The following is a 56,910-nucleotide window of genomic DNA, read 5'->3' as shown; positions in this document are numbered from 1 at the left end:
CGTCTGGGCGCAAGGGCTGGCAGCTGTCACCGACATCCTGGATTCGCGTCCGGATGCAACAGTTCTCGACCTCGGCGGCTTCGCCTATCCGGAGGAGTCTCTGGTCGTGGCGCTGGCCGTGCTCGACGACCTGTGGGCCAAACGCGAGCAGCGTCGTCCGCTCCTGATCGTGATCGACGAGGCGCACAACTTCTGTTCACCCGACCAGACCAGCCCCCTGCACGTGGCGGTGCGGGAGCGGATCGTGCAGATCGCGGCGGAAGGACGCAAGTTCGGTCTCTGGCTACTGCTGTCCACCCAGCGCCCATTCAGGGTGCACCCCAGCATCATCTCGCAGTGCGACAACCTCGCGCTGATGAAGATGACGTCTCCCGTGGACCTCGCCGAGCTGGCCAACATCTTCGGTTTTGTGCCGCCCGCCATGCTCGCCCGGGCCTCCAGGTTCAAGCAGGGTGAGGCCCTCTTCGCCGGGGGTTTTGTTCCCGCGCCCACCATGGTCACCATGGGTCCGCGGCTCACCCGGGAGGGCGGCGCCGACGTGAGCGTGCCCCTGCGGACGGGGTGAATCCTGACCCGCGAGGCCTCCAGGGGTAGTGACGGATCATCCGATCAGGGTGATTCCGCACCAGCTACATCGACGCAAGATTCTCTGAAATTGACTGCCGTGATTGCGCCAGCCGGCATCCAGGTGAGGGAGTTCTCTATGTGCATCGCCCAAGGTCAGTAGGCCCCGGTGTCATCGCACGCCGAAACGCGGAGTGAGACCACGACGATGTGGTCGTTGCTGCCTCTGGCGCTCGCGCAGTTCATCTGCTCCTTCGCGGGCTCGAACATGAACGTCATGCTCAACGACATGAGCGAGGACCTCGACACCTCGGTCCAGGGCATTCAGCTGTCGATCACACTGTTCCTGCTCGTGATGGCGGCCCTGATGATCCCCTTCGGCAAACTGACGGATCAGCTGGGCCGGAAGACCTGTCTGATTCTCGGCCTGTCGGTGTACGGCGTCGGGGCCGTCATAAGCGCCGTGTCGCCCGGGCTTGGCCTGCTCATCCTGGGGAATTCGATCCTGGAAGGTGCCGGTACCGCCCTGCTCATCCCTCCGGTCTACATCCTGGTCACGATGTACTGGACCGGTGTCGCGGAGCGGGCTCGCGCGTTCGGCCTGGTCAGCGCCGCTGGAGGGGTTGGTGCGGCAACGGGGCCTCTGATCGGCGGGTGGATCGCCGCGACCATCAGCTGGCGGGCGGCATTTATCTTTCAGGCACTCGTGATCGTGCTCATCCTGATCCTCGCCGTGCGTCTCAAGGATCCGCGCGCCCGGGAACCGGGCAAGCCCTTTGACGTCATCGGGGCAGTGCTGTCGGCGCTGGGGTTGATTCTATTTGTGATCGGCATCCTTGCCGCCGACAACGACCTGCTGGTGTCGCTTGCGCTGATGGCAGGGGGAATCGGCGTGATCGCGTTGTTCTTTCGGTGGGTTCGACGGCTGGAGCGGAAGGGGCGTGAGCCACTGCTCTCGACCGCACTGTTCCGGAACCGGGTCTCCGACCTGGGTCTGGTCACGCAGAATTTCCAGTGGCTGCTGCTGATGGGTATCTCGATGCTGGTGGCGAGCTATCTCCAGGTCGTGCGCAATTACGACGCCATAGAGACCGGGGTCATTTTCAGCGCCGCCACCATCGGCATTCTCGTGTCGTCGTTGTCCGCGGGTTCGCTGGTGCGGCGGTTCGCGCAAAGGTCGCTGATCGTGGTCGGCTTCCTGGTCACGGGCGTCGGCCTGCTCCTGCTGCTGATCGTGGCGACCGTTCCGGGCGCCTGGGCGTTCGCACCGGGCCTGCTCACCATCGGGCTGGGGATCGGGCTGATGCTCACCCCCAGCGTCAATCTGGTGCAGTCGGCCTTCCCCGAGGAGCAACAGGGAGAGATCTCCGGACTCTCCCGCAGCGTCTCGAATCTGGGGTCGAGCTTCGGGACGGCCATCGTCAGCACCCTCCTCGTTCTGAACGCAGATGCAGATGCGGGCGGATACCTGGCGGCGACCGTGCCCCTGCTGGCCATCGCAATCGCCGGAATCGTCATCTCGGCCTTCTTGCCTGGGCGCGCGAAGCTCGGCACCCCGTCGGCCGCCACCCTGACCCAGCCATGATCAACACAACCGCGCAAGCGGTCGTGGACGAAGAGAGGACCGCCCCATGAACGACTACCCCTCGATCGCCGACCACGGCCTGATCGGAGACTTGCAGACCACGGCGTTGGTGTCGACGAACGGCACGATCGACTGGTTCTGCAGCCCGCGATTCGACTCACCGAGCATCTTCGCGTCGCTGCTGGATCGAAAAAAGGGCGGGCATTTCAGCGCGCATCCGGTCGACGGTGCCTTTCGGACAACGCAGATGTACCTCCCCGACACTGCCATCCTCATCACCCGCTTCCTCACCGAGAACGGAGTGGGCGAGGTCATCGACTTCATGCCGGTGACCTCCGGAACGCCCAGCGGCGATCACCGTCTGCTCCGGGCGATGCGTTGCGTGCGCGGCACAATGACATTCGACGTCGAGATCGCCCCCAGGTTCGACTACGGCAGACAGAGCCACCGAGTGACGGTGACTGAGGACGGCGCGGCCTATGTCGCGGGCGACACCACCCTCACCATCAGCCTCATCCGCGACCCAGACGAGGACCGGCGCGCGCGGCCGGAGCCGTCCGACGAGGGCGACCTGCGTTTCTCGTTGACTCTCGCCGAAGGCGAAATGCGTGGCGTCATCCTTGACACCGGCGGCGACGCTGCTCCACGGGCCGTCCCCGTGGCCGAAGCCCAACGGCTGTTCGACGACACCGCCCACTTCTGGCAGGACTGGGTCGGACGGTCGACCTACACCGGGCGGTGGCGTGAGGAACTGCAACGATCGGCCATCACCCTCAAGCTGCTGACCTACGCGCCGACCGGAGGCCTCGTCGCCGCGCCGACCGCGGGCCTGCCGGAACAGATCGGAGGGGAACGCAACTGGGACTACCGTTTCACCTGGGTACGGGACGCATCCTTCTCCGTCAACACCCTGGTGCGCTTGGGCTTCTTCGACGAAGCTGCCGCCTTCGGGCGATGGCTGCGCGACCGCGTCGCGGAACCGTTGGACAGCGACTCCGGCCCGCTGAACATCATGTACCGAATCGACGGTGACCCGCACCTGTCCGAGGAGACCCTCACCGGCTGGGAAGGGTATCGCGGCTCCTACCCGGTGCGGGTCGGAAACGGCGCCGCTGACCAGCTCCAACTGGACATCTATGGGGAGGCCTTGGAGGCCATCTACAACGCTGACCGGGCCGGCATCGGGATCGGCCAGGCCGGGTGGCTGGCTATTTGCAAGCTGCTCGATTGGCTTGCTGATAATTGGGACCAACCGGAGGAGGGGATCTGGGAGACCCGCGGCGGGCGGAAGAACTTCACCTACGGACGACTGATGTGCTGGGTCGCTTTCGACCGCGCCATCCGCCTCGCCACCGTCTATGGTCGCCCGGCGCCGCTCACCCGCTGGATCGCAGAGCGCGACGCTATCTATACCCAGATCATGGAAAAGGGCTGGAATGCCGAGCGCCGGGCCTTTGTCCAGCAGTACGGAGAACCGGTACTCGACGCCTCCCTGCTCAAGATGCCGCAGGTCGGTTTCGTCTCACCGCATGACCCGCTCTGGACAGACACGATGGCGGCGATCGAAGCGGAACTCGTGTCTGACAGCCTCGTCTACAGATACGACCCGACCGCCTCGCCAGACGGACTCCAGGGTTCCGAAGGTACTTTCTCGCTCTGCACCTTCCTCTACGTCGACGCACTCGCCCGCGGCGACCGGCTCGACGAGGCCCGTTTCACTTTCGAGAAGATGCTGACCTTCGCCAACCACCTGGGCCTGTACTCGGAAGAAATCGCGCCGACCGGCGAGCAAATTGGCAACTTTCCGCAGGCATTCACCCACCTGGCGCTCATCGACGCGGCGATCACTCTCAACGACCGCCTCGACACGCAACTGGCCGATCATCTACGCCGCCGTTAGTGGCGGTCCACGACGCCCCACGTCCCGCGGGGTCCGGAACTAGGCTCTCGTTATGGGTGAAAAGGCGAAGACCGTCGAAGAGTATCTCAGCGAGCTCGACCCCGCTCGCCGAGCGGAACTGGAACGTATCCGCGCTTTGGTGAAACGACTCGTGCCGGACACCGAAGAGACCTTGAGCTATGGAATGCCGACCCTCAAATATAAGAACCGTGCGCTGGTGCACTTCACCGCGTCCAAGAAACACATGAGCTTTTACCCTTCCTCGTGGGCCATCGAGGAGCTCAGGGACCAGCTCACGGACTACAAGACCACTCAACACGCGATCCAATTCACGTTGGACACGACCCTGCCCAGCCGCTTGCTCGAAGATCTCGTTCGCGTGCACATGCGAGAAATCGACGCCAACAGGCAATAGGTGACGGCGCAAGCGAGAGCCTCAATGCCGGCCGGCCCGCCGGACGTGCCTAGCCGAGCAACGCCACGCCAAATCCGGCGACGACAGCCCGCACTTCGGCGAGGTACCTCTCTGCCTGCTCGGTGAGGGGGATCGCGGAATGGCCGATCCAGCCGATCTCGATGCGTTCGTCCACGTCGAGCGGTACGGAGACGATCTCCGGGTCGAGGTCGTCGCTGATGATGCCCGTCGAGATCGTGTAGCCGTCGAGCCCGATCATGAGGTTGAAGATTGTCGCCCGGTCGGAGACTCGGATCTCCCGTTTGCTTGACAGGGTGGAGAGGATTTCCTCGGCGAGGTAGAACGAGTTGTTCGCCCCCTGGTCGAAGGTGAGCCGCGGCAGGTTGGCCAGATCAGCGAGGGTCACGCGATCTCGAGAGGCAAGTGGGTTCTTCCGGGAGATGAAGATGTGCGGCTCGGCCAGGAAGAGCGGGCGGAATGCGAGCCCGGAGTCCCGGAGCAGTTTGTCGATGACGTTCCGGTTGAAGTCGTTCCGATAGAGGATGCCCAGCTCGCTGCGGAGCGTGCGGACATCCTCGAGGATGTCCCACGTGCGAGTCTCACGCAGTGAGAACTCGTATTCGGCCCCCTCGGTAGCCCTGACCATCCGCACGAACGCGTCGACCGCGAACGAATAGTGCTGCGTCGACACCCCGAGCAGGCGTCGCGACGGCGGACGACCGAGGTAACGCTGCTCGAGCAGCGCTACCTGCTCGACGACCTGCCTGGCGTACCCGAGGAACTCCGCACCATCGGTGGTGAGCGTGATCCCGCGCGCGGAACGGACGAGGAGGGCGTGGCCGACCCTGGTCTCGAGGTCTTTCATCGCCACGGACATGGTCGGCTGGGCGACATAGAGCATGTCGGCGGCAGCGGTGATGGACCCCTCCGCGGCGACCTCGATGAAGTAATGGAGCTGCTGCAGTGTGATGCCGGTCGACCGCTTAGTCATAGCCAAAGTCTATAGATATACATAGTTGCGTCGAATTACCCTATGCCCGCAGGGAACCTGCACGATGAATGCACTGACTTCCGCAAGGCCAGCCTGGCCGATCAGCTACCGGATTGGCCACTCATGGCGAACGAGTTCACGTTCAGCATCACTACCACCCGCTTTGACGAGGACTACGCGCCGTCGAGCAGTTCCCGAGCCACCACGAACTTTGCCAATCTGGCCCGAGGCGAGCACCGTCGGCAGAACCTGCGCAGCGCGCTGACGATGATCGACCGCCGGTTCAACGACCTCGCGCATTGGGACAACCCGACGCGGGACCGCTATACCGTGGAGCTCGACATCGTCACCGTCGAGTTGCAGTTCACCGCAGAGGGAGAGAATCAGCGCTTCCCGCTGCTCGAGATCCTCGACATCCAGATCGTCGACCAGCTCACAGGCGAACGTCACCAGGGGATCGTGGGGAACAACTTCTCGTCTTATCTCCGCGATTTCGACTTCAGCGTGCTGCTGCCGGCGGTCAACAAAGACGCGAAGGAATTCACCGTCCCCGACGACTTCGGAAATCTGCACGGCCTGCTCTTCCAACATTTCCTCGACTCTGCCGCCTATCAGGAACGCTTCCCGATGTCGCCCGTGATCTGCATCAGCGTTTCGACCAGCAAGACGTATCGTCGCACTGAGAACTGCCACCCGATCCTCGGCGTCGAGTATCAGCAGGACGAGTTCTCACGGACCGACGAATACTTCGGACGGATGGGACTGCAGGTCCGGTACTTCATGCCACGCGGCAGCGTGGCGCCGCTCGCGTTCTATTTTCGCGGCGATCTCCTCAGTGACTATTCCAATTTGCAGCTCATCGGCACGATCAGCACGATGGAGACGTTCCAGAAGATCTACCGACCGGAGATCTACAACGCGAACTCGGCCGCCGCGAGCATCTACCGTCCGAGCCTGGAGCGGCAGGACTACTCACGGACGCAGATCGCCTACGATCGCGACGAGCGCAACCAGCTCGCCATGACGCAGGGGAAGTACACGGAGGAGCACTTCGTGAAACCGCACGGTGAAGTGCTCAAGCGCTGGGCCGCCCACTACCCCGCTCCCGTCGGTTGACCGGCAGAGAATCGACAATCATGCACACTCTCTTACCCACCTCGATCGTCGGCAGCCTGCCGAAACCGTCCTGGCTTGCCGAGCCCGAAACTCTCTGGTCTCCGTGGAAATTGCAGGGTGATGCGTTGGTGCAGGGCAAGCACGATGCACTGCGCATCGCAGTCCACGAGCAGCGCCAACATGGCATCGACATCATCAGCGACGGGGAGCAGACCCGCCAGCACTTCGTCACGACATTCATCGAGCATCTCACCGGGGTCGATTTCGAACAGCGCGAAACGGTTCGAATCCGCGATCGATATGACGCGAGCGTGCCGACCGTCGTAGGTGCCGTGAGCCGCGAGAAACCCGTTTTCGTCGAGGACGCGAAGTTCCTCCGCCAGCAGACCGATCAGCCGATCAAGTGGGCCCTCCCTGGCCCGATGACGATGATCGACACTCTCTACGACCGCCACTACAAGAGCCGAGAGAAGTTGGCGTGGGAGTTCGCAACGATCCTCAATCAGGAGGCGAGAGAACTCCAGGCAGCGGGGGTGGACATCATCCAGTTCGACGAACCCGCCTTCAACGTCTTCCACGACGAGGTGCAGGACTGGGGAGTAGCCGCGCTGGAACGGGCAGCAGAAGGATTGCGTGCGGAAACCGCCGTGCACATCTGCTACGGCTACGGCATCAAAGCCAACACCGACTGGAAAGCGACCCTCGGGCCGGAATGGCGGCACTACGAGAAGTCGTTCCCGCTCCTGCAGCAATCCACTATCGACATCGTTTCGCTGGAATGCCACCACTCCCGGGTGCCGATGGACCTCATCGAGCTCATTCGAGGCAAGAAGGTCATGCTCGGGGCCATCGACGTGGCGAGTGAGACGATTGAGACCCCGGAGGACGTCGCCGACACCCTCCGGAAGGCACTCAAGTTCGTCGCTCCTGACAAGCTCCTGCCCAGCTCGAACTGCGGCATGGCGCCGTTCTCAAGGAACGTTGCACGAGGAAAGATGAAGGCGCTGACGGCGGGTGCGGACATCATTCGCGAGGAGCTCACCGCCGCACGGCCCTGATCGTCCCCAGATCATCGTTTTCTCGAAGAGTCGGCTGGTGGTCAGGCGTTACCCGGCAAGTTCATGGCGCCTGGGAGGGTTGGCGCCGATGCGCGAGGTGGTGACACCTGCGACGTGCGCGGCCCACTTTCCGATTCTGAGCAACTCGACCTCATCAAGCTGGTCGAGTCCGTCCCGCACAACCGCGTCAATGATGGCTCCCATGGCAGCATCGCCGGCGCCGATGGTGTCAGCCACTCGGACCTTTCTTGCCGGCACCTTCGTTCGCGCTTCAGTGGAGGCCAACACCAATCCCTCGCTACCAAGGGTGACGATCGCAAGCCGGGCGCCCAGGGAAAGCAGACCGTTCAGCACATCATCAACAGTGGAATCGGGGAACAGCCAGTTCGCGTCCTCGTCGCTGAGCTTGACCACATCGGAATTGGACGCCAAGGTGTGGAAGGTTGTGAGTGCCTCATGATGGGACCCGACTAACGCCGGTCGAATATTGGGGTCGATGCTCCTCGTCACTCCGACAGGCAATGATTCGAAGAGAGTGCGGACCGCATCGGCACCCGGCTGGAGAAAAGCCGCGATCGACCCGGTGTGGACATGCGTGGCCACACCTGAGTCGATCACGGGTGGTTCCCATGTGACATCGAACTCGTATCTCGCAGAGCCGTCGTCTTGGAGGTGCGCGACTGCCGTTGATGTACGCCCACCGGGCCGGGATTGAACCGCAACGTCGGATGCTGCGAGGTGCGCAAGTGCTCGGATGCCTCGTTCGTCGTCGGCGATTTCAGTAACGAACCTGACCTGGTGCCCCAGCCTCCCGAGCGTAAGCGCGACGTTGGCCGGGGATCCTCCGACATGCTCGGACCGCTCTCCGTTCCGATCGATCACGTCGATAATCGTCTCCCCGACGATCAGCACCTCGGCTGAAGTCGAAACCCGGTTGCTTGTCGTGCTCATTAAAGGGGTACTCCTGACTGTTGTTTCCCGTCATTTCGACGTGTGAAGGACGGTGAATTGGGTTCCGGGGCTCCGTCCGAAGCGCACGCGCACGCGCACGCAACCACTACTGGGGGTTGAGGAAGGTCAGGGTCGACCCTCCACCGTCTACCAATGGCGCCAGTGCCTCATTGAACGTTCGCCCATACGGGGCCGCAAGATGCACCTGAAACGCGTCCTCGTTGCGGTACTCCTCAAAGACGAACACTTGCCTGCCGTCAGATTCCTTCGTGTACGCCGCGAACGTGATGTTTCCGGGCTCCATCCGGACCCGCGCCCCATAGTCGCGGAGCAGGGCGGCCACGGCCTGCTCCTGACCGGCGACAGCCGTGAACTCGGCGTACAGGACTCGTTTGGCATCGTTGGGCTGCGAGTTGGTGGTCATGCTGTCGCTGCTCCTGTCATGATTGCGACCGCGTCGGTCATTGAGTGCGATTGCGGCGTGATCGTCGCGGCCTTCTTGCCGAGTCGCTGGATGTGGATGCGATCGGCAACGTCGAACACGTGCGGCATGTTGTGGCTGATCAGGATGACGGGGATCCCCTTGTCCCGAAGGTTCCTGACCAGCTGTAACACCTGGTTGGACTCTCGCACACCCAGCGCCGCCGTGGGCTCGTCGAGCACGACGACCTTGGAGCCGAAAGCTGCAGCCCGGGCCACCGCGACAGCCTGCCGCTGGCCGCCCGAGAGGTTCTCGACCGGCGACGTGACGTCCTGCAGGGTTGAGATGCCCAGATCGTTGAGTCCCTGACGCGCCTTCTGGCGCATCCCTTTGGTGTCCAGCACGCGGAACACCGATCCCAGGATTCCGGCCTTGCGAATCTCCCGTCCCAGATACAGGTTGGCGGCGACGTCGAGGGCCGGAGAGACGGCCAGGTTCTGGTACACCGTCTCGATGCCTGCGGCCCGAGCATCCTGGGGGCGTTTGAAGTGAACGGGCGCGCCGTCGAGGAAGATCTCACCCTCGTCGGGGATCTCGGCGCCGGTGAGGCACTTGATGAGTGTTGACTTGCCTGCGCCGTTGTCGCCGATGATCGCGAGCACTTCACCCGGGTACAGCGCCAGGCTGACCCCGTCGAGTCCGACGACACGGCCGAAGGTCTTGACCAGGCGTTTGGCCTCGAGAATGGGAGAGAGCGAGCTTTCTGGGGCGGCGGCGGGTGTGCCGTTGGTGAGGGTCACTTGCGTACCTTTCGAATCCACTGGTCGACAGAGACAGCCACGATGATAAGGACACCGACGGCGAGGGTCTGGTAGAGCACGTCCAGTCCTGCGAGAGAGAGTCCGTTACGGAAGACGCCGACGATCAGCGCACCGAGCAGCGTGCCCCAGATCGTTCCACGGCCACCGAACAGGCTCGTGCCGCCGATGACGACGGCGGTGATGGAGTCGAGGTTGAGGTCGGCTCCGGCGTTCGGGCTGGCAGCGTTCGTGCGCCCGATCTGGATCCACGCGCCGATGGCGAGAACCGCACCGGCAGCGATGTACACGCTCATGAGGACTCGGTTGACGCTGATACCGGCGAGCCGCGCGGACTCCTTGTCGTCACCGACCGCGTACACGTGGCGTCCCCATGCCGTCTTGCCGAGGATGAACGCGACGACGATGTAAAGGACCAGCATCATGATGACGCCGACGCTGATGCGTACGCCGAGAACATCGAATGTCGTTCCGGTCCAGGTCAGCAGCGCCGGCATTTCGCTGCCGCGGACGGTCGCACCGTTGGAGTACAGCAGGGTCAGCGCAACGAAGATGTTCAGGGTGCCCAGCGTCACGATGAACGGAGGAAGCCGCAGACGTGTCACCAGCAGCCCGTTGAATGCACCGGCGGCGATTCCGACAATGAAGCCGAGAAGCAGGGCCACAATGCCCGGGAGCCCGTTCTGCGTTGCCGTCTGGGCGACAACCATGGACGACAGGACCATGACGGCCCCGACTGACAGGTCGATCCCGGCGGTGAGGATGATCAGCGTCTGTGCCACAGCCAACGTTCCGACCACGGCCACCTGCTGGGTGATGAGCGACAGGTTGGCCGGAGCGAGGAACCGGTCGTTGAGGAGGCCGAAAACGATGATGGCGATGACAAGCACAACGGCCGGGCTGAGCGCCGGATATCTATGGAGTACGTTGCGTACTTTGTCGAGCGTGGTGCGGCGATCGAGGAACTCGGACGCCAGGTGGAGCGCGCTGGTGGGCGGATTTGGTTCGGTGGCAGGCTTACTCACGGTGACTCCCTCTTATTGCAGCGATGCTGATCTGTGTGTGACCCCCGGGGGCCGGAACAGGTCGTGGGGCGCGTTTCCGCGCCCCACGACGGGGTTAGACGCTTACTCGCCCCAGCAGATGTCAGCGGCTTCGGTGCTGTCAATGCTCTCCAGGCCGTCAACGGGCTGGTCCGTGACGAGGGCGACTCCGGTGTTGTAGAAGTCGAGTCCCTCGCTCGTCTCGGGCTTCGTCCCGTCTTCAGCGAGCTGCGCAATGGCTTCGACGCCAAGCTCGGCCATCTTCACCGGGTACTGCTGGCTCGTGGCTCCGATGGTGCCGTCTTCCACACCAGCGACGCCGGCGCAGCCGCCATCGATCGAGACGAGTAGGACATCCTCTGCAATGCCGGCAGCTTCCAGCGCCTGGTAGGCACCGTATGCTGCGGGCTCGTTGATCGTGTAGACGACGTTGATGTCGGGGTTCTTGGAGAGGAGGGTTTCCATTGCGGTACGACCACCGTCTTCTGCGCCCTGGGTGGCCTCATTGCCGACAATCGTGTATTCGCCACCCTCGCCGCCGGTGTACGACCCGGTGGCTTCCTCGTCACCGTTGGTGTCCGGGTCGTTGAGCTCGATGCCCATGCCCTCAAGGAAGCCCTGGTCGCGGTTGTAGTCCACCGAGACGACCTTGTCGTCGAACAGGTCGAGAAGAGCGATGGTCGCCTGTCCGCCGTCCAGCTGGGCCGCCGTCCATTCGCCAATGGCCAGGCCGGCTGCACGGTTATCGGTGGCGAACGTGATGTCAACGGCATCCGCCGGGTCGGGCGGAGTGTCCAGCGCGATGACGTACAGCCCGGCGTCACGTGCCTTCTGGATCGCGTCGACCACCGACGGACCGTTGGGCGTGATCAGGATGCCCTGATCGCCCTTGGAGATGGCGTTCTCGATCGCCTGGATCTGGGTGTCTTCGTCGCCGTCTTCCTTGCCGGCGGCGAGCGTGAGGTTCACGCCGTTCGCTGCGGCGGCTTTCTTCGCGCCGTCTTGCATGGCCACGAAGAAGGGATTGGTTGTGGTCTTGACGATGAGGGTCACACCCACCTCATCGCCGGCCGCTTCCGATGGCGATGACGATCCACTGGATGCGGAGCAGGCCGTCAATCCGAAACTCGCGAGTGCGATGAGGGATCCGACGGTCGCGACCCGACGGGTGAGGCTGCAGTTCGACTTGCTATTCATCATTGAATTTCCTCTTGTTTGGGGGGCCAACCGATCGAGGTGACTGTAGAAAGGTTCGGGCCGACAACGGTGTCAGAGCTAGGTTTAGAGCACAATGCCGCTAGAGTCAACTCGTATATTGAAAAAGGAGACCAACCCGTGACATCGTTGTCAGACTCCCCCTCCGAGGGGCCACTGTCAAGGCCCCGAGCAACCATGCGTCACGTGGCTTCACTTGCCGGAGTGGGAATCAAGACGGTCTCCCGGGTGGTCAACGGGGAACCGAATGTGTCTGAGGCCACGAAGACGAAGGTGCTTGAGGCCGTCCGTCAATTGAACTTCCAGCCAGACATGCACGCCGGCAACCTGCGGCGAACGGGCCGAAGGACTCAGACCTTGGGGCTGCTGGTCGGGAACGTGGCCAACCCGTTCTCTGCCGCCATTCATCGCGGAGTCGAGGATGCGGCATCCGACAAGGGAGTTGCCGTCTTCGCGTCGAGCCTCGATGACGATCCGGATCGTGAGCGAGGAGTCGTCTCAGCCTTTTTGCAGCGCCGAGTCGACGGCTTGATCCTGACGACGGCCAGCCAGAGCCAGGCGTACCTGCAGCCGGAACTCGAGCTCGGCACCCCGATCGTGTTCGTCGACCGCGAGCCTGTCGGGGTGGTGGCCGACGCCATCGTCAGTGACAACGCCAATGGCGCGGCGGTGGCCGCTCGACACCTCATCAGCCACGGACACACGAATATTGCCTTCCTCGGAGACCGGGCCGAGATCTGGACGGCCCGGGAACGGAGACGCGGATTTGTCGAGGAACTCGGCAGGGCCGGGATCTCGATCAATGGCCTCAGTCTCGTCGATGGCCTCTACGACGACGTGAGCGCCGAACGAGCCACTGACGCCCTCCTCAAAGGACCGAATCCTCCCACGGCGATATTCAGCGCGCAGAACCTGATCACGATGGGCGCAGTTCGAGCCCTCCGCAACAACGCCGCCCACCATCGAGTCGCACTGGTCGGCTTCGACGACGTCTCACTTGCAGCCCTGCTGGATCCCGCGATCACCGTCATTGCCCAGGACCCACAACGCATCGGGGCACTCGCGGCCGAGCGTCTCTTCGCGAGACTCGACGGGGACACGACTCCGGCCCGGTCGTATGTGATCCCCACCAGGCTCATCATCCGCGGCTCCGGAGAGATCCGGAACGATTCCTAGGGCTTGTCTCCTAATTCGTGCAAAGACCATGATGCGACTTAAACTGCAGCCGCTGTCGAGGGGATGCTCCTCTGGTCTCTGCGGTGAGGCTCCCCCACCCCGAGGCAGACATTCATCGTCGGGATTCTAACGCCGTCCGGGTAAAGACTGGGCGGGCGCAGCTCCCCGGGTGATCGGGATGCCTTCCTTCGTAGTTCGGGATCTCGCCCCGACCGAACACTTGCCCACATTTGTTCGAGGTACGGCCGAACTCGATTTGGGGGCGCTCTTCGTGTTTCGCGTCATGTTGGGCGCCGTCTGCCAGCGCTGGCTCGAGCCATCGACGCGTTTCAGTCCCGGTTGATCTCCAGCCCTGGCCGGCGGGTGTACTTGTCCCGCAGGAAGGTGCCGTGGGCTTCGACCGACCGCAGGTCGGTCGAATACAGAGTCTTCTGGATGCGCAGGGCCTCCGCGTCGAGGATGCGCACCTGTTCGCCCAGTGCGTCCCAGGCCCGTATCTGCTCTGGCAACCAGGTTTTACGGAATTTGTGGCCCAGGAGGTTTCGATAGGCCTCCATCAGGCCGGGAATGTAGTCGGTGATCATCGCCTCGACGGTGAACCTGTCGTCGGTCGTCGTCATGAGCTGTGCCCATTTGGAGAGGATGTCATCGATCCTGGCGACGACCGCGGCCATCTCACTCGAAACGCGGCGACCGAGGTGTCCCCGCAGGGACGCGACCTGACGTCGATCCTTCGCCAGCTCTCTGTGCACGGCGACGCGGTACTTGTCGGTGCGCGGATCGCCCTCGATCGCGCGCACGGTGCGCCGCGACGACATGATCTCGAATCGGCTGGTGCGCGCCGTGCGACCGCCGACGATGTAGCCGCCGACCAGCAGGATCGACCAGCCGCCCCAGGGCCCGAACAGGGCGTCCCCCGCGACGGCCACGGCCCCAACGGCCGCAAGTCCGAGGGCCGAGAGGATCGTTCGAGTGCGAGACATGTCCGGTGCCAATCCTGGTGGGTGCGTGGCTGCGTCGTGTTTCCCTCATTCTCTCATCGCAGCCTGGGAACGGCGACGCAGGCCGCCCGACTGGTCAGACATCGATCGGATATGAAAGCTAAACAAGAAACCCCCGCTCTACCGGGGGTTTTTACTGCTGGGGTACCTGGACTCGAACCAAGAAACAAATCATAGGCGTCTCGGCCGTGCCACTCCCACAAAAAGGGCGGAATCCCGCGGATTTCCGCGGTTTTGACGCGTCTAGTGTACGCGCTGGCACGGACGCGTACGGGCTGATTGACACACAAACGTCTCGTCGGGCGTGCCACGCAACCAAAATGTTATGAGGCGCTGGTCACATCAGTAGCCAACCTAGACCACCGTTCCTAGGGCCATAGGCAAGGAGAGCCGATTAGTGCCGTCGTCGCATTCTCAGCCTCAAAGGTCGCATGCGGAGCGTCAGTCTTCAGCGAGGGTGCGCACCGCTCGAGCCGGCGAGCCCACAACGACGGTATCGGCAGCGACATCCTTGGTTACAACAGAGGCTGCGGCAATGACGGAGTTGTCTCCGACAGTGACACCCGGCAGCACGATCGCATTCGAGCCGATCCATACGTTCCGACCTATGACGATAGGTGCCGGGTGCATGTCAACGCGTCGGCTCGGGCGAAGATCGTGATTCAACGTCGCTAACACAACGTTATGCCCGATGAGGCTTCCGTCGCCGATCGTGATGCCGCCCTGGTCTTGAAACTTGCAGCCTGAGTTTATGAATAGCCCTTTGCCCAGGGCGATGTTCTTTCCGAAGTCGGAGTAAAACGGTGGGAATATCGTCACCGACTCATCGACCGTTGGCGGCGACAAGTTGCTGGCTGAGCTGGTGGCTGCCGAGCTTGCCACAGCGTTCGCGATCGCGGCGCCGGGAGATAATGCCTGATGTCAGCCATTGGGCATACACTGTTTCCATGAGCACTCACGTCGAGGTATCCCCTGGCGGAATCGGCTTCGTACGAACGTCCGCACGGAAGTCAATTCCTGGTGAGCCTCCTACCGCCCAGACGGCCCGTCGCCGCACCTGGCTATCCGGTCGTTCCGATTCCAAGCGAAGCGCCAGCAGTGCCGCGCCGACAACGAGTCAGTCGGCTTGGAACGCTGAAGCCCAGTAAAACTTCCCGCTCCAGCTGTTGCCACATCGCTGTAGTCGGTGGTTTGTTTGATTTCGTTTGCCGTCGTTGGGGCCACTGTCGCACTGTCCATAGCCGACCATCGCCTGAAGTGGCCCCGCTTGCACAGGGCACCGAGCTAATTCCGGTGGCGGGCCGGGACCCTAACGAGATGTAGCGACCAGCCACCGATCGACGGCTGCAGACTGCGACCGTCGTATCCGCCGTGAGGGCCCTACGCTGTTCGCATGCAGAAAATCTCTATCGAAGCCCTCGCGCGCCAGCAGCTGCAGGCCGCGAGCAGCGCGTCCAGTGGTCGAGCGGCCGACACCGTGTTCGGCGGGCACGAAAAGGTCCTGCGCCAGACCGTGATCGCGATGACGGCGGGCACAGTTCTCAGCGAGCACGATAACCCGGGCGATGCCACGGTCTACGTCATTCGTGGACGGGTGCGGATGCTGGTGGGCGACGACTCCTGGCAGGCGCGGACCGGCGACCTGCTAATTGTGCCCAACGCCCGTCACAGCCTCGAAGCCGAAGAAGACGCAGCAGTGCTCCTCACCGTCGCAAAACGGTAAGGAGCACTGGCTGGCGCTGGCAACGGGGGGTTCATGATCTTGCCGGCGCCCCTTACTGACGGTTACTGCTGGTTCCAGGCGTCTCCCTTCTTCTCCTCGTAGCCGGCGACTGCCGTCTCAAGCCCGACGAGCACCGCAGCGGTGGTCTCGAACAGGGCTTTGAACGCGGGGTCGTCGACCTTCTGTACGTCGTCGCGCAGATGCTGCGCAAGCTGGGTCAGTCGCGTGCGGACCTGCATGGTGTGCCGTGTCGGGTCGGTTTCGGCCAGTGTCTTCGGGTCAGTGGTGTTGCGGTCAGTGATCTTCGGATCGATCGTCAGGTCGGTCATGTTGTGCCTCCAGTGTCGTGGCGCCGTGGTGGTGCCGGTACAGACCAGGCCACCCGCGGTGGCCCGGAAATTTTGTGGGCGTGGTGTCCGGTATTTACTAGCCCGCGTGGCCGTCTTCTACAGTGGCGATGGCATCTGCGGCGCGGTCGAGCGGATACAGCGCAGTGACGTGCGGGTCGACCAGGCCATACTCGATGACACCGGTGACCTCCTTGTCTTTTCGATGAGTCGAATCCCGTTTTTCGGGGTATTTACGACGTTACGACGCACCGTTCATATCGACCATGACGCGGGTCAATTAGCCGCAGTTTGGCCCGCACGCAGGGGTTTACCGTTAACTGACCCGCATCAGCGGCATGGTGCCGCGGCACCCATACCGTGGAGTCATAACCCACAAGAGGGGGGAACCAATCATGACCAGTCACGGCCTTACTGCTGTGCCTATCCCTCGGCTCCTGCGACCGCAACGAGGGCCGCGCGGTCGAGAATCGACGTCCAACGACGACCGGAATCGATCACGCCGTCGTCGCGCAGCTTGCTCATCACGCGCGAGACTGATTCTGGCGTCGACCCGGTCATGTCGGCGAGGTCGGAGCGGGTCAGCGGAAGTTGGATCAGGATGCCATAGCTACTCGCACCCGGCTGACCAAACCGGTCACCGAGACGCACGAGGGTGCGTGCCACGCGCTGGGCAACGGTCGCTGCCGCGTGACTGCTCGTTGCGGAGCGGGCGCTGGCAAGTGATGCCGCCAGAGTGTCAAGCACTCGCAGGCCGATCTGTGGATATTCGAGCAGCAGCTGGCGAAAGAGGTCGGTGTCCATCCGCAGGGCGCAGGTCGTGACGAGCGCCTCGACGGTTTCGGCGTACACGGGCTGCGCGGCGTCGGGCAACCCGGTGCTGGGCTGCGTGGTGCTGGGACGTGCTCCCCCGCCGATGGCGCCGAAGAAGTCTCCGGGTGCCAGCACGTCGACGATCGTGTCCTGCCCACCGCGCGTCGACTGAAATGATTTCACCTGGCCCGCTGCTACGACGTAGAAGTGCTCGGCCGTATCTCCCGCCCCGTAAAGGCGGTCACCTTCGGCCCACGACAGCGACACCATCCGCTGGTCGATGCCGTCGAGCTCGTCTTCCGTCAACCCGGCGAACAGTGACAGTTGCGCAAGGATCTTCATGCGCATGTGACGCGGACACGTATGCGGCCTGGCGCAGGTACTGCGCAGCGGAATCTGACGACGACTTTGCGGCGAATGAGCGAGTGACTCGTCCACGGGTGATGCGGATTCCGGATGCTGCACTACAGTCATGCCGCCCCCGGTCTGTTTCGCCTGTCTCCCAACGGTAGCTGACCGCGCGGCGCCGGTCTCGGGCCGAAGGTCCCGCGGTACTCAGATGCTTCCGCCGCCTCCACCGTCTCCATGCCGCCTGCTCCGCCGCCGAAGCCCCAGCCGCCGAGTCCTCCCCCGCCATCGGCGTCACCTCTCGCTCCACCGCCACGGCCGAGCGGCCAATACCCGAGTTTGGAGAATCTCCAGGAGTGGAGTTGTTGTCACGAGAGATGTCGCTCACCACGATTGCTCAACTGGCGAGGGGTGCGCGTCTTCTGATGGCCGAAAATGCGTGCGAGCGCTAAGCTCAGCGCAAATCGAGGAGGGGCATCTGATGAATTTTCTCCGCTCTCCGTGGATAAGCCCCGCGCTCATCCTGATGGGTTTCGCGGGGATGTTCACCTTCGATAGCAGCGGGTTCGCCTGGTTCTGGGACGGTCAGCCGCAGGGCGCGTTCATACTGATCGTTTCATCCGCGGTCATGTGGGTCATGGCACTTCGAGATTTCGGCAAGCGAAGCGACCCACGACAGCAGTCGTAGCGACCTTCGCAGCGGGATGATTCTTCGCTCGAGCACTCGACCAAAAGAATCCCGCTTAAGGCTCGGTGTCTCTGAGACCCAGGCACCGTGTGTCTGCTCATAGCAGACCGATCAATACAGGAGGTGTCTCAGAACCGATGGGTTACAGGACGCTGACTACCGTTCTGAGCCACCGCCTGCAAACAGGTAGATGCGCCAAGTAGAGGTCAAGAAACGCCGCCACATACCTACGAAAGTCACGTGCCGCGGTGGCGGCAGTCATCAACGCCCTTCAGTAAGGTCTCGAGTAGCGGTTTCGGCTCAGAGCCGCATCGCTGCCGGCGCGACACCGGGCGCGTCGGTTCTGATGAGGGCGGCGAGCAAGACGACGGATCGCACGGCGATACTCCCGATCAACAGGGTGACCAGCGCGATGGCGAGCCACGCCCACACCGCGTGTCCGGGGCCGCCCCACAGAGCAAGCCAGTGCACCGTGTAAGTTCCGCTGGATGCGGCGGTGAACGTGAACGCCCAGAACCCCAGGGTGAAGGGCAGCCGCCAGTACGCGCCCAGCATCATCAATTGCACCAGAATCAACACGACGAAGGTGCCCAACAGCATCGTCTGCATCAGATCGATGAGTCCGCCGTTCACCGCGAACCAGGCGTTGCCGGCGACGGCCGGCGGTGCGGAGAAGATCGCGAACGTCGGCAGGAGGGCGCCGGCCGGAGCCGGGCGGAACGCCATCCGCGCCAGGATGAGCGTGCCGAGCACCAGCCAGAAGAGGATGCCCACTGCGATGGCGGCCTCGCCCAAGAGGGTCCAACCGAAGCTACCTGCACTCTGCCCGACGATGAAGGCCGCCGCGACGGTGGGCAACAGATACCCGGCGTGGACGGCGTCGATGCTTCGCTCGAGCAGCGCCAACTGGGCGAGGAACCAAGCGCCGTAGAGGAGCCCAATGGTCATGAACACTCCTGTTGCGATGCGGCCAGCAATTGGGAACTCCTGCGCGTAGTGGGTACAGATGAGCATCGCCGACGTCGGGGCGAGCGACGCGAACGCCCCCTGCACCGGGTCAAGCAGGTCCTCGCGGATGCTGCCCCCACGGTTGTGAGATCGCCAAAGGTAGTTCGCGACCACGGCGATCCATGCCGCTGCCGCGAGCACCCAGAGCACCTCGGCTACGATCTGCGGCGCGAGCGAGGTGGCGGCGGCCATGGTCCAGGTGCCGGCCAGGCCGGAGAGCCCGAACGGAATGCCGAGGCTGCTGAGCGGGGCCCGGCCGGTGTCGCGAACGGCCTGCCGCGGGGCGGATCTCATGCGCATGTCTCCTCGCGGGCGGACCAGGAGTGTGGGCGGCTCGCCCATCACATCGTCATGGATCCCACTCAAGCCCACGGTACGCGGGGTAAGCCGGGACCTTGGTCACAAGACGGCGACGGGGGCGCGCCTGACGTCAAATCAGTGCCTACCCTCTCGGAATCGCACTCCTTCATGACGACCGCTCATCACGCCGACAATATTTTGAACGAGCGACCGGCTGGAGAGAGGACCACATCTGGGGCAGAATCTCGCGGATTTCCAAGGTGTGCCCGGATCGAGTGCACGCGCTAGCACGGACAGGTGCGGGCTTATTTTGGTCACGAAGCGAGCTATCTGGTGGGAGCCCGCCAGCCACGACTAGGGGGACGGGAACGTCTGCGTTGCTGGTTCCTCCCCGTGCGGCAACCCTCTGGTGGGGGCACCGTCGCCGCGGGTGGGACCAGCGGTCGAGACGGCGGTGTGCGCCATCCGCGCCCTGGCGCGTCTCCACCCGGCGCCGTAACGTCCGGTCGCCATCGATGGGTTTCCCTGCGTGAGGCCGCGGCCGGCCGGCCGCGCACTGACGTCACTGAAATCCGGAACCTGAATTTCATGATCGATCACGGCGCCGTCGGCGATGAACGCCGCCCGGCCGATGTTCGTATTGCTGGCCAGACGTGCCTCGTTACCGACGATCGCATCGGAGCCCACATGCACATTCGCCCCGACGAAGACCCGCGCCCCGATGATTGCGCCGTGGTCGATCCAGCTGCCCTGGCCGATCCACGATTCAGGCCCGATCTGGGCATCACTTTCCACATACGTGGTGCTCGACACGTAGGCACTGGGGTTGACCTTGGCGCTCGGTGAAACCAGACCGCGCCCATTCGCGTGGCGCTGGTATTTCGTGACTCGGCCATTCTCCAGTTCCACCTCTACGCTCATTCTTGCCATGTGCGACCTCCCGGCTGTTCGATTGGTTGTGAAACCCCGTTCTTGCGCGGGGTCGAGGTTCTTACCCGACTAGTTGAAGACCATTCCGCCGTCGACCAGGATCGACTGCCCGGTGACGTAGTCAGAGTCCGGCCCGGCCAGGAACGAGACAACGCCCGCGACGTCGGCCACCTCGGCTAGGCGGTCCAGGGCGATGCCCTTCGTGAACTGCTCCCATCCCCACGCTTCGGGCTTGTCATTGTCGGCGGCCAACTTCTTCGCCAGGTTCTCCATCAGGGGTGTCCTCACGATGCCCGGGGCGAAGGAGTTCACCGTGATGCCCAGCGGGGCCAGGTCGCGAGCGGCGGTCTGGGACAGACCGCGAATCGCGAACTTTGTCGACGAGTAAAGGGCCAGGCCGGGGTTGCCGATGTGACCGGCCTGGGATGCGGCGCTGATGATCTTGCCCCCGTGACCGAGCTCCGTGAACGCCTTCGTGGCGGCCTGGATGCCCCAGACCACGCTGTTGTAGTTGATGGAGAAGATCTTCGAGATGCTCTCTTCGGTGATCTCGGCGAGAGGAGAGGTCGGGGCGATGCCGGCGTTGTTGACGATGACATCGAAGCCGCCGAGGTCCGTCACGGTCTGTGCGACGGCGGCGAAGACGCTGTCTCTGTCGGCAACGTTCATGTGCACCGCAATTGCCCCGCCGGCCTGGCCGCCCAGCGAGGTGGCGACGGCGCGGGCGGTCTCGAGGTTGAGGTCGGCGATAGCGACCTTGAAGCCGTCCGCGTGGAGTCGCTCAGCGATTCCCTGCCCGATTCCTTGTCCGCCACCGGTGATGAGTGCAACTTTGCCGTTTTCTGTGCGTGCCATGATGGTCCGCCCTGCCTTCTGTATTTGTGTGTCGATTGAGTGAGCTGATGGCCGAGTCAGGCCAGAATGGTCCACGGATTCTCGATCAAGCGGGTGAGGGTCTGCAGGAATTGCGCGGCCAATGCCCCGTCGATGATGCGGTGGTCCGCGGAGAGAGTGTAACGCATCCGGTGCCGGGGCAGGATCTCGTCCCCCACCACGACGGCCTCGCGGGACATACCGCCGACGGCAAGGATCGCGCCTTCAGGCGGGTTGATGATGGCGGTGAACTGGTCGACACCGAACATGCCGAGGTTGCTGATTGTGAAGGTGCCGCCCGACATCTGGGCCGGTGTGAGCTTCTTGGCATTGGCCAACCCCACCAGGGTCTTGGCCTCGGCACCGAGCTGGCTCACGGTCTTCTGGTCGGCATCCTCGATCACCGGAACCACCAGGCCGACGGCCCCGGCAACGGCCACACCCACGTTGATGCGGTGGTGCACGAGCATCTCGCCGCTCGCGTCATCGATGTACGAGGCGTTCACCAGCGGATGCTCCCGCAGCGCCAACGCGCTCGCCCGAATGAGCAGGTCGTTGACACTGACTTTCGGGCGACCGGCGTCCACCAGCTGAGCGTTGAGGTCGGTGCGGAGGAGCACGAGGTTCTCGGCATCCGCCGTCGCGGTCACGTAGAAGTGTGGAATGGTGCTGGCGCTTTCACCGAGCCGGCGCGCGATGATGCGTCGCATGCTGCTGAGCGCTACCGCCTCCGAGCCACGCTTCTCGTCCCCAGCGGCGATGGCGAAGGTCCCTGCGTCACTGGGCTCCGATCCCGGGGCCGCGAGACGGGCCGGGTCAACGATGGTTTCCGGCTCCTGAGCGATCAGGCTGTCGGTGTCGGCACGGATGATCCGCCCGCCGGGCCCGGTGCCGTGTACCTGGCTCAGGTCGAGGTGGTGCTCCCTGGCGAGCTTCCGCACGAGCGGGGAGGCGAACAGGCGGGCACCGTCTTCGGTGGCAGAAATGGCCGGTGCCGCAGCATCCGTCGCCGGGGCGGGTTCGGCTGCGGGTGCCACGACAATCGGCACCTCGGCAAGAGGAGTCACGGCCGGCTCGGGAACAACGGTGTCCTTGCCGTCATCCAACAGTGCGATGGGGGCGCCGATCAGAACTTGCTCCCCCTCGGGCACCAACTGCTTCGACAGGGTGCCGGCGTCATAGGCCTCGTATTCCATGGTGGCCTTGTCGGTCTCGATCTCCACGAGAACGTCGCCGACCTCTACTCTGTCGCCGGGCTGCTTGTGCCAGACGGCGATGGCGCCTTCGGTCATCGTGTCGGACAGACGCGGCATAGTGATTTCGATCATGACTTTTCACCCATCGGGTAGCGGCGGCGGCCGACGGCGTCGAGTGTCTGCCGGATGGCGTGGATAACGTCGTCCGTAGACGGCAACGCGGCAGTCTCCAGTGGTTTTGAGTACGGCATCGGCACCTCGGCCATGGCCACGCGGCGAACCGGTGCGTCCAGGTAATCGAAGGCGCCGTCGGAGATCGTCGCGGCGATTTCAGCGCCGATCCCGTAGGTGAGCCAGTCGTCCTCGATGATGACGGCGGCGTGGGTCTTCTTGACGGACTCCACGATGGTCTCGCGGTCGAGGGGGCGCAGGCTCCGCAGGTCGATGACCTCGATATCCAGCCAGTCGGACTCGGCGAGCTGCTCGGCGACCTGGGCGGCGACGTAGGCCATTCTTGAGTAGCCGATCAGGGTGATGTCGCTGCCGCGTCGGGTGACGGCGGCCTTGCCGATTTCGGCCGGGATATCGTCGTCGGGTACCTCGCCCTTGGTGTTGTAGAGCGACAGGTTCTCCAGGAACAGCACCGGGTCGTCGTCGCGGATTGCCGCGAGCATCATGGACTTGGCGTCTGCCGGGGTGCTGGGAGCCAGGACCTTCATGCCGGGTACGAAGGCGTAAAACAGTTCGATGTTCTGCGAGTGCGTGGCGCCGAGCTGTTGGCCGCCGCCGCCGGGCGTTCGAATGACCAGAGGTACCCGCGCCTGACCGCCGAACATTCCGTAGATCTTGGCGGCGTGGTTCACGATCTGGTCGAGCGCGAGCAGGCTGAAGTTGATGGTCATGATCTCCACGACCGGGCGAAGCCCCAGCATCGCGGCACCGATGGCGGCTCCCGTGAAGCCCTCCTCGGCGATCGCGGTGTCGCGCACCCGCTTCTCGCCGAATTCGTCGAGCATGCCTGCGGTGATCTTGTAGGCGCCGTCGAACAGGCCGATCTCCTCGCCCATCAAAAAAACGTCGGGATCGCGGTGCATTTCGGAGCGCAGCGTGTCGTGCAGCGCCTGCCGGTAGGTCATGATGCTCATCGGGTGGCCTCCTGCTCGGGGAATGGTGCCGGCTCGAAGAGGGGCTGTCCAGGCAACCGGTGCGAGTCGTTGGCCACGGGTGTGGCGTAGGTGTAGTCGAACAGCGTCGACACGTCCGGGAACGGGCTCGCTTCGGCGAAGACCGCGGCCGCGGTGGCCCGGCTGACGGCGTCGTCGTTGATGGCGGTGATCTCGTGCTCGGTGAGCAGGCCGGTGTCGACCAGATGGGCGGCGAAGGTGACTAGCGGGTCGCGCTCCTGGGTCAGCGCGATCTCCTCTGCGCCCCGGTACTTGCCGGGGTCGACCACGGAGTGCCCGCGGAGTCGTTCGGTCATCACCTCGAGCAGGAACGGCTTGCCGCTACGTGCAGTGGCCGCGGCGCGCTGGGCGGCCTCGAACACGGCGACGGGGTCGAGCCCGTCTACCCGTTCGGCCGCCATGCGGTAGGAGGATGCGCGCTTGTACAGTTCGGGCTCGGCCGAGGACTTGTCGACCGTTGTGGCCATCCCCAGCCGGTTGTTGATGACGACGTAGACGATCGGAAGGTCCCAGAGCGCCGCGATGTTGAGCGATTCGTGGAAGGCACCGATGTTGGTGGTGCCATCACCCATGGTGCACATGACGATCTCGTCCACCCCGCGGTAGTCGATGGCGAGGGCCGCGCCGGTAGCCAGCGGAATCTGGCCGCCGACGATGCCATACCCGCCGAGCATCCGCTTCTCGAGGTCGAACATGTGCATCGAGCCGCCCCACCCTTTGGAGACGCCATCCGAGCGGCCGAAGAGCTCGGCCATCACCCGGTTGGGGTCGATGCCCCGTGTCAGCGCATAGCCGTGTTCGCGGTAGTTGGTGAAGAGGTAGTCGGTGGGCCGCAGAGCCGCCATCAGGCCGACCACGGCGGCTTCTTCGCCCAGGTTGAGGTGGCAGTATCCGCCGATCAGCGCCTGGGTGTAAGCCCGGGCGGCGCGCTCTTCGAACCGGCGGATGAACACCATCTGACGATAGAAATCTGTGGAGCGCTTCTCGGCCGCCGTGTCAGTGGAAGCGAGGTGCTCCGCTGCGACGGCGAGGGTGTTGGTCTGATGGGCACCAGGCTTGGGGGGCGCCACGGTAGTTCGCTGTCCGGTAGACATGGCGAAACTCCCTTCTCGGCCTTTGTGAGGTCGCTGTTGAGGAGTCGAATCAAGTTAATGACACGATGTCGTATCATTCTATAACGACGAGTACCGTGGATGTACAGCGTTTCTTGACAATCCGAAAGGCACCCCCCGTGGAACCCGCGCAGCCAGAACTGCCCGAACGAAAACTCGGCCGTCCCACCGAGGCCGGTCGCATCGAGCGGCGGGAGCAGATCCTCGACGCCGCCCTGTCGAACTTCCTCAAACACGGCTTCGGCAACACCACGGTTGACCAGATCGCCGCAGACGCCCGGGTCACCAAGCGCACGATCTACAGCTACTTCGGCAACAAGGACGCCGTCTTCACCGAGATGCAACGGCGACTTGCCGAGACCGTCAGTGGCGACACCCAGCACCCGGACACCCTCGAATCTTTGGCCGCCCGCATCGTTTTTCGCCTGCATTCGGACCAGATGATCGGGCTGCACAGGCTCGTGATCGCCGAGTCGTTGCGCTTTCCCGATTTGGCTCGCACGCTCTACGACAACGGCGACATGCGCCACGTCGCCCGGCTCGCCGAGCACATTGACGCCGAACGCGGATGGGGCGCCAGCGACCGTGCCGAGGTGCTCTACTCGCTACTGCTGGGCGAGGACTACCGCCGGCGGCTGCTCGGACTGCTCGATCCGATCACCGCGGACGCCGCAGCGGACTACGCACAATCTGCGCTGACCCACCTGGGCCTGACTGACGTGCGATCGAGATAGGCCATGACCTTCCGGATCAAACGCATCTACGACGACGTGGCCGACGACGACGGCTACAGGGTGCTGGTGGACAGGCTCTGGCCGCGCGGCGTCGCGAAGGAGCGGGCGCACCTGGATGCCTGGCTCAAGGAGATCGCCCCATCGCCGGCTCTTCGGACCTGGTGGAAGCACGATCCGGATCGACTGGACGAATTCGCCATGCGCTATCGTGCCGAACTCGACGGCGACCGGGCAACAATGCAGGCCGTGATCGAGCTGCGGGAGCTGGCTGCGCAGGCCGGAGGGCCCACCACCCTGCTCTTTGGAGCCAAGGATCCGCAGGTTAGTCACGCCCGGATCCTGGCCGACTACCTCGGCGAGGTTCGAGACTCACAGCGCGCACACAAATAAATAAAGATTTTCCGTTTTATTCGTGAATCCCGGGCGTGGGAGCGAATCCCGGTCGTAGGGTGGCGTCATGACGTACAGCGTTCCGCAACACCGCAACCTTCTCACCGCCCTGCCTGGACCTCGGTCCCTCGCTCTGCATAAACGCCGAACCGAGAGCGTATCCGCCGGTGCCGGCACCCTTGCCGCCATCTACATGGATCACGGATCAGGCGCGATCCTGGTTGACGTCGATGGCAACCAACTCATCGACCTGGGCTCGGGCATCGGCGTCACCTCCTTCGGCCACGCGCTGCCCGAGGTGACCGCGGCGGCGGCTGCCCAGGCCGCCAAGCTCACCCACACGCTCTTCACCGTCACCCCGTATGAGAACTACGTCCGGGTGGCCGAGAAACTTAACGCGATCACCCCCGGCGACTTCGAAAAACGCACGATTCTGGTGAACACCGGCGCCGAAGCCGTGGAGAATGCCGTGAAGATCGCGCGCAAGTTCACCGGTCGCCGCGCGATCGTTGTGCTCGATCACGCCTTCCACGGCCGCACCAACCTCACCATGGCGATGACCTACCGGCCCTGGCCGGAACGTGCCGGAATGGGCCCCTTCCCCGGCGAGATCTACAGCGCTCCGGTGAGCTTTCCCTACCGCGACGGCCTCTCCGGAGCCGAAGCCGCCGAGCGCACCATCGACTACATTGTCACCCACATCGGAGCGAGCGAGGTAGCCGCGTTCGTCGTCGAGCCGATCCAGGGTGACGGCGGCATCAACATCCCCGCCCCCGGCTATTTCCAGCGGCTCAGCGAATTCTGCACCGAGAACGGCATCGTCTTCGTCGCCGACGAGATCCAGGCCGGCCTCGGCCGCAGCGGCGCCTGGTTCTCGATCGAGCACCACGGTGTCGTGCCCGACCTCGTCACCACGGCCAAGGCCCTCGCCGGAGGCCTGCCGCTCGCGGCGGTCACCGGTCGGGCCGAGATCATGAACTCGGTGCAGCCCGGCGGTATCGGTGGCACCTTCGGCGGCAACCCGGTCTCCACCGCAGCGGCTCTGGCTGTGTTCGACCTGATCGAACGCGACGACCTGATCCAACGCGCCCGGCAGGTCGAACAGATGCTGTGGGACCGCATCGGCCACTGGCCCAGCCGCTACAACGTAGTCGGCGAGGTGCGCGGCCAGGGTGCCATGTTCGGCGTCGAGCTCGTCGTTCCCGGCAGCGTGACCCCTAACCCGACCGCACTACGGGCGATCATCGACCATGCCAGCAGCAACGGTGTCATAGTGTTGGACGCCGGATCGTGGGACTCGGTGCTGCGCCTCCTGCCTTCGGTGGTTATCAGCGCCGAACTCATCGATGACGCCGCCACGGTGATCGAGGAATCCCTGGCCGCCCTGTCGACGGTGGTGACCGAATGACCTATGTGATCGGCTCCCCCTGCATCGACGTGAAGGACCGTGCCTGCGTAGATGAATGCCCCGTCGACTGCATCTACGAGGGTGACCGCACGCTCTACATCCATCCGGATGAGTGCATCGATTGCGGTGCCTGCGAACCAGTCTGCCCCGTCGAGGCCATCTACTACGAAGCCGACCTGCCCGATGAGGAGCAACCGTTCCTCGCCGACAACGAGAAGTTCTTCGCCGAGACACTTGAGGGGCGGGACACCCCAGTGGGAGCGCCGGGCGGCGCCGCGAAGATCCCCGTCATCGGCGTGGATACCAGATTCGTCAAGACACACCCCGCCGCCGCACCCACACCGGCGAACCCCGGGACTTAGCGCACCGCCCGGTGGCGGCTCGCCGGATGCGCGTTGGCCGGCCTGGTGGCACCGGAATCCGTGCGGCCGATGTCGAGGGTGCAGGTGTTCGGTGCCACAAAAGCGTGCAGTGCGTCGGCACTGAGTGGGCCGTCGGTCTGCTCGAGGATTCCCTTGAGCAGGCCGAAGTGCACCCGGCAGACCTCCGGATGCGCCTTGGCCATGTCACTGTATGGGCACTCGTGCAGGTGCACGTGCTGCCCGTCGGCATCCAGTTTCGCGTCGAAACCGGTCTGGTCGAGGTGGTCCTCGAGGGTATCGAGCTGCCGCTGCAGCGCGGGATCGAGGGCAGCCTCGATCGGGAGCAGATTCCGTAGCTGATCACCGCGCCGTTCGGCGGCCAGCGCCTTCATTTCACGCACGCAGCCGTCCCGGTTATCGGCGCCGGCCGCCGCACTGTAGAGAATGCGAGGGCGCCCTTTGGCATCCTTGTGTTCGGACTGCCAGGTGACAAAACCGTCTCCGATCAGTCGTTGCAAGTGCTCCCTGATGGCGCTTCCACCGAGTCCGGCGGCCTCAGCCAGGTCGAGCACCGTCATCGCGCCGCGTTGTTGCAGGTGGAAGAGCAGGGTGATCCTGCTGAATGACGCGAGGGTTCGGTACCCGGGTGATTGGTGTTGCGACATTGGAACGCACTCATCTCGAACTATAGAAGGGGTCGAGCCTGGATCGAGTCGGTCAGCGCAGCATACGCTGCCGGTATGTACGGGGCCACCCGGGGCGACCAGTCCACCCGCGAATCTCGCCTGTGCCAGGGGTATCCGGTCACCGTCTGGTTAAACACGGAACTTGACTCGCACATTGAAAGGATGATCCTGCTAGAAATTACGGAGATCACATTGATCCCGAGTCCACGCTGAGCGGAATCCCCGAAGCAGCTCGAGACCACAGGCACGACCTACCGGTGAGTTCCGGGGCTCCGATGCCTGAGCGAGGAACTCTGCATGACCGATTCACCCCGCAAACGCCCCGTGCGCCTGCTTCATCACGACACCGCCGAGCGGCCCTTCATCGTCATCTGGGAGGTCACCCGCGCGTGCCAGCTGGTCTGCACTCACTGTCGGGCCGATGCGATCCGCAGCCGCAACCCCCTCGAGCTCAGCACCGAGCAGGGCAAGGCACTGCTCGATGACCTTGCCGCCTTCGGCACACCCCGCCCGCTGGTCGTGCTCACCGGAGGCGACCCCTTCGAACGCCCCGACCTGCCCGAACTCGTCGCCCACGGCACCGCTCTCGGCCTGAGCATGGCCCTCTCCCCCTCTGTCACTCCGAAGCTCACCCGCGAGGTGCTCGTCGACCTGCACGATGCCGGCGCGAAAGCCATCTCGCTGTCGTTGGACGGCGCGACCGCAAGCACCCACGACACCTTCCGCGGCGTAGCCGGGGTCTATGACGACACCATGATCGCCGCCGGTCTAGTACGCGAGGTGGGATACCGCCTCCAGATCAACACCACCGTGACCGCCGACAACGTACACGAGTTACCGGCCATTCTGAAGACCGTGCTCGAGCTCGGCACCACACTCTGGAGCATCTTCTTCCTGGTACCGACCGGGCGCGGCACGTTGCTGAATGCTCTCAGCGCCGAGCAGGAGGAAGAAGTACTGCACTGGATGCACGACGTCTCCGAGCTCGTTGCGATCAAAGCAACCGAGGCACCGCACTACCGTCGCATCGCGATCCAACGCGCGGCCGTGACGGATGTCGAAGCGGCGTTCCCGGTCGGGCCGCTGCGAGCCTCCCTGCGGGCTGAAACCGCCACCCAGCTGACCGGCGAGGAGCCGAAACGCCGCGTGGCCAGGGCCCCGATCGACGTGAATTCCGGTCGCGGTTTCGCCTTTGTGGACCACGTCGGCATGGTCTACCCGAGCGGATTCCTGCCGATCGCGGTCGGCTGCGTGCGCGACCAGCCGTTCGCGGACATCTACCGTGGGGCCGACCTTCTGCAGGACCTGCGCTCCCCCGACAACTTCGGGGGTCGGTGCGGGCGTTGCGAGTTCCGGGCGGTCTGCGGTGGGTCGCGGTCGCACGCGTATGCGGTCACGGGCGATCCACTCGCCGCCGATCCCAGCTGCATGTACGAACCCGCCCACGCGTGAGCCCGCAGTCACCCGCGGCTCGGGCCCCGACGCCCGGCGGCCGGACCGCACCCGCCCACCCGCCATCACACAAAGGAAATCCAGTGCCAGAACAGTCCCGGCCCGCCGACCACCGTCGCCATCGTCGGTGCCGGCATCAGCGGCCTCGCCACCGCCTACTTTCTGCACCGTCGCCTCGGCGCTGAGGTAGAGATCACCGTGCTCGAGGAAACCGATCGGCTGGGCGGCAAGATCGTGACCCGCACCCTCGCGGGGCATCCGTTGGACACCGGCCCTGACTCGCTGATGGTGCGCGCGCCCGTGGTGAAGGCCCTGGTCGATGACCTGGGCCTCGCCCACACCGTGGTGGGGCCAAACGGCGGCGGGGCCCGCATCTGGAGCCGAGATCGGCTGCGCCAGCTGCCGGACGGCACCATGTTCGGTGTGCCAGGCGCGTTGCTGCCGCTGCTTCGATCCCGGTTGCTCTCCCCGTTGGGCCTGGCCAGAGCGGCACTTGATCTGGTGCTGCCCCGCCCCCGCACGAGCACGGTCGACCCGTCCGTGGGCGAGCTCGTGCGCAGCCGGATGGGCGCGCAGGTCTTCAACCGCTTGGTGGAACCGCTCCTCGGCGGTGTGCACGCCGGCCGCCGACACCCTCAGCGCCCAGAGCACCGCACCCGACATCGCCGCCATGGCCCGCAGCCACCGCAGCCTGTTCCTCGGCGTGCGGCGTCGACCGGCCCGCCCGGCCGCCGCCGGCCCGATGATGGTGACCCTGAGCTCAGGCCTCGGCGGGCTGATCGACGGGCTCGCCGCCCACCTGCCGGATGCCACGGTGCACCGGGGCGCCGCCGTTACCCAGGTCACCCCCGCGCTCACCGCCCCGGGAGCCGCCCCCGGTACGGGCTATCGTGTGCAGCGCGCCGAGGGAGCGGCCATCGAGGCCGACGTCGTCGTGCTCACCACCCCGGCATTCGTGTCGGCCGACCTGGTGGCCCCGGTCGCTCCCCGACTCGGCACCCTGCTCGGTGCCATCGAGTACGCCAGTGTGGCCACGGTCTGCCTGGCCTACCCCCGGTCAGCCCTGCCGACGGACCTGGCCGGAACCGGGTTCCTGGTGCCGCCGGAGGAAGGGCGGCTGATCGTGGGCTGCACGTGGTCCAGCCTGAAGTGGCCGCACCTGGCCGACGACGACGTGGTGCTGCTGCGCTGCATGGTCGGGCGGCGGGGTGACAACCGCTGGCTCACCATGACCGAAGCGGCCCTGGTGCGCCGGGTGCGGGAGGAGCTGGAGGAGGCGATGGGCCTGGCCGGCAAACCGCTCGAGCAGTTTGTGCAGCCCTGGCCACAGGGGATGCCGCAGTACCTGGTGGGCCACCAGGCCCGGCTCGACGCCATGTCGGCGGAACTCGCCCAGCTGCCCGGCCTGTTCCTCACCGGGTCCGCCTTTCGGGGGGTGGGGCTGGCCAGTTGCATCGCCGACGCCGACCGCACCGCTGAGGCCATTGTCACCGCCCGCAGCGCCCGCACCAAAGCTCAGGCTCTGCTCTAGCCGATCGCGCTCCGCCACCACGACCGGGCCCCACCGGGCCCGGTCGGGTGGGATCAGTCGACGTCAATGACGATCAGGCCGCCGGCGTGACCGCCCTCGACAACGGCGATCGCCTCATCGAGGCGATCGAGCGGATACTGTGCGGTGAGGTGCGGCGTGACCAGGCCGTATTCGATCACTCCGGTGATCTTCGCCAGGGCATCATCGCTGCGTTCCAGGGCGGCGCCGCCGAGTTCGACGGCGGTCGGCGCATCCGCGGCGGAGATAATGCCGGCTGGGTCGGTGGCGAGTTGCGCGCCGATGCGGAGCGTGTCGCCACCGACCAAGTCGAGGACGAGGTCCACGCCGTCGGGAGCTGCATGGCGCAGGCGGGTGAGCAGATCATCGCCATCGGAAACGAGGGTGGCACCGGTGGCTTCGACGACGTCGCGGCTGGCCTCGGGCCCGGTGCCGAGGACGGTGAACTCGTGCACCTGGCCGATCTGGGCGGCCATCAGGCCGACTCCACCGTCGATGCCGAGGATCAACATGGTCTGGCCCGCCTGGAGGTCGATCTGGTGGGTGCCGTCGTAGGCGGCGACGCCGGCCACGGGGATTGTCGCGGCCGTTCCGAACGAGATCTCCCTGGGCTTGGCCACCGCGTCGATGGCTCGCACGATAGTGTTCGGCGCGAAGCCGCCGTGGCCCGCCGCAACCCGGCCCAGGATCGCCTCTCCGACCGCGAAGCCGTCCACACCCTCACCCAGGGCAGTGACGATGCCGGCCACCTCACGCCCCAGCCAGTCCGGTCCCTGCGGGTCCTGGCCGGCGGATGCCGTCGTCCAGTTCAGGGGGTTCAGCACCGAGGCTCGCACCCGCACGCCCAACTCCCCCGGGCCCGGCGCGGGAACCGGGGTGTCGCTCTGCTCCAGAAACCGGGCGGGGGCTGGGCTGGTGGTGTCGTACGTGGTGGACATGGGATTCCTTTGATCGTGCAGTGGGTGTATCGAGGGGTTCGAGCGGTACGGGTCAGTCGAAGGGCGGCTGGTCCAGACCGGCCGCCTCCGCGGTCTCGGCCTCGGCCTTGGTGGCATGCACCGCGTCGCGAGCATGCTCGGGCGGGCTATAGATCGTGTACAGCGTGAGCGGCTGGTCCCCGGTGTTACGGAAGTTGTGCCTGGTTCCGGCCGGCACGGCGCACTGGTCCCCGCCCTCGATCGGATGGGTGTGGCCGGCCAGGTCGGCTTCCCCGACGCCGCTGATGAAGGTGAGCACCTGGTCGGTGTGCTCGTGCACCTCGGCGCCGATGTCGCCGCCGACCGGGATGCTCATGAGCACAATCTGGGAGTGTGTACCCGTCCAGAGCACCCGGCGGAAGTCCGAGTTCTCGCCGGCCAGCCGAGCGATAGTGAAGTGTTCGACCTGAGCGCCGTGAGCGGCGTCGGATTCGGTGGTCATGGTGTTCCTCCTGTGGTTGTTGTGGTGGTGGCTGCCCGGTCAGGGCGGATGGTGGCGGGGGTGAGGCCTCGATCTGTCGATCGGGTCGCCGGCGGTGTTGTGGTGTTGGTGTGGGGTGCCGAGCTGACGCCGCCGTGGCGGCGTAGCAGGCGCATGGCGTTGACGATCACGATCAGCACGGATGCTTCGTGCACGAGCATGCCGATCGACATCGTCACTCCGCCCAGCAGAACGCCGAGCAGGAGCAGGGTGACGGTGATCAGTGCGATGGCGATGTTCTGTCGCATATTGTTCACCGTGCGCCGGGCGAGCGATATGGCCTCGGGGAGCTTGAGCAGGTTGTCACCCATCAGGGCGATGTCGGCGGTCTCCACCGCGACGGCCGAGCCGGCGGCTCCCATGGCGACCCCGATGTTGGCGGTGGCGAGGGCGGGGGCGTCGTTCACGCCGTCACCGACCATGGCCACGACGTAGCCCTCGGCCTGCAGGGCAACGACGACGTCGAGCTTGTCCTCTGGCAGCAGTGACGCACGCACCTCGTCCACACCGGTCACGGCCGCGACGGCGTTCGCCACCAGCGGGGCATCGCCGGTGAGCATGACGACGCGCTTCACCCCGGCGGCATGCAGGTCTGACACCATCTGCGCGGCGTCGGCACGCACCTCATCCGCCACCCCGATGACACCGGCGACGGTGTCGTCGAGCACGACGATCATGGGTGTGCGGCCAGCCTCGGCCAGCGCGGTGGCCGCGAGGGTGGCGGCATACGCGTCGATGATCGGGTACTGCACCAGCAACGCCGGGTTTCCGATCAGCACACGGTGTCCCCGTGTGGTGACCACGATGCCCTTGCCGGGGACCGGTTCGGTTGCCTCCGGCAGGCCCGCGACGTCGAGGCTTTCGCTTCGGGCGGCATCCAATATCGCCCGAGACAGCGGATGCTCGGAGCCGGCTTCGGCGCGCCCGGCCCAGCCGAGCACATCGCTGCGGGTGAGGTCGGGGTTGAGCACGACCACGTCGGTGACCCGCGGGCGCCCGATCGTGAGGGTGCCGGTCTTGTCCACGGCGACCGCGGTGATCTTCGCCGAGGTCTCGAGGAACTCGCCGCCCTTGATCAGGATGCCGTCCTTCGCGGCGCGGCCGATGCCGGCGACGATGGAGACGGGGATCGAGATGACGAGCGCTCCGGGGCAGCCGATGACCAGAAGCGTCAGCGCCAGGACGATGTCCTGGGTAAATAGGCCGACGACAATCGCGAGCACCAGAATGGCGGGGGTGTACCAGGCCGAGAACCGGTCCATGAACACCTGGGTCTTGGCCTTGGTGTCCTGCGCGTCTTCGACCCGGTGGATGATCCTGGCCAGGGTGGTGTCGGCGCCCACACCGGTGGCGCGCACCTGCAGGAACCCGCTGCGAGCGACGGTGCCGGCGAACACGCGGTCGCCGGTGACCTTCTCCACCGGCATGGACTCGCCGGTGATGGACGCTTCGTCGAGGGCGCCGGCGCCGCCGATCACTTCGCCGTCGACGGGGACCTTGGCACCGTTCTTGATCAGCACAGTCTCACCGAGGATCACGGCGGTGGCGGCCACCTCGACCTGCTCACCATCGCGCAGGGTGATGGCGACGTCGGGAGCGACCGCGACGAGTTCGGCCAGCGCGGACCGGGTCTTGTTCAGCGTCGCGGTCTCGAGGGCGTGCCCGATGGCGAACAGGAACGTCACCGCGGCCGCTTCCCAGTACTGACCGATGACGACCGCGCCGATGGCGGCGACGGCGACCAAGAGGTCGATTCCGATGACCCTCGCCCACAGCGCCCGTGCCGCGGTGATCACGATGTGGGCGCCGGCGACGACGGCCGCGGCCACCATCAGGATGTTTCCGAGGAGGTCGATGGTGCCGAGCTGGAGGATCACCAACGCGGCGATGATCAGCGCTCCGGAGGCGGCGGGGATTGCCCACCGGTTATTCATCCAGCTATGGATGGTTGTCATGGCGTGTGCCTTTCTGAGTGGAGTGGTGCTGCGGCAGGAAATCCCGGCCCGCTCAGAAGGCGGCGACGCGCGCGCTGTAACCGGCCTTGGCGATGACCGCGATCAGCTCCTCCACGCTCACCGCGGAGGCGTCGTGGTCGATTTCGATGCGGGCGGAAGCGAACTTCACCGTCACCGCGGTGACCCCGTCGATGCGCCCGACCTGCTTCTCGATCTTGGACACGCAGGACGGGCAGGAGAAGCCCTCAGCGCGAAGGCTGGTGTGGGTGATGGTCGGTGCGAGGGTGCTCATGGTGTGGCCTTTCCGAGTGATCAGCCCCGGAATGCCGGGGTGATCACGACGTTACGTCGCCCCCTCGGAGCGGACCATGACGGCCGTCACTTATCCGCAGGTACCCGTTGGACGGGGTGGGCCGGATGGCTACTTCGCCGCGCGCAGGCCGTCCGCGTCGAGCACCGCGGTCCACCGGCGTCCGGTCTCGATCAGGCCGGCTCGACGCAGCCGGCTCATCGCGCGCGACACCGACTCCGCACTGGTGCCGGCCATGGCGGCCAGGTCGGCCCGGGTGAGCGGCAGCTGGATCAGGGTGCTGCCGGATGCGTCGCCCGGCACCCCGAAGATGTCGGCCAGGCGCAGCAGGCCGCTCGCCACCCGTTCGGTCACCGTGGCCGAGGCCTGGTCCTGCTCGGAGGAACGAGCGCGGGCGAGGCGACCGGACACGACGTCGAGCACGCCCAGCGCTACGGAGGGATGCGCGAGCATCACTTCGCGGAAGGCTCCGGCGTCGATCTGTAGGGCGCAGGTGGTGACCATGGCGAGGGCCGTCTCGGTGTAACCGCTGCCGCCTGCCCAGGTGAGGCCGCCGAGCACGTCGCCGGGGCCGAAGAAGTCCAGGCTGGTGCGCTGTCCGGTGGCGGTGGTGCGGAAGGCCTTTGCCTGACCCGCTGCGAGGAGGTACACATGCTCGGCCGGCTCCCCCGCACTGAACAGGGCCTCACCCGCGGACCAGGCCAGCGAGGTCATCCGTGTGCCGATCGACGCCAGCTCGTCGCCGGACAGCCCCTGGAACAGGACGATCTGTTCGAGTATTCGTCGCTGCATGGCGGGCGGGCACGGATGCGGCCGTCCACAGGTGCTGCGGAGCGGCACCGCGCGCAAGGGCAGCGCACGCAGAGGCAGCGCACGCAGGGGCAGCACGTGCAGGGTCGGCGCCTGCTCGCTCACGGCAGCACCTCGAGGATGCCGCGGGCGCCCTTTTCAGCATCCGACATGATGTGGCTCACGAAAGGGTAGTGCCCCGCCTCGGAGAAGGTGAGCTCCACAAATCCACCCTGCGCGGCGGCGAGGTCGAGCACCTGGGAGCCGCCGGTGCCGGTGCTGCCGCCGTCTTTCAGCGAATAGTCGCCCTCCTTGTAGACGGTGTGGAACTGGCCGCCGACCACGTGGAAGGCGCTGCCCACATTCGGTCCGGCATCCAGCACCCAGACCCGCACGGTCTCGCCGACTCTGGCCTGCAGGGGACGGGCAGCGTACTGGTTGGCGTAGCCGTTGAAGACCATCAGGTCGGGGGTCTGCGCCTCCACCTTAACGTCGTCCACCTCGCCGCCCTGCGCGCCAAGGTAGAGCTCGGACTGCACCACGAGGTACTCGCGGTCCACCTCGGCCAGGCCGGGCGGATCGATGATCACGGCACCGAACATGCCGTTGGCGATGTGCACCGACATCGGCATGGTGGAGCAGTGGTACAGCCAGATGCCCGACCGGGTGGCGGTGAAGGTGTAGACCAGACTTGCGCCCGGTTGGATGGTGCGCATGTTGTCATCCGGCGCGACCGTGCCCGCGTGGAAGTCGATGGAATGGCCCATCGTTCCCTCATTCACCAGGGTGATCTCGAACACATCACCTACCTTTCCGCGCAGGGTGGGGCCGGGAGCGGTGCCGTTGAAGGTCCACAGCATCTGGGTTACCCCCGGCGCCACCTCGGTCATCACGTTCTGCACGGTGAGGGTCTGGCGATGCACGGTGGCGGAGGCGGCGGGCGGCAACGACGCATCCCTCGCCTCGAAGCCGGCGTCGGGTTCGGCCATCGGGTCGATGTCGTCGGCGGCGGAGGCCCCGGTCGTGGCGGAGCCGTGGCCGGCGTGCGAGTCGTGCGCGGCCATGCCGTCCATCCCCGTTCCGCCCGTTGCCGTTCCGCCCGTTCCCGTGCCGTCGGCGGCGGCACCGCTGCCGGCCTCGTCGCCGCCCACCGCGACGATGCTGATCTCCATGCCCAGCAACCGGTGGCCGGCGATCGAGCACCAGCCGTCTACGCTCGCACCGATCACTCCCACGTTCACGGTCTCGGAGGCGCCGGGGTCGAGCGAGCCGGAGACCAGGCCGGATTCGAGCACCAGGTTGTGCACCATGTCATCGCTGTTCGTGAGCGTGATCACCAACTCGTCGCCGACCGGCACCTCGATGCGGTCGGGCACGAAGCGGGTGTCGATCATGTCCACGGCCACCGTGGTGGTGTGCCCGGTCACGGTGGATTCCGCGGCGGCACTGGTGGCCGGAGCTGCCACCGTCGAGAGGCCCACCGAGGCGGGGTCGATGACGATGCCCACGGTGACCGTGAGCAGTAGCACGGTCGCGGCCGCGAGCATCCTCCCAGTGGTGCGCGGTCGCTCGGTCTTCACCGGTCGTTCGCCAGGTGCCACGCGCACGAGCGGCAGGGCGCGCGCGCGGCGGTTGGCACGGAGGGCTCGGGTGAACAGCGCCAGGAAGCTGGCCAGGGTGGCCACGATCAGCATCGATAGCGCCACCGTGAGGGTGCTGGAGATCGGGAGCAGTGACAGGGCCAGGCCGCCGTTGACGACGACTACCCGGAACAGGCCGCCGCGGTCGAGCTCGGCCGCGGTGGCCTTTAGGGCGGCGGGTCCGCCGCCGAGCACGACGGGCACCAGGTGGCTGAGGGCACCGAGCAGGATCTGGGCGGCGAAGCCGATCGCGAAGTAGGGCACCAGGGTTTCCACACCGGCGGCCGCGGCCGTCCAGCTGGGGGCCAGCGCGATCTGCAGCCCGAACCCGAGGGTGCAGAGGGCAAACCAGACCTGAGCTGCGCCGAGGCTCCAGGCCGCGAAATTGGCGGCGGGCGCCCGGCGCAGGTGGCCGGCGCCCTCCCAGAGCACCCGGCCGAGCGCTGCCAGGTAGACCAGGATGCCGAGCGCCACGACCAGGCGCAGGTCGGCCAGGCAGCCGAGCGCGACGAGGCCGAGGCCCCCCACCAGCACCGTGAGGGTGTGGCCGGCAGCCACGGTGGCGCCCGCGATGCGGGTGTGCAGCACGGTGGGCCAGAGCAGAGCGATGGTGCCGATCACGGTGAGCCCCACCCAGCCGAGCAGGTTCAGTGCCAGGTGGCCGATGAACAGCCGTTCGTAGTCCTCGCCGCCACCGTCCAGGCGCGCCATCAGGATGCCCAGGGTCACGCCGACCGCGAGCATGCCGGCGCTGGCGACGTAGTAGCGAATGAGCGGGGCGAACCGGCCGGGCATCGCCCCTCGGGTCTGCATGATGATCACCGCGGCGTGGGCCAGCGCCGTGAGTCCCACCAGGATGCCGCCGACCAGCACGAGTGGGTATCCATCGATGACCATGCCCGTCATCACCAACACCGAGCCCACGGTGTGTGCGCAGAGCCGCAGGCCGAGCGAGAGCCGATGGCCGAGGGCCTTGCGCCGCAGCAGGGTGTCGGCGAAGTGCTGGCTCCAGATCAGGATGGCGGTGCTCACCGCGCCGAGCAGCAGCAGGTGCACGAGCAGCCAGCCCGATTCGGGCACCATCCGGTGCAGCAGGGTGAAGATCACCGCGGCGGCCAGCCAGGCGGGAACGAGGCTGCCGGAGACGATGTGCCAGAGCTTGTCTTTCATAGCAGCGACCCCCGGCCCGGCGCTGAGGACGGCACGGTGCTCGAGGTGGTCAGCACGGCAGCGACAGCCTCTGCCGCGACCGGCGTGCGGGCCACCCGCGGCGCCGTGCGGGCCGGCGAGGCGGCGCCCCAGAGTACCGAGACCACGGCGACAACTACGAACAGGAGCACAGCGATAATGTTGACGATTCCGCCCCACTGCACCAGCACCGGCCAGCCGTAGGCGTCGCCGAGGAGCACCCGGGCCAGCAGTGAGAGGTGCAGCAGTGCCGCCGGCAGGTACATGATCGGCCGATAGGGCAGCGGCCGGCGCAGCACGGCCGGCAGGATCGTGGGTGCGTGGGCCATGATCATCGACACCACGAAGCCGAGGAAAACCGCGTGCATCATGGCGTCGTAGCCGGGCCCGGAGTACACCGCACCCTGGAGCAGCCAGATGCCGCCAACCACAACCAACCAGCCGTAACCAGCCAGCAGGCAGCAGGCCATGTAGCGGGGCAGCCCGGTCGAGCGCACCAGGCGGGTGGCCACGTCGTGCCGGAACAACCAGACCACCAGCGCGAGCATGCCGATACCCAGCAGCGGATAGCCGGCGACCGGCCAGACCAGGGCCACGACGGCGCCGAAGCAGAGGGCCAGGCCGATGCCGAGCATCCACGATTCGGCCCGCTGGTCGACCGTGGGTGAGATGCGGGAGAGTTCGAGGCGCTCACCGGCGATGGTGAGAACCAGGTACAGGATGAGCAGCGGAGCCAGCTGTGGGATGCCGATGCCACGCAACCAGAAGATCGTGGCCATCAGACCGGCCACAGCACCGAGTACCTGCACGCCCGTTGAGACCGCGGCCTGTTTGCGCCAGATCTCGGCGTAGATGGCCAGCAGCACGGCGCTGCCGGCGACCAGGGCGGCCTGGCCCACGATCACCGGTAGCGGAGAGATGAGCGCGATGCCACCGGCCCCGAGCAGACCGGGCGAGAGATAGGCCCAGCCGCGGCGTACGGCCACGGCCCGCTCGAGCACCACGACGGTGCCGACGAACCCGAACACCATCAACGGCCCGTGCACCTCAGGCAGGCGGGTGCTGGCGATGGGCGCCCAGACGCCGAGCAGGAGCAGGGCGCCGTTGAGTCCAGCGAGCAGGGCGATGCCGCCCAAGAGCAGGAAGGCCAGCCGACCGGTGACGTTGGGCCGCACCGTCGGACCGGTGCCGCGAGCGGCACTGCCGGTACGGCGATACGGGCTGGGCGTGGTCATTGGCGGCGGCTGTCAGGTCTCGAGGTCAGGTCAGGCTGGCGGTGGATCAGTTCGCGCGGGTGAGGCGGATGGTCCAGGTTTCGGGCCCGTTCTCCAGGTAGGAGACGAGGAACTCGCCGGGGCGGCTGCTTTCAAGCTGGCCGAGCAGCGGCAGCGGGTTGTGCGAGGCAATCAGGTCGAGGGCGAAGCCGGGCTTGATAGCGCCGAGGGCCCCGAAGATGGTGGCGTGACGAATGGCGTGCGGGATGGTGCGGGAATCCAGGACGATCTTCTCTTCGTCTTCATGACCGCAGGCGCAGGCGTGCGCTGCAGGTGTCCCAGTGGTGGCCTCGGCATCGACAGCGCCGGGGCGGCTGGAGGACAGGGTGATCGGTTCGGCGGTCATGGTTTTCTCCTTCGGCCGGGTCGAATGACCCTAGAGGGCCACTTTAGATGATCGGTATCCTTTTAATCGGGACGTTCGTCCCATCGTCAAGGCCGGAGTCGAAATCGACCGGCGGAAATGAGGAGCAGGTGGCAACCAGGGTGTGCGCAGAATCCGAGCTGGAGCTCGGTGAAGCGATCAAGGTGATGGTTGACGGTGTGGCAGTGGCTCTGGTGAAGGACAGCGCCGGCAACTGCTTCGCCCTGGGTGACATGTGTTCACACGCCGACATCTCCCTCTCCGACGGCTTCGTCGAGGGCGACGACTTGGAGTGTTGGGCACACGGCGGCCGGTTCGAGCTCTCCACCGGGCGCGCCCGCACCCTGCCGGCCTCCGAACCCGTCCCCGTCTACCCCCTCACCATCATCGACGGCGACGTCTACGTCGACGTGACCACCCAGGTGGACGTCTCCTCCTACGTGGCCTAACCCGTAGCGGGCAGGTGCACGAGGCAGAGTGTCGGCTGCACGAAGGGCTCCAGACGGATGCCCTCGGCGTCGTGCCCGAGGGAACTCGCCAGCCCCTTGATGAGACCGAGGTGTACCGAACAGACCACGTCGGGATTCGCTCGCGCTTCGGCCCGGAACGGGCATGCGGTGAGTGCGATCGTGGTCTCGTCGGGCCGTAACTCAGGCTCGAAGCCGATCTCGGTCAGCACGCGTAGCAGCGGGGGCACGATGTTGCCGACCGGTGCGTCGGTGGTGTCGGGGGCGTCAGGCGCCACGGCATCGGCCACGGCCGCGTACTGCGCCGACCAGCGCTCGCCGGCACGCACCGACCGGGCTCGGCCACCGTCCTCGTCTTCGCTAATGACGGCGGCGAGGGCCTGGGCGAGCTGCTGTTGGGCCGTTTCAAGCGGCAGCGGTGCCGCTACCGCGCTGAACAGCACCTGGGGTCGACCGCGCTGGCCGGCCCGGGCTGCCTGGCGCTCCACGAGCCCGGCGGCCTCGAGCTGTTCCAGGTGAAAACGGGCGGTGGTGATGTGCAAGCCGAGGGCCTCGGCAACGGCGCCCACGCCCAACGGTTCGGCGGACTCAGTGATCAGGGCGAGCGCTCGACGGCGCGGCTCACTGGCCAGGGCGGTATGCCGGGCATCGTTCTGCGTGGTCGTAACCATGTTTTTACAGTAGCAGCGTGCGGTTAAACCGGCGCCAGTTGGGGTCAGCCGCCGATGTAGGACATCTCGATCTTCTTTGCGCCCGAGGAGCGCACCGCTCCGGTCTGGGAGCTTCGCAGCGCCGACGCCTGGTCGGTGCGCCGCCTCCAGATGGATCCCATCGCATCGGAGAGCTGCTCGTCGGTGCTGCCGTTTCGGAGCAGCTCGCGCAGGTCGTGGCCCTCGCTGGCGAACAGGCAGGTGAACAGCTTGCCGTCGGTGGACACTCGGGCCCGGGAGCAGGTGTGGCAGAACGACTGGGTGACGCTGGAGATCAGGCCGATCTCGCCCTCGCCGTCCTGGTAGCGCCACCGCCGGCTGGTCTCGCCGGTGTAGTTCGGTGCCACCTCTTCCAGCGGCAGTTCGGCGTGGATGCGATCGCGCACCTCACTGGAGGGCAGCACCGCGGTCAGGTCCCAACCGTTGCTGGTGCCGACGTCCATGAACTCGATGAACCGCAGGATGTACGGCGTGCCCTTGAAGTGCCTGGCCATGTTGACGATGTCGTGGTCGTTCTGACCACGCTTGACCACCATGTTGATCTTGATCGGGCCCAGACCCACGGCGTGCGCGGCGTCGAGGCCGGCGAGGATGCGGGCGACCGGAAAGTTGACGTCGTTCATGGTGCGGAAGGTGGCGTCGTCCAACGAGTCCAGCGACACGGTCACCCGCTTCAGGCCGGCGTCCTTGAGCGCCTGGGCCTTCATCGCCAGAGCCGAACCGTTGGTGGTGAGGGCGATGTCCACCGGCTTGCCGGCGGGGGTGCGGAGAGCCGCGAGCCTCTCGATGAGCTCTTCGAGGCCCTTGCGCAGCAGCGGTTCGCCGCCGGTGAGCCGGATCTTCTCCACCCCGTGCGCCACCGAGATGCGCGCCAGCCGGGTCATCTCCTCGAAGGAGAGCATGTCGCCCCGGGGCATGAAGGCGAAGTCCTTGCCGAAGATCTCCTTGGGCATGCAGTACACGCAGCGGAAGTTGCACCGGTCGGTGACCGAGAGGCGCAGATCGTGCAGGGGACGATTCAGGGTGTCCACGAGCCGGCCACCCCCCGTCGGGGCAGGTCCGACCGGCACAGCATCGGCCAAAGGCTCAATGGGGTGCACGGGGATCAGAGCGCCGGACATACACCGACCCTAACCCCGAACTGTTCGGGCTCGCCCCCACGGCCGTTCCCGCCGCTTCGCAGGCCGGCCGTATCGGTCGCTAATCATTTTTCACGGTGTTCGCTCGTTGTCGGGTTCTCCGGCGGCGGTCAGGCTGACCGTGGGCACACCATCAGGGCGCGCTTTCACATCCAACGGAAACCAGGAGCTCTCATGTCAGCCGCTTCCACCGCCGCTAGCAGCCGTCTCGAACCGGACCTGTCCAACTGGGACCCGGAGAACGAAGAGACCTGGGATTCCAAACTCGCCTGGCGAACACTGTGGATCACCACGTTCAGCCTCACCCTCGCGTTCGCCTCGTGGTACCTGGTGAGCGCGATCGCGCCTCGGCTCAACGACATCGGCTATTCGCTCTCATCGAGCCAGCTGTACTGGCTGGTGGCGCTGCCCGGCCTGGCAGCCGGAATCCTGCGCCTGGTGTTCATGTTCCTTCCGCCCATCATGGGAACCCGCAATCTGGTGGTGATGTCGTCTGGGCTGCTGATCCTGCCGATGCTCGGTTGGACCCTCGCTGTGCGCGACACGTCGACCCCGTTCTGGGTGCTTCTCTGCCTGTCTTTTTCGGCCGGCATCGGCGGCGGCGCGTTCTCCGGCCTCATGGCGTCCACCAGCTACTTCTTTCCCAAGCGCCTCGCCGGCACGGCGCTCGGCCTGCAGGCGGGCCTGGGCAACTTCGGTATCGGATTGATCCAACTGCTGCTGCCCTGGGTGGTGGGCTTCGGCCTGCTCGGCACGGCCGCGCTGACTCCGCAGTCGAGTGCCAACGGTGAACTCGTGTGGCTGCACAACGGTGGGCTGGTGCTCATCCCCTGGGCCGTGCTCGCCATGGTGCTCTCGATTCTGTACCTGCGCCGGGTGCCGATCACGGCCAATTTCGCCCAGCAGATCGACATCTTCCGGGTCAAGCACACCTGGATCATGACCGCCATCTACCTGATGAGCTTCGGCGCCTACAGCGGCCTAGCTGCCCAGATGGGCCTGATCATCCTCAACGTCTACGGTGACTTCCCGGATGCGCCTAACCCGCTGGCGTTCGCATTCATCGGCCCCGTCGTGGGAGCCGCAGTGCGTGCCGCGAGCGGCCCGTTCTGCGACAAATTTGGCGGCGCTATCTTCACCTTCGTCGGTGGCGCCGGCATGGTCGTGGGCACCGTGCTGACCGCGTTCTTCCTCACCCCGTCGAGCGTCAGCGAGTTTTGGGGCTTTCTCACCGGCATGCTGATCATCTTCTTCTTCGCCGGCCTGGCCAACGGTGGCACCTTCAAGCAAATGCCGATGATTTTCCCCAAGCGTCAAGCCGGCGGGGCCATCGCCTGGACCTCGGCGATAGCGGCGTTCGGTCCGTTCATCGTGGGCATCGCGCTCACGGCGATCAGCCCCACCGCGTTCTTCATCGGCTGCGCCGTGTTCTGCGTCTTCTGCACCGCGTTGGCCTGGATCTACTACGCCCGCCCCAACGCCCCCTACCCCGGCTAACGCACAGCCAGCCCAGTTACCGGTTCCCGGTGGACGACTGAACCCGGCCGATCTTCGGAACTCCTGCAATTCCCTGTGCGACACTCAGGTCTCCCCCGGAGTTCCGCGGTGGCGCCCGACGCGCCTCTGCAGTTGCGGGAGTTATGCACGCAGTGGCGCCGACACCAGCCTGGACCATGGGCGCGGCCAGGCGCGCAAGAGCTGCCTCTGTTACGCGCAACGGGGCGAGTTCATCAAGGTTACTTTCGACAGCCTCACCGCCGGCCCTCCGGGCGAGAGCTCGATTCCTGACGACCGGCCCTTACCCCATACCGGTTCAATGGGCTGTAGCGATGGAGCTCCGGGACTCTTGTGAGAGCCTGTTATGTGAGCCCGAGCAGGGCGGCCGCGGCTACCTCGACTACGGTTCCGGATGGGTTGACGTCAGCATCGACCATCTCGGCTAGCGACTCGACGTGGGTCGTGACGAAGCAATGTTCACGCGCGCTCAACGCCGGGCTCTCGCCGCGCGGCACTGAGGGTGCAGGTGGCCCGTTTGCACCCGGTCGCTCTCGTTCGTCAAGGCGCACCACAGCGAACATCGGCTCAGCGACCAAGTCGCGACTAGCTCGCCCATCCGGATGGGCCGGGCAAGGTGCGGGCCGGGTTTGGGCGGGGCCCTAGCGGCGGATGTTGGTGCGGGAGCGGGAAGGCCTCGCCGGCTCGTCGGCTCGTGGAGACACGCGGACATCAGGCAGCTCGGCTTTTTCCCAACCGCGCTTCACCGTGCGAGCACCGGAACCTTTGTGGGTGTCGCGGGAGCGGTAGATCACGTAGGGGCGCCAGATGTAGCCGATCGGTGCGGAGAACACGTGCACCAGCCGAGTGAACGGCCAGAGCAGGAACAGAGCGGTGGCAGTGAGCACATGCAGCTGGAAAAAGAACGGCACATCGCTCATCAGCTCTGGCTGCGGCTGAAAACCCCACAAGCTGCGGATCCAGGGTGAGATCGAGCCGCGGTAGTCGTAGCCGGCTCCGAACACCTGGTGCAGAACCGTGGCGATGGTACCGAACAAAATGGTGCCGCCGAGGAAGATATACATCACCTTGTCCATGACAGTGGTGGCCAGGTGCACCCGGGTGACTAGACGCCGGCGAATGATCAGGATGACCAGGCCGGCGATGGTCAGCACGGCCGCGATACTGCCGAGGGAGGTAGCCCCGAGGTGGTAGATATGCTCGGTGACCCCGAAGAATTCCAGCCACGGCTTGGGAATGAACAGGCCGACCACGTGGCCGCCGATCACCATGAGCATGCCGTAGTGGAACATCGGTGACCCCCAGCGCAGCAGCCGGTTCTCGTACGTCTGGCTGGAGCGGGAGGTCCAACCGAACTGGTCGAACCGGTAGCGCAGGATGTGGCCGACCACGAAAGTGGCGGCGGCGATGTAGGGGAACGCCACCCACAGGAGATAGTCGAGCGGGGTCATACCCTTACGTCCTCACTGGATCCGCCGTCGGCGGAGAATGGTTTGAGATTGCCGAGGAACGTCATGCCGACGGTCTCGGTGGGTGGACCCTCATTGACGAGGTCGAGGTAACGCTGACGGGTGGCATCGTCGATCGGCGGCAGCGACAGGCAGACGGCCTCGACGAGGTGCATGTAGGGGCTGTTGACCTTTTCGAGAGCCGCACGCAGCACCTCGATGCCGTCCCGGTGCGCCGAGAGCAGCTCGCCGGCGATCGGTGAATCGCTCAGCGCCGAGAACTCGAGCACCATCGGCAGGTAGTCGGGCAGTTCGTCGGCCGCGACCTCCCAGCCGGCGGCCCGGTAGGCCTCGACGAAGCGCACCAGAGCCATCCCGCGGCGACGGGTGTCGCCGGCCGCGTAGTAGCTCAGGTACGGACAGCACTTGCGTTTGAGGTCGAAGGTAGCGGTGAAGTGCACCTCCAGCTGCTGCTGGTTCATCTCCCCTGCGGCGTCGAGGAAGGCGCCGAACGCGGCCCGGAGGCCATCCGGAAGCTTCTCGACCGACGCGGCCACGGCCGAGAACCGGCCGCGGCGCGCCTCGTCGGGGTAGTCCATCAGCAAGGATGCCGCCATGTGCGCGATGCGGCGGTCGCCGTCGCCGAGAGCGAGCGCCGTCACTCGCCGGGGCGCGAGTTTGGGCATTCTCACGCTGTGGCCTCTGGGCTCTTCTTGGGCGGGAACATTCCCTGGGGCACGGCGCCGCCGGTCCAGTTGAGCAGGTTGACCCGACCCGGCGTGGTGGGCTTGGTCTTCTCACCGCCACGGCCGGTCATCTCGTTGTAGTTCGAGACTGTGCCAGCCAGCGGCATGCCGGGTTCCTGGCCGAACGGTCCAGCATTCTGGCCGGGTCCGCCCATGCCGGGGCCACCGTCGGTATCGAGCGAGCAGGCGAGCTCGTCGAGTTCGCGGGCGGTCTCCACGTGAGCCTTGGGAATGACGTAGCGGTCCTCGTACTTGGCGATCGCGAGGAGCCGGTACATGGCTTCCATCGTCTCGCCCGTCATGCCCACGGCTCTCGGGATGCGTTCGTCGGCCGGCTTGCCGAGGTTGATGTCGCGCATGTAGGAGCGCATCGCGGCGAGCTTCTTCAGCGACGCCTCCACGGGGCGCACGTCGCCGGCCGAGAACAGCCCGGCCAGGTACTCGACCGGGATGCGCAGGCGGTCGATCGCGGCGAACAGGGTGCGGGCATCCTCGCTGTCGGCCTGGGTGGTGGAGACCACGTCAACGACCGGCGAGAGCGGCGGGATGTACCAGACCATGGGCATGGTGCGGTATTCGGGGTGCAGCGGCAGCGCGATCTTGTACTCGGAGATCATCTTGTAGATCGGGCTGTTCTGCGCCGCAAGGATCCAGTCGTCCTCCATGCCCTCGGCCTTAGCAGCCGCGATGACCTCAGGGTCGAACGGGTCGAGGAAGCAGGCGCGCTGGGCGTCGAGCAGGTCGTGCTCGTTCTCGACCGAGGCCTGCGCGAGCACGGCGTCGGCGTCATAGAGCATCAGACCGAGGTAGCGCAGGCGTCCCACGCAGGTCTCAGAGCAGATGGTGGGCTTGCCCTGTTCGATCAGGGGGTAGCAGAGTGTGCACTTCTCGGCCTTGCCGGTCTTGTGATTGAAGTACACCTTCTTGTAGGGGCACGCCGAGACACACATGCGCCAACCGCGGCAGCCGTCCTCGTCGACGAGCACGATGCCGTCTTCCTCGCGCTTGTACATGGCGCCGGAGGGGCAGGCCGCGACACAGGCGGGGTTGAGGCAGTGCTCGCAGATGCGCGGCAGGTAGAACATGAAGGTGTTCTCGAACTCCATCTTCACGTGCTCGCTCATTGTGGCGAGAATGGGGTCGTCGGCCGCGGTCTCCTGCGAGCCACCGAGGTTGTCATCCCAGTTACCGGACCACTTGATGTCCATGTTCTTGCCGGTCAAGAGCGACTTGGGCCTGGCGACCGGGCTCTGGGTTCCGGCCGGGGCCGTGGTGAGCATGTCGTAGTCGTAGGTCCACGGCTCGTAGTAGTCGTCGATCACGGGAAGATCGGGGTTGTCGAAGATGTGCAGCAGCTTGCTCAGCCGACCGCCGGCCCGCAGTTTCAGCCGGCCGCGCTTGTTGCGCACCCAGCCACCCTTCCACTTCTCCTGGTCTTCGTACTGGCGCGGGTAGCCCACGCCGGGCTTGGTCTCCACATTGTTGAACCAGGCGTACTCGACGCCGGTGCGGTTGGTCCAGACCTGCTTGCAGGTGACCGAACAGGTGTGACACCCGATGCATTTGTCGAGATTCATGATCATCGACATTTGAGCCATTACGCGCATTTAGTACTCAACCTCCTGGCTGCGTCGACGAATCACGGTGACCTCGTCGCGTTGGTTCCCGGTCGGGCCGAGGTAGTTGAAAGCAAACGATAGCTGGGCGTAGCCGCCGATCAGGTGAGAAGGCTTGAGCAGGATGCGGGTGAGCGAGTTGTTGGTGCCACCGCGCATCCCGCTGGTCTCGGCGACGGGCACGTTGATGGTGCGGTCCTTCGCGTGATACATGTACACCGTGCCCTCCGGCATCCGGTGCGAGACGATGGCGCGGGCCACGACCACACCGTTGCGGTTGTAGGACTCGATCCACTCGTTGTCGCGCACGCCGATCTTGTCGGCGTCCTGCGGGGACATCCAGATGGTAGGGCCACCGCGGGACAGCGAGAGCATCAGCAGGTTGTCCTGGTACTCGGAGTGGATCGACCACTTGGAGTGCGGCGTGAGGTATCGCACGGCAACCTCGGCGCGACCCTTCGAGCCGGGGGCTCCGGTGGCGGCGGTGGAGCCGACGATGGAGTCCTCGAACAAGCGGTGCATGTCCAGCGGCGGCCGGTAGATCGGCAACTGCTCGCCGAGCTCCACCATCCAGTCATGGTCGAGGTAGAAGTGTTGCCGCCCGGTGAGGGTGTGCCACGGTTTGAGGTGTTCAACGTTGATCGTGAAGGCACTGTAGCGGCGCCCGCCGTGCTCGCTGCCCGACCACTCCGGGGAGGTGAGCACCGGCACCGGCGCGCCCTGCACATCAGGGTAGGAGAACCGGCGACCCTCGTTGTCGCTGGCCAGGTGCGCCAGCTTCACACCTGTGCGCTTCTCCATGTCGCGGAAGCCCTGGGTGCCGAGGCGCCCGTTGGTGGTGCCCGAGAGAGCAAGCACCATTTCACAGGCCTGGATGGCCGTCTTCAGCTGCGGCCGGCCCGCGGTGGGGCCACTGGCGATGAGGCCGTTCTTCTGGCCGAGGTAGGCCACCTCCACGTCGGGATTGAACTTGACGCCCTTGGTGACCATACCGAGCTTCTCGGTGAGCGGACCCAGCGAGCCGAGCCGCTCGAAGAAGGCCGGGTAGTCACGTTCGACCACCACGAGCTTGGGCATGGTGACACCGGGAACCAACGGCAGGTTGTCTTCGACGATGCCGTGCGGGCTCGACATCGCATCCGGGGTGTCGTGCAGCAACGGGATCGCGACGAGGTCCTTGCGCACACCGAGGTGCTCCACCGACATTTGAGAGATCTTCTCGGCCAGGATGTGGAAGATGTCGAAGTCGGTCTTGGACTGGAACGGCGGGTCGATGGCCGGATTGAACGAGTGGATGAACGGGTGCATGTCGGTGGTGGACAGGTCGTTCTTCTCGTACCAGGTGGCCGGCGGCAGCACGACGTCGCTGTAGATCGTGGTCGACGTCATGCGGAAGTCGCTGGTGACCATCAGGTCGAGCTTGCCCTCCGGGGCGGACTCGTGCCACTTCATGGTCTTCGGGCGCTTCTCCGACGGCGATTCCGGCGCCCGCACGGCGCTCTTGGTGCCAAGCAGGTGCTTGAGGAAGTACTCGTTGCCCTTGCCGGAGGAGCCGATAATGTTGGCCCGCCAGACGACCATGACGCGCGGGAAGTTCTCCGGCGCATCCGGGTCTTCGATGGCGTACTCGAGGCTGCCGTCGTTGAGGGAGTCGACAACGTACTGGGCCGGTTCGACCCCGGCCGCCGCGGCATCGTCGACGAGGTCGAGCGAGTTGCGGTTGAAGGTGGGGTAACCGGGCATCCAGCCGCGCTTAGTCGACTCGACCAGGCAGTCTGCCGTCGTGCGATCCTTGAAGACGCCGGAGCCGAGCGGGCTGGAAAGGGTGTCGGCGGACAGGCCGTCGTAGCGCCACTGGTCGGTGGCGAGGTAGAAGAATCCGGTGCCGATCATTTGACGCGGCGGCCGCACCCAGTCCAGGCCGAACGCGTACTGTCCGTAGCCCGTGAGCGGGCGCACCTTCTCCTGGCCCACGTAGTGAGCCCAGCCGCCGCCGTTGACCCCCTGGCAGCCGGTCATGGTGGTCAGCGCGAGGAACGCGCGGTAGATGGTGTCGGAGTGGAACCAGTGGTTGGTGCCGGCGCCCATCAGGATCATCGAGCGGCCGTCGGAGTCCTCGGCGTTCTGCGCGAACTCGCGGCCGATGCGTTCGGCGGCCTGGCGGGGCACCGAGGTGATGCTCTCCTGCCAGGCGGGGGTGCCGGGCGAGGTGGCGTCGTCGTAGCCGGTGGGCCAGTAGCCGGGCAGGTTCAGTTCGTCCCGGCCCACGCCGTACTGGGCGAGCAGCAGGTCGAACACGGTGGTGACCAGCTGGCCGGCCACCATTCGTACGGGCACGCCGCGGCGCACGATGCCGGCGCCGCCGGCGTGCTGTTCGCCAATTTCGTCGGTCTCCGGGGCCACGTCGAAGCGGGGCATGTCGATGGCGACGGATGCCCGGTCGTAGTCGGGCGCATCCGCGATCGAGAGCAGTGGGTCGACACCCTCAAGGTCGAGGTTCCACGTACCGGCGTCGGTCTCGCTGAAGCGATGCCCGATGGAGCCGTTAGGCACCACTGCCTGGCCGTTCTGGTCGAGCATCACAGTCTTGAAAGCAGCGCTGGCGACGGTCGTGGCCAGACCGGGCAGGGCATCCGCGGTGAGGAATTTGCCGGGCACATAGGCGTCGCCACGCGGGGTGAGGCTGATCAGGTAGGCGGAGTCGCTGTAGCGCTTCATGTAGTCGACGAAGCGGGTGGTGCGTCGGTCGACCAGAAATTCCTTGAGCACGACGTGGCCCATCGCGATGGCGAGGGCGCCGTCGGTGCCAGGGTGCACGGCGAGCCACTCGTCGGCGAACTTGGAGTTGTCGGCGTAGTCGGGCGAGACGGTGATGACCTTCTGGCCTTTGTAACGTGCCTCGACCATGAAGTGTGCGTCGGGGGTGCGGGTGACGGGCACGTTCGAGCCCCACATGATCAGGTAGCTGGAGTTCCACCAGTCGGCCGATTCGGGCACATCCGTCTGGTCGCCGAAGACCTGCGGGCTGGCGACGGGCAGGTCTGCGTACCAGTCGTAGAACGAGAGCATGGTGCCACCGAGCATGGAGATGAACCGGTTACCGACGCCCTGCGACACGATCGACATGGCCGGGATCGGCGAGAAACCGGCGATACGGTCTGGCCCGTACTTCTTGATGGTGTGCACGTGCGCGGCGGCGACGATCTCGGACGCTTCATCCCAGCTGGCGCGCACCAGGCCACCCTGGCCGCGAGCGCTCTTGTACACCTTGGCGCTTTCTGGGTTGTCGGTGATTTCGGCCCAGGCGAGTACCGGGTCACCGGTACGGGCCTTGGCCGCGCGGTACAGCTCAAGCAGCACACCGCGCACGTAGGGGTAACGCACCCGAGTCGGCGAGTAGGTGTACCAGCTGAACGCAGCGCCGCGGGGGCAGCCGCGCGGCTCGTACTCGGGCGAATCGGGGCCCACAGACGGGTAATCGGTCTGCTGGGTCTCCCACGTGATGATGCCGTCCTTGACGTACACCTTCCAGGAGCAGGAACCCGTGCAGTTCACCCCGTGGGTGGACCGCACCTCTTTGTCATGGGTCCAGCGGTCACGGTAGAACGAGTCGGCGTCACGGCCGCCCTCGAGGAACACCGAACGGAGGTCTGGCGAGGTCTCACCGCGGCGGAGGAACCGGCCGAAGTTGAGGATCGTATCGGTGAGGGGGCCGTCGGTGCCGGGCTTGGCGGCCCGAGCGCTGGCCAGACCAGACCTCGCGAAGATGGAGTTCTTCAGTGATTTCACGGTGATCCCCTTGCCCTGTGGGAGTCACCACGGTCAGTGACACCCTCGGGGGCAAGCCTGACCGTTGCCGAAAATCACGACAACCGCGAAACACCGTGAATAATCGGCTGCGGGTTTAGGACCGGGGCTCTCGCCGGCTCCAGCACCCGAACGAGTAAGTCGAGGGTGCAGGTGTCCGGGCCGACCAGCGGATGCATTCGGTCCGCCACGAGCGGGCCGTCGGTCTGCTCGAGGAGTGTCTGGATCAGGCCGTAGTGCACCGCGCAGACCTCAGGGTGCAGCTTCACCATCTCGCTGTACGGGCAGTCGTGGAGATGCACGTGGGTGCCATCCGGGTCGTGGTCAGAGTCGAAGCCGCTCTGGTCAAGATGGTCGTCGAGCGCGTCGATCTGGTTCTGACGAGGCGTGCTGGTGACGGCCTCGAGAGGCAGGAGCTTGCGCACCAGCTCGCCGCGGAGGTGCGCGGCCTCCGCCTTGGCGGCCCGCACTGAACCGGGTTCGATGGCACGGGCGGCGGCGCTGTATAGCATTCGGGGACGACCCTTGGTCTCGCGGTTTTCCGGCTGGCAGGTGATGAAGCCGTCGTCGACTAGTCGTTGCAGGTGTTCCCTGGCGGTGTTCGGGTGCAGCCCGGCGGCCTCGGCGAGGTCGGTCACGGTCATGGTGCCGCGGCGCTGCAAATGCCAGAGCAGGGTGATTCTGCTGATGGAGGCGAGCGTTCTGTAACTCGTGGCGGCGCGGGGCATCTCGCCAGTATGCGCTTTTCCGGCCTCTGGCGGTATCCCACCGCCCCGCTGAACGGATCTCCGACATCTTCGCCGGCAGAAAGCCGGTCGTTCTCCAGACCTTAGGCTGGGAAGAAGCGGTCTTTCAACGCGGGGCACGATATGGCGACCGAATTCGATCCGAACGGTCGGCCTGGGAACCCGAACGGAGGCTGACCCAGAAGGAGTTCGCATGTTATCTGACACCTCACTCCCCGTCATCGAGCAAACGTTGCCCGTCGTCGGCGAGAACATCCAAGAAATCGCCGAGCGGTTTTACGCCCACATGTTCGCTGAACGTCCCGACCTTTTCGACGGACTATTCAACCGCGGCAATCAAGCTGATGGTCGCCAACAGCAGGCGTTGGCAGGATCTGTTGCGGCATTCGCCGCTTTCCTGGTCAACAGTCCCGACGACCTGCCCGACCACTTGCTGTCACGCATTTCGCACAAGCACGTTTCTCTGGGCCTACGTCCTGACCAGTACCAGGTTGTTCACGATCATCTGATGTGGGCAATCGTCGATGTACTCGGGGACGCGGTCACTGCCGATGTTGCTGCGGCGTGGGACGAGGTGTACTGGCTGATGGCCAACATGCTCATCAACAAGGAACGCGGCATGTACGCGATGGCTGGACTATCGTCGGACACCGTCTGGCGCAGCTGGCGTGTGTCGAAGCGGATCCAGGAAACGGACGACGTGGTCACCTTCGTGGTGGAAAGAGTTGACGAGCGGGACGTCAAACCCTCTCTTCCTGGGCAGTACGTCACCATCAAGATGTTGATGCCGGATGGTGTGCATCAGCCACGGCAGTACAGTCTCACCCGTGCCGACGACGGTCTGCACCGACAGTTCTCCGTCAAGAGGGTCCATGGGCTCCAGACGCCAGACGGAGAGGTATCCAACCTGCTACACAACAGCGTCCACGTCGGCGACGAGGTGGTGCTCAGCGCTCCTTTCGGCGACGTAGTGCTGAAATCCACCGACCGTCCGGTTGTCATCGCAAGCGCCGGAATCGGCGTCACCCCCATGGCCGGAATGCTCTCTCACCTCGTCAAGACGGGCAGTCAACGTAAGGTGACGATGCTTCATGCTGACAACTCGGCCGATACTTTCGCACTACGCCGGCAGATCAGGGAGGACCTGTCCAGCCTGTCAGATGCGTCCCTCATCACTTGGTACGTGGAACCCTCGCAGTCGACGCAAACGATCGATGGCGAACTCGCCGGATTCATGGACGTGACAACCATTGATCTGCCGGACGATGCCGATTATTACCTCTGCGGGCCTTTGGTATTCATGCAATCTGTCCGCAGTGGACTCATCGGGCGAGGCGTACCGGCTAAAGACATCCAGTACGAAGTCTTCGGCCCTGACTTGTGGCTGGCAGATTTCGAGTAACAGGACGATTCGACCTGCCGGTCGATTCTGTCGATCCAGAGGATACGCCGATATCGGATACCTCTCGGCCACGCGCCGTGTATCTCGGTGTCGCTAAGACCCAGCCCAAAGTATTCAAACGCATCAGCCTGTTCCTGACCCGACCGAGCAGGAAACACGCAACGTCCACCCACCACTAGCAGGTGCGGCGCGCCTAGAAGCTGTGGACCATTCTGGTCTCCTCGAGGCTGAAGGGCACTCTGCCGTCGGTACTGTGCCCGTACCCGAGCACTAGATTGGTCAACTCGAACACGGTATCCCGGACAAGGACCTCCACACGTTCACGACGCAGCGGGAGCGGTGCGCTCACCCGGCTCGGCACCGCCGCCGAATGCCGTGTGTAGCGAAACAGCGCTGCACGCGGCCAAGCGCACTGGTTCTGGTTGAAACCGCTACGGTGAAGGGGCCGGATTCCGTCGCGAAGCGAATACTTGTTTTCGGCTCACCATATCGCGATGGAGGTTGGCCTATGCCTGAACTAGACGAGCGGCTTGTCCCGATCTTTGAGGAAGTCCTGAGCCGCAACCCGGGAGAAACAGAATTTCATCAGGCCGTCCGTGAGGTTCTCGAGACCCTCGGCCCCGTGATGTCCAAGCATCCGCAGTACGCCGATGCGGCCGTCATCCGACGTCTGTGCGAACCCGAGCGACAGATCATTTTCCGGGTGCCGTGGGTCACTGATACCGGCAGAATCGAGGTCAACCGGGGTTTTCGGGTGGAGTTCAGTTCCACCCTCGGCCCCTACAAGGGTGGATTGCGGTTCCATCCCAGCGTGTATTTGGGAATCGTGAAGTTCCTCGGGTTCGAACAGATTTTCAAGAACGCTCTGACCGGGTTGCCCATCGGCGGCGGTAAGGGCGGCTCCGATTTCGATCCGAAGGGCCGATCTGATGCGGAGGTGATGAGGTTCTGTCAGTCATTCATGACTGAGCTGTACCGCCATCTCGGCGAATACACCGACGTTCCAGCCGGCGATATCGGCGTCGGCGGGCGCGAACTGGGATACATGTTCGGCCAGTACAAGCGAATCACGAATCGGTACGAGTCCGGCACACTAACCGGGAAGGGACTGACCTGGGGTGGGTCCCAAGTTCGCACTGAAGCCACCGGATACGGAGCAGTGTTCTTTGTAGACGAAATGCTCCGCTCTCGCGGCAGCAGCATCGAGGGGAAAAAGGTTGTCGTCTCGGGGTCGGGGAACGTTGCGATTTATGCGATTGAGAAAGTGCATCAGCTCGGTGGAACCGTCATCGCGTGCTCGGACTCGGCTGGTTATGTAGTCGACCCGTCCGGGATCGATGTGGAGCTTCTCACGGAGGTGAAGAGTGTCCGCCGAGGCCGTATCTCCGAGTACGTCGTGCTGCGTGGCGGGCAGGCCCGATTTGTGGATGGTGGCCGCATTTGGGATGTGCCGACTGACATCGCGCTGCCGTGCGCCACACAGAACGAGCTTGATGCCGCAGGGGCGTCCGCGCTGATCCGCAACGGCTGCCAGATAGTGGCTGAGGGTGCCAACATGCCCACGACGCCGGACGCTGTCCGACTTTTGACCGCCGCGAAAGTGCAATTCGCGCCCGGGAAGGCAGTGAACGCCGGAGGCGTTGCGACCAGCGCTCTCGAGATGCAACAGAACGCGTCCCGCGACTCCTGGACGTTCGAGTACACGCAGGACCGCCTTGCCGAAATCATGCGCAGTATCCACGACCGCTGCCTGGAAACCGCCGACGAGTACGGTTCGCCCGGGAACTACGTTGCCGGAGCAAACATCGGTGGGTTCACCAGAGTCGCCGACGCCATGCTTGCCCTCGGCGTAATCTAACACTCGTCAGCTGCACCGCAGCCACGGTTCACTCGCCTAGCTTGCCTTTACTGGGGCAACGGCTATGGTGAGGGCATGCTTACCCCTCGCACGACGTCCGGATGCGGTCACCGCACCCACGCCGTACCCGGTTTCCTCAACGAATCGACCACCGGTGTTTCATGTGACCGCCAGGTCAGCCAGGCGGGACGTGTTTACCTCATCCACTCCCTCACGCGCGCTCCACCGCACTGATCATTTCCACCCCGGATCAGTCCGATACCAGGAGCGCGTCGCAGTTGCGGCGCGTTTTGTCGTTAAGCCACCTTGAAGGAACCATCATGACCACCCTCCCGTCTCCCGCCCCCGACGTCACCGATGACGACCACAAGCTCACCGGCTTCCGGCGACAGCTGGAAGAACAACTCCGTGAGCGCGAAGCGCTCATTACCGAACTCCTCCCCCGCGCCGCCCCCCACATTGATCCCGTCGCCTGGTCAACAACCCAGTCGGCTCGCCAAGTTGTTGCCCAAATCAATGCAGCACTGCTCCGTATCGAAGCCGGCACGTTCGGCCGCTGTAATCGTTGTGCCCGGCCGATCGCCCAAGCTCGGCTCGAGATCATCCCTTACGCGGATACCTGCGTTCCCTGCCACACAGACGGCACATCGTGATTTCTCCCAAAGCGAAGGGGCGAGATCATGACGGTCACGCAACGAATCGGCGGGCGCTCCAGGCGACCGGCCGCGATAGAGCCAGGAAGCACTGAAGCATGCCGACCGATTCTTCTCCTCGGGGACGAACTGGGTTGCCTCCACCCCTTGAGATCTCACCCCGGTATCAGGGTCGTAACCAGCGGTGACAGCGCGCATGGTCAACCGCGCGCTGCGGTCATCCAGATCGACTTATCTTCTGTCACAGACAGAACGGAACTCAAGGCTAGATTGCACGCCCAGATACCGATCTGCACGGATCTGTGCGAACGGGCCCCGTCCATCCAGCGGCTCCTTCTGGTCATCGAGGGACCGAAACTAGTGCCCGAGTCAGTGTTGAGTATTTGCGGGTTTGGGGGCCAGTGAATATTGCCTTCGGGGGCCACCGGTATTGCCTTTGGGGGCCACGCAGTCGCGCGGTCGGGGGCC

52 protein-coding genes and 1 pseudogene (1 of these 53 only partly in view) are annotated in these 56,910 nt (G+C 65.2%); 21 read left to right on the top strand and 32 right to left on the bottom strand.

All coding sequences use genetic code 11. The annotated features are described in order from the left end of the window. From K2F54_RS16645 to K2F54_RS16630, 4 genes are all read left to right on the top strand, one after another. A protein-coding gene (locus K2F54_RS16645) for an ATP-binding protein (RefSeq protein ID WP_220606975.1) crosses the window boundary here: on the top strand, positions 1 to 565 show its 3' end. 860 nt of this gene lie to the left of the window's left edge; the window shows 565 of its 1,425 coding nt (coding positions 861–1,425); the start codon falls outside the window, past its left edge; the stop codon is at positions 563 to 565. Positions 566 to 733: 168 nt separating this feature from the next. Then, positions 734 to 2,149: an MFS transporter gene (locus K2F54_RS16640; protein ID WP_308287715.1), complete on the top strand. Its 1,416-nt coding sequence runs from the start codon at positions 734 to 736 to the stop codon at positions 2,147 to 2,149. A gap of 46 nt (positions 2,150 to 2,195) precedes the next feature. Further along, positions 2,196 to 4,049: a glycoside hydrolase family 15 protein gene (locus tag K2F54_RS16635; RefSeq protein WP_220606974.1), complete on the top strand. Its 1,854-nt coding sequence runs from the start codon at positions 2,196 to 2,198 to the stop codon at positions 4,047 to 4,049. A gap of 52 nt (positions 4,050 to 4,101) precedes the next feature. After that, the gene (locus tag K2F54_RS16630) at positions 4,102 to 4,464 is read left to right on the top strand and encodes an iron chaperone (RefSeq protein WP_220606973.1); all 363 of its coding nucleotides are present in this window, start codon (positions 4,102 to 4,104) and stop codon (positions 4,462 to 4,464) included. Positions 4,465 to 4,513: 49 nt separating this feature from the next. Here K2F54_RS16630 and K2F54_RS16625 read toward each other — a convergent pair whose 3' ends face one another. Continuing rightward, positions 4,514 to 5,455 (bottom strand): LysR family transcriptional regulator, encoded by a 942-nt coding sequence (locus K2F54_RS16625; protein ID WP_220606972.1) that lies wholly within the window; start codon positions 5,453 to 5,455, stop codon positions 4,514 to 4,516. A gap of 123 nt (positions 5,456 to 5,578) precedes the next feature. On the opposite strand from K2F54_RS16625, the gene K2F54_RS16620 reads away from it, so the two are divergent. Both K2F54_RS16620 and K2F54_RS16615 read left to right on the top strand, forming a co-directional pair. After that, positions 5,579 to 6,571, top strand: coding sequence for a DUF1852 domain-containing protein (locus K2F54_RS16620; protein WP_220606983.1), 993 nt, complete (start codon positions 5,579 to 5,581; stop codon positions 6,569 to 6,571). 20 nt (positions 6,572 to 6,591) lie between these two features. Further along, a complete protein-coding gene (locus K2F54_RS16615) occupies positions 6,592 to 7,629 on the top strand; it encodes a methionine synthase (protein WP_220606971.1) in 1,038 nt (345 codons plus the stop codon). Positions 7,630 to 7,677: 48 nt separating this feature from the next. Here K2F54_RS16615 and K2F54_RS16610 read toward each other — a convergent pair whose 3' ends face one another. The 5 genes from K2F54_RS16610 to K2F54_RS16590 form a co-directional block, all read right to left on the bottom strand. Beyond that, positions 7,678 to 8,580: a carbohydrate kinase family protein gene (locus tag K2F54_RS16610; protein WP_220606970.1), complete on the bottom strand. Its 903-nt coding sequence runs from the start codon at positions 8,578 to 8,580 to the stop codon at positions 7,678 to 7,680. A gap of 106 nt (positions 8,581 to 8,686) precedes the next feature. After that, positions 8,687 to 9,004: a putative quinol monooxygenase gene (locus tag K2F54_RS16605; RefSeq protein ID WP_220606969.1), complete on the bottom strand. Its 318-nt coding sequence runs from the start codon at positions 9,002 to 9,004 to the stop codon at positions 8,687 to 8,689. Next, positions 9,001 to 9,801, bottom strand: a complete 801-nt coding sequence (locus tag K2F54_RS16600) for an ATP-binding cassette domain-containing protein (protein WP_220606968.1) — start codon at positions 9,799 to 9,801, stop codon at positions 9,001 to 9,003. Before K2F54_RS16600 ends, K2F54_RS16605 begins: the two co-directional genes overlap by 4 nt. After that, positions 9,798 to 10,844, bottom strand: coding sequence for an ABC transporter permease (locus K2F54_RS16595; RefSeq protein ID WP_220606967.1), 1,047 nt, complete (start codon positions 10,842 to 10,844; stop codon positions 9,798 to 9,800). The genes K2F54_RS16600 and K2F54_RS16595 overlap by 4 nt, the downstream gene beginning before the upstream one ends. A 102-nt stretch (positions 10,845 to 10,946) precedes the next feature. Next, on the bottom strand, positions 10,947 to 12,059 hold the full coding sequence (locus tag K2F54_RS16590) for a substrate-binding domain-containing protein (protein ID WP_220606982.1): 1,113 nt from the start codon (positions 12,057 to 12,059) through the stop codon (positions 10,947 to 10,949). Between the two features lie 195 nt (positions 12,060 to 12,254). Between K2F54_RS16590 and K2F54_RS16585 the strand changes: the two genes are divergently transcribed. Next, positions 12,255 to 13,253: a LacI family DNA-binding transcriptional regulator gene (locus K2F54_RS16585; RefSeq protein WP_220606966.1), complete on the top strand. Its 999-nt coding sequence runs from the start codon at positions 12,255 to 12,257 to the stop codon at positions 13,251 to 13,253. A 329-nt stretch (positions 13,254 to 13,582) separates the two neighbouring features. Here the strand turns inward: K2F54_RS16585 and K2F54_RS16580 are convergent, their stop codons facing one another. Further along, positions 13,583 to 14,236: a hypothetical protein gene (locus K2F54_RS16580; RefSeq protein ID WP_220606965.1), complete on the bottom strand. Its 654-nt coding sequence runs from the start codon at positions 14,234 to 14,236 to the stop codon at positions 13,583 to 13,585. A 459-nt stretch (positions 14,237 to 14,695) separates the two neighbouring features. Next, positions 14,696 to 15,073, bottom strand: a complete 378-nt coding sequence (locus K2F54_RS16575; protein ID WP_374107310.1) for a DapH/DapD/GlmU-related protein — start codon at positions 15,071 to 15,073, stop codon at positions 14,696 to 14,698. A 574-nt stretch (positions 15,074 to 15,647) separates the two neighbouring features. Between K2F54_RS16575 and K2F54_RS16570 the strand changes: the two genes are divergently transcribed. Further along, the gene (locus K2F54_RS16570) at positions 15,648 to 15,977 is read left to right on the top strand and encodes a cupin domain-containing protein (protein WP_220606964.1); all 330 of its coding nucleotides are present in this window, start codon (positions 15,648 to 15,650) and stop codon (positions 15,975 to 15,977) included. A 62-nt stretch (positions 15,978 to 16,039) separates the two neighbouring features. Here the strand turns inward: K2F54_RS16570 and K2F54_RS16565 are convergent, their stop codons facing one another. Further along, complete coding sequence (locus K2F54_RS16565) at positions 16,040 to 16,306, bottom strand: hypothetical protein (protein ID WP_220606963.1); 267 nt, start codon at positions 16,304 to 16,306, stop codon at positions 16,040 to 16,042. A 441-nt stretch (positions 16,307 to 16,747) separates the two neighbouring features. Continuing rightward, positions 16,748 to 17,485, bottom strand: a complete 738-nt coding sequence (locus K2F54_RS16560) for a Crp/Fnr family transcriptional regulator (protein ID WP_255577222.1) — start codon at positions 17,483 to 17,485, stop codon at positions 16,748 to 16,750. Between the two features lie 481 nt (positions 17,486 to 17,966). Between K2F54_RS16560 and K2F54_RS16555 the strand changes: the two genes are divergently transcribed. Beyond that, positions 17,967 to 18,173 (top strand): hypothetical protein, encoded by a 207-nt coding sequence (locus tag K2F54_RS16555; RefSeq protein ID WP_220606961.1) that lies wholly within the window; start codon positions 17,967 to 17,969, stop codon positions 18,171 to 18,173. A 300-nt stretch (positions 18,174 to 18,473) separates the two neighbouring features. Here K2F54_RS16555 and K2F54_RS16550 read toward each other — a convergent pair whose 3' ends face one another. The 6 genes from K2F54_RS16550 to pdhA all read right to left on the bottom strand — a co-directional run bounded on the left by K2F54_RS16550 (position 18,474) and on the right by pdhA (position 24,758). After that, positions 18,474 to 19,475: an SLAC1 family transporter gene (locus K2F54_RS16550; RefSeq protein WP_220606960.1), complete on the bottom strand. Its 1,002-nt coding sequence runs from the start codon at positions 19,473 to 19,475 to the stop codon at positions 18,474 to 18,476. Between the two features lie 360 nt (positions 19,476 to 19,835). Beyond that, a complete protein-coding gene (locus K2F54_RS16545; protein ID WP_220606959.1) occupies positions 19,836 to 20,390 on the bottom strand; it encodes a transferase in 555 nt (184 codons plus the stop codon). Positions 20,391 to 20,480: 90 nt separating this feature from the next. Beyond that, positions 20,481 to 21,266, bottom strand: coding sequence for a (S)-acetoin forming diacetyl reductase (locus K2F54_RS16540; RefSeq protein WP_255577221.1), 786 nt, complete (start codon positions 21,264 to 21,266; stop codon positions 20,481 to 20,483). 56 nt (positions 21,267 to 21,322) lie between these two features. Continuing rightward, positions 21,323 to 22,612, bottom strand: a complete 1,290-nt coding sequence (locus K2F54_RS16535) for a dihydrolipoamide acetyltransferase family protein (protein WP_220606958.1) — start codon at positions 22,610 to 22,612, stop codon at positions 21,323 to 21,325. Next, positions 22,609 to 23,625: an alpha-ketoacid dehydrogenase subunit beta gene (locus K2F54_RS16530; protein WP_220606957.1), complete on the bottom strand. Its 1,017-nt coding sequence runs from the start codon at positions 23,623 to 23,625 to the stop codon at positions 22,609 to 22,611. Before K2F54_RS16530 ends, K2F54_RS16535 begins: the two co-directional genes overlap by 4 nt. Beyond that, positions 23,622 to 24,758 (bottom strand): pyruvate dehydrogenase (acetyl-transferring) E1 component subunit alpha, encoded by a 1,137-nt coding sequence (gene pdhA / locus K2F54_RS16525; RefSeq protein ID WP_220606956.1) that lies wholly within the window; start codon positions 24,756 to 24,758, stop codon positions 23,622 to 23,624. The genes K2F54_RS16530 and pdhA overlap by 4 nt, the downstream gene beginning before the upstream one ends. Positions 24,759 to 24,895: 137 nt before the next feature. Here pdhA and K2F54_RS16520 point away from each other — a divergent pair, with 137 nt between their 5' ends. The 4 genes from K2F54_RS16520 (at position 24,896) to fdxA (ending at position 27,670) form a co-directional block, all read left to right on the top strand. Continuing rightward, entirely contained in the window at positions 24,896 to 25,510 is a 615-nt protein-coding gene (locus tag K2F54_RS16520) for a TetR/AcrR family transcriptional regulator (protein ID WP_308287714.1), read from the top strand. Positions 25,511 to 25,513: 3 nt separating this feature from the next. Further along, complete coding sequence (locus K2F54_RS16515; protein ID WP_220606955.1) at positions 25,514 to 25,900, top strand: DUF488 domain-containing protein; 387 nt, start codon at positions 25,514 to 25,516, stop codon at positions 25,898 to 25,900. Positions 25,901 to 25,967: 67 nt separating this feature from the next. Then, the gene (locus tag K2F54_RS16510) at positions 25,968 to 27,308 is read left to right on the top strand and encodes an aminotransferase class III-fold pyridoxal phosphate-dependent enzyme (protein WP_220606954.1); all 1,341 of its coding nucleotides are present in this window, start codon (positions 25,968 to 25,970) and stop codon (positions 27,306 to 27,308) included. Further along, complete coding sequence (fdxA, locus tag K2F54_RS16505) at positions 27,305 to 27,670, top strand: ferredoxin (RefSeq protein WP_220606953.1); 366 nt, start codon at positions 27,305 to 27,307, stop codon at positions 27,668 to 27,670. The genes K2F54_RS16510 and fdxA overlap by 4 nt, the downstream gene beginning before the upstream one ends. Here the strand turns inward: fdxA and K2F54_RS16500 are convergent. Next, the gene (locus K2F54_RS16500; RefSeq protein WP_220606952.1) at positions 27,667 to 28,335 is read right to left on the bottom strand and encodes a helix-turn-helix transcriptional regulator; all 669 of its coding nucleotides are present in this window, start codon (positions 28,333 to 28,335) and stop codon (positions 27,667 to 27,669) included. The genes fdxA and K2F54_RS16500 overlap by 4 nt on opposite strands. Before the next feature lie 318 nt (positions 28,336 to 28,653). Between K2F54_RS16500 and K2F54_RS16495 the strand changes: the two genes are divergently transcribed. The 3 genes and pseudogenes from K2F54_RS16495 to hemG all read left to right on the top strand — a co-directional run bounded on the left by K2F54_RS16495 (position 28,654) and on the right by hemG (position 31,339). Beyond that, positions 28,654 to 29,808: a TIGR04053 family radical SAM/SPASM domain-containing protein gene (locus K2F54_RS16495; RefSeq protein WP_220606951.1), complete on the top strand. Its 1,155-nt coding sequence runs from the start codon at positions 28,654 to 28,656 to the stop codon at positions 29,806 to 29,808. A 78-nt stretch (positions 29,809 to 29,886) separates the two neighbouring features. Beyond that, a pseudogene (locus K2F54_RS19725) lies at positions 29,887 to 30,372 on the top strand (FAD-dependent oxidoreductase); the annotation flags it as partial. A 46-nt stretch (positions 30,373 to 30,418) separates the two neighbouring features. Continuing rightward, positions 30,419 to 31,339, top strand: coding sequence for a protoporphyrinogen oxidase (hemG, locus tag K2F54_RS16485; RefSeq protein WP_220606950.1), 921 nt, complete (start codon positions 30,419 to 30,421; stop codon positions 31,337 to 31,339). A gap of 53 nt (positions 31,340 to 31,392) precedes the next feature. On the opposite strand, the gene K2F54_RS16480 is transcribed toward hemG, so the two are convergent. From K2F54_RS16480 to K2F54_RS16445, 8 genes are all read right to left on the bottom strand, one after another. Beyond that, positions 31,393 to 32,295 carry an NADP-dependent oxidoreductase gene (locus K2F54_RS16480; RefSeq protein ID WP_220606949.1) on the bottom strand — a complete coding sequence of 301 codons (903 nt, stop codon included), beginning with the start codon at positions 32,293 to 32,295 and terminating at the stop codon, positions 31,393 to 31,395. A 52-nt stretch (positions 32,296 to 32,347) separates the two neighbouring features. Further along, entirely contained in the window at positions 32,348 to 32,776 is a 429-nt protein-coding gene (locus K2F54_RS16475; RefSeq protein WP_220606948.1) for a cupin domain-containing protein, read from the bottom strand. Further along, positions 32,773 to 34,770, bottom strand: coding sequence for a heavy metal translocating P-type ATPase (locus K2F54_RS16470; protein ID WP_220606947.1), 1,998 nt, complete (start codon positions 34,768 to 34,770; stop codon positions 32,773 to 32,775). The genes K2F54_RS16475 and K2F54_RS16470 overlap by 4 nt, the downstream gene beginning before the upstream one ends. A gap of 52 nt (positions 34,771 to 34,822) precedes the next feature. Next, positions 34,823 to 35,062 carry a heavy-metal-associated domain-containing protein gene (locus tag K2F54_RS16465; RefSeq protein WP_220606946.1) on the bottom strand — a complete coding sequence of 80 codons (240 nt, stop codon included), beginning with the start codon at positions 35,060 to 35,062 and terminating at the stop codon, positions 34,823 to 34,825. 129 nt (positions 35,063 to 35,191) lie between these two features. Next, positions 35,192 to 35,995: a Crp/Fnr family transcriptional regulator gene (locus K2F54_RS16460; RefSeq protein WP_308287713.1), complete on the bottom strand. Its 804-nt coding sequence runs from the start codon at positions 35,993 to 35,995 to the stop codon at positions 35,192 to 35,194. Next, a complete protein-coding gene (locus K2F54_RS16455) occupies positions 35,992 to 38,679 on the bottom strand; it encodes a multicopper oxidase domain-containing protein (protein ID WP_220606945.1) in 2,688 nt (895 codons plus the stop codon). Before K2F54_RS16455 ends, K2F54_RS16460 begins: the two co-directional genes overlap by 4 nt. Next, a complete protein-coding gene (locus K2F54_RS16450; protein ID WP_220606944.1) occupies positions 38,676 to 39,932 on the bottom strand; it encodes a DUF8744 domain-containing protein in 1,257 nt (418 codons plus the stop codon). The genes K2F54_RS16455 and K2F54_RS16450 overlap by 4 nt, the downstream gene beginning before the upstream one ends. A 46-nt stretch (positions 39,933 to 39,978) precedes the next feature. Beyond that, positions 39,979 to 40,317 (bottom strand): DUF2249 domain-containing protein, encoded by a 339-nt coding sequence (locus tag K2F54_RS16445; RefSeq protein ID WP_220606943.1) that lies wholly within the window; start codon positions 40,315 to 40,317, stop codon positions 39,979 to 39,981. 128 nt (positions 40,318 to 40,445) lie between these two features. Here K2F54_RS16445 and K2F54_RS16440 point away from each other — a divergent pair, with 128 nt between their 5' ends. Continuing rightward, positions 40,446 to 40,784, top strand: coding sequence for a non-heme iron oxygenase ferredoxin subunit (locus K2F54_RS16440; protein WP_308287712.1), 339 nt, complete (start codon positions 40,446 to 40,448; stop codon positions 40,782 to 40,784). Here K2F54_RS16440 and K2F54_RS16435 read toward each other — a convergent pair. After that, the gene (locus K2F54_RS16435; RefSeq protein ID WP_220606941.1) at positions 40,781 to 41,473 is read right to left on the bottom strand and encodes a helix-turn-helix transcriptional regulator; all 693 of its coding nucleotides are present in this window, start codon (positions 41,471 to 41,473) and stop codon (positions 40,781 to 40,783) included. The genes K2F54_RS16440 and K2F54_RS16435 overlap by 4 nt on opposite strands. 44 nt (positions 41,474 to 41,517) lie before the next feature. After that, positions 41,518 to 42,543 (bottom strand): GTP 3',8-cyclase MoaA, encoded by a 1,026-nt coding sequence (gene moaA, locus K2F54_RS16430; RefSeq protein WP_308287711.1) that lies wholly within the window; start codon positions 42,541 to 42,543, stop codon positions 41,518 to 41,520. 282 nt (positions 42,544 to 42,825) lie between these two features. On the opposite strand from moaA, the gene K2F54_RS16425 reads away from it, so the two are divergent. Next, positions 42,826 to 44,148 carry an MFS transporter gene (locus K2F54_RS16425; RefSeq protein ID WP_220606939.1) on the top strand — a complete coding sequence of 441 codons (1,323 nt, stop codon included), beginning with the start codon at positions 42,826 to 42,828 and terminating at the stop codon, positions 44,146 to 44,148. A 659-nt stretch (positions 44,149 to 44,807) separates the two neighbouring features. Here K2F54_RS16425 and narI read toward each other — a convergent pair. The 5 genes from narI to K2F54_RS16400 form a co-directional block, all read right to left on the bottom strand. After that, a complete protein-coding gene (gene narI, locus K2F54_RS16420) occupies positions 44,808 to 45,617 on the bottom strand; it encodes a respiratory nitrate reductase subunit gamma (protein WP_220606938.1) in 810 nt (269 codons plus the stop codon). Further along, positions 45,614 to 46,300, bottom strand: a complete 687-nt coding sequence (gene narJ, locus K2F54_RS16415; protein ID WP_220606937.1) for a nitrate reductase molybdenum cofactor assembly chaperone — start codon at positions 46,298 to 46,300, stop codon at positions 45,614 to 45,616. Before narJ ends, narI begins: the two co-directional genes overlap by 4 nt. Before the next feature lie 2 nt (positions 46,301 to 46,302). Then, entirely contained in the window at positions 46,303 to 47,967 is a 1,665-nt protein-coding gene (gene narH / locus K2F54_RS16410) for a nitrate reductase subunit beta (RefSeq protein WP_220606936.1), read from the bottom strand. Further along, positions 47,968 to 51,726 carry a nitrate reductase subunit alpha gene (locus K2F54_RS16405; protein ID WP_220606977.1) on the bottom strand — a complete coding sequence of 1,253 codons (3,759 nt, stop codon included), beginning with the start codon at positions 51,724 to 51,726 and terminating at the stop codon, positions 47,968 to 47,970. Positions 51,727 to 51,839: 113 nt separating this feature from the next. Next, on the bottom strand, positions 51,840 to 52,511 hold the full coding sequence (locus tag K2F54_RS16400; RefSeq protein ID WP_220606935.1) for a helix-turn-helix transcriptional regulator: 672 nt from the start codon (positions 52,509 to 52,511) through the stop codon (positions 51,840 to 51,842). 211 nt (positions 52,512 to 52,722) lie between these two features. Here K2F54_RS16400 and K2F54_RS16395 point away from each other — a divergent pair, with 211 nt between their 5' ends. From K2F54_RS16395 to K2F54_RS16385, 3 genes are all read left to right on the top strand, one after another. Next, positions 52,723 to 53,931 (top strand): globin domain-containing protein, encoded by a 1,209-nt coding sequence (locus tag K2F54_RS16395; protein WP_220606934.1) that lies wholly within the window; start codon positions 52,723 to 52,725, stop codon positions 53,929 to 53,931. A gap of 508 nt (positions 53,932 to 54,439) precedes the next feature. Beyond that, on the top strand, positions 54,440 to 55,789 hold the full coding sequence (gene gdhA / locus K2F54_RS16390; protein WP_220606933.1) for an NADP-specific glutamate dehydrogenase: 1,350 nt from the start codon (positions 54,440 to 54,442) through the stop codon (positions 55,787 to 55,789). Between the two features lie 320 nt (positions 55,790 to 56,109). Beyond that, positions 56,110 to 56,442, top strand: coding sequence for a TraR/DksA family transcriptional regulator (locus K2F54_RS16385; protein WP_220606932.1), 333 nt, complete (start codon positions 56,110 to 56,112; stop codon positions 56,440 to 56,442). Positions 56,443 to 56,910 lie beyond the last annotated feature (468 nt).

The organism is Cryobacterium inferilacus, assembly GCF_019599185.1.
GTDB classification, from domain to species: domain Bacteria; phylum Actinomycetota; class Actinomycetes; order Actinomycetales; family Microbacteriaceae; genus Cryobacterium; species Cryobacterium inferilacus.
This window is presented reverse-complemented; position numbering and strand designations above follow the sequence as displayed.

Coding starts and splice junctions, on each gene's coding strand:
- K2F54_RS16620 (WP_220606983.1), top strand. CDS start 5,579: ATGGCGAACGAGTTCACGTTCAGCATCACTACCACCCGCTTTGACGAG.
- K2F54_RS16540 (WP_255577221.1), bottom strand. CDS start 21,266: ATGGCACGCACAGAAAACGGCAAAGTTGCACTCATCACCGGTGGCGGA.
- K2F54_RS16500 (WP_220606952.1), bottom strand. CDS start 28,335: ATGTCGCAACACCAATCACCCGGGTACCGAACCCTCGCGTCATTCAGC.
- K2F54_RS16475 (WP_220606948.1), bottom strand. CDS start 32,776: ATGACCACCGAATCCGACGCCGCTCACGGCGCTCAGGTCGAACACTTC.
- K2F54_RS16450 (WP_220606944.1), bottom strand. CDS start 39,932: ATGACCACGCCCAGCCCGTATCGCCGTACCGGCAGTGCCGCTCGCGGC.
- narJ (WP_220606937.1), bottom strand. CDS start 46,300: ATGCCCAAACTCGCGCCCCGGCGAGTGACGGCGCTCGCTCTCGGCGAC.
- K2F54_RS16425 (WP_220606939.1), top strand. CDS start 42,826: ATGTCAGCCGCTTCCACCGCCGCTAGCAGCCGTCTCGAACCGGACCTG.
- gdhA (WP_220606933.1), top strand. CDS start 54,440: ATGCCTGAACTAGACGAGCGGCTTGTCCCGATCTTTGAGGAAGTCCTG.
- narH (WP_220606936.1), bottom strand. CDS start 47,967: ATGCGCGTAATGGCTCAAATGTCGATGATCATGAATCTCGACAAATGC.
- K2F54_RS16515 (WP_220606955.1), top strand. CDS start 25,514: ATGACCTTCCGGATCAAACGCATCTACGACGACGTGGCCGACGACGAC.
- K2F54_RS16510 (WP_220606954.1), top strand. CDS start 25,968: ATGACGTACAGCGTTCCGCAACACCGCAACCTTCTCACCGCCCTGCCT.
- K2F54_RS16580 (WP_220606965.1), bottom strand. CDS start 14,236: ATGTCTCGCACTCGAACGATCCTCTCGGCCCTCGGACTTGCGGCCGTT.
- K2F54_RS16495 (WP_220606951.1), top strand. CDS start 28,654: ATGACCGATTCACCCCGCAAACGCCCCGTGCGCCTGCTTCATCACGAC.
- K2F54_RS16570 (WP_220606964.1), top strand. CDS start 15,648: ATGCAGAAAATCTCTATCGAAGCCCTCGCGCGCCAGCAGCTGCAGGCC.
- K2F54_RS16625 (WP_220606972.1), bottom strand. CDS start 5,455: ATGACTAAGCGGTCGACCGGCATCACACTGCAGCAGCTCCATTACTTC.
- K2F54_RS16435 (WP_220606941.1), bottom strand. CDS start 41,473: ATGGTTACGACCACGCAGAACGATGCCCGGCATACCGCCCTGGCCAGT.
- narI (WP_220606938.1), bottom strand. CDS start 45,617: ATGACCCCGCTCGACTATCTCCTGTGGGTGGCGTTCCCCTACATCGCC.
- K2F54_RS16615 (WP_220606971.1), top strand. CDS start 6,592: ATGCACACTCTCTTACCCACCTCGATCGTCGGCAGCCTGCCGAAACCG.
- K2F54_RS16555 (WP_220606961.1), top strand. CDS start 17,967: ATGAATTTTCTCCGCTCTCCGTGGATAAGCCCCGCGCTCATCCTGATG.
- K2F54_RS16565 (WP_220606963.1), bottom strand. CDS start 16,306: ATGACCGACCTGACGATCGATCCGAAGATCACTGACCGCAACACCACT.
- K2F54_RS16635 (WP_220606974.1), top strand. CDS start 2,196: ATGAACGACTACCCCTCGATCGCCGACCACGGCCTGATCGGAGACTTG.
- K2F54_RS16455 (WP_220606945.1), bottom strand. CDS start 38,679: ATGAAAGACAAGCTCTGGCACATCGTCTCCGGCAGCCTCGTTCCCGCC.
- K2F54_RS16530 (WP_220606957.1), bottom strand. CDS start 23,625: ATGAGCATCATGACCTACCGGCAGGCGCTGCACGACACGCTGCGCTCC.
- K2F54_RS16470 (WP_220606947.1), bottom strand. CDS start 34,770: ATGACAACCATCCATAGCTGGATGAATAACCGGTGGGCAATCCCCGCC.
- K2F54_RS16585 (WP_220606966.1), top strand. CDS start 12,255: ATGCGTCACGTGGCTTCACTTGCCGGAGTGGGAATCAAGACGGTCTCC.
- fdxA (WP_220606953.1), top strand. CDS start 27,305: ATGACCTATGTGATCGGCTCCCCCTGCATCGACGTGAAGGACCGTGCC.
- K2F54_RS16610 (WP_220606970.1), bottom strand. CDS start 8,580: ATGAGCACGACAAGCAACCGGGTTTCGACTTCAGCCGAGGTGCTGATC.
- K2F54_RS16400 (WP_220606935.1), bottom strand. CDS start 52,511: ATGCCCCGCGCCGCCACGAGTTACAGAACGCTCGCCTCCATCAGCAGA.
- pdhA (WP_220606956.1), bottom strand. CDS start 24,758: ATGTCTACCGGACAGCGAACTACCGTGGCGCCCCCCAAGCCTGGTGCC.
- K2F54_RS16385 (WP_220606932.1), top strand. CDS start 56,110: ATGACCACCCTCCCGTCTCCCGCCCCCGACGTCACCGATGACGACCAC.
- K2F54_RS16605 (WP_220606969.1), bottom strand. CDS start 9,004: ATGACCACCAACTCGCAGCCCAACGATGCCAAACGAGTCCTGTACGCC.
- K2F54_RS16395 (WP_220606934.1), top strand. CDS start 52,723: ATGTTATCTGACACCTCACTCCCCGTCATCGAGCAAACGTTGCCCGTC.
- K2F54_RS16590 (WP_220606982.1), bottom strand. CDS start 12,059: ATGAATAGCAAGTCGAACTGCAGCCTCACCCGTCGGGTCGCGACCGTC.
- K2F54_RS16550 (WP_220606960.1), bottom strand. CDS start 19,475: ATGAGATCCGCCCCGCGGCAGGCCGTTCGCGACACCGGCCGGGCCCCG.
- K2F54_RS16535 (WP_220606958.1), bottom strand. CDS start 22,612: ATGATCGAAATCACTATGCCGCGTCTGTCCGACACGATGACCGAAGGC.
- K2F54_RS16630 (WP_220606973.1), top strand. CDS start 4,102: ATGGGTGAAAAGGCGAAGACCGTCGAAGAGTATCTCAGCGAGCTCGAC.
- K2F54_RS16465 (WP_220606946.1), bottom strand. CDS start 35,062: ATGAGCACCCTCGCACCGACCATCACCCACACCAGCCTTCGCGCTGAG.
- K2F54_RS16480 (WP_220606949.1), bottom strand. CDS start 32,295: ATGTCCACCACGTACGACACCACCAGCCCAGCCCCCGCCCGGTTTCTG.
- K2F54_RS16560 (WP_255577222.1), bottom strand. CDS start 17,485: ATGCGCATGAAGATCCTTGCGCAACTGTCACTGTTCGCCGGGTTGACG.
- K2F54_RS16445 (WP_220606943.1), bottom strand. CDS start 40,317: ATGACCGCCGAACCGATCACCCTGTCCTCCAGCCGCCCCGGCGCTGTC.